The sequence below is a fragment of the Flavobacterium collinsii genome, from assembly GCF_902804485.1.
Classification (GTDB): Bacteria; Bacteroidota; Bacteroidia; order Flavobacteriales; family Flavobacteriaceae; genus Flavobacterium; species Flavobacterium collinsii.
On record NZ_CADCST010000093.1, the window covers coordinates 57370 to 115040 of the forward strand.

The window sequence follows — 57671 nt, forward strand, 5'->3', positions numbered from 1 at the left end:
AACTTCGTTGATTGGCGCAATATTCGTTGCGGTTCTGTAACCACGCTGATGCAATGAATTCCCTGAAGTATCCAGTGCAACCGAAACCTGATCTTTATCGATATGAACATTGATTCTTAAATCAGGAAAAGCTTTGTCGATACTCGGACGCTGTCCGGTTCTTTCTCTAAACTGATCTACAATAGCATCTTTACATTTTTGAGAAACAAATTCAGAGTGGTTAAAATAAGTCGAATGCACGGTCGCATCAATCACAAAAGTCTGATTGGCATTTAATAGTTTTGACCAATTTACACCCGAAATTCCTTTATACAATGCCTGCTCATTATTGGCTCTGAACGAATAAATAGGTTTTAAAACTTTAAGCGCTGTACGAAGCGATAAATTAGCTTTGTACATAAAACCTTTATCGCCTTTAAAGCTTACCATTCGCACTCCTTTTTCGACATCCTGAGCACCAAGAGCACGCAATTCATTCTCTAATATTTCTTCAAAACCAAAAAAACATTTGGCTATCATTCTAAAATTTTCTTCCATCTTTATTTTTGAATTATTTCAAATGCACTGCTGTTCATCTCTGCATCTGCATCTCTGTACACCTGCTGCATCTCTGCAATGATTCGTGAGGTATCGTTGCGAAATAGTTATTTTTCGGCAAAAATACACTAAATTTGCGGGACTTTGAATTAATTGAAATAGAATAAATGTCTGAAGCAGCAAACTCATCCTCACCAAATCAGGAACGTAATACCGAAAATTGGTTTACTTCATGGTTTGATACTCCCTATTACCACATCCTTTATAAAGACCGAAATTATCGCGAAGCTCAGATTTTCATGGACAATCTGACCCATTATCTGAATCTTCCGGAAAAAGCAAAAGTATTGGATTTAGCTTGCGGAAAAGGGCGCCATTCGATCTATTTAAATCAATTAGGCTTTAATGTCTTAGGAGCCGATTTGTCTGAAAACAGTATCGCCGAAGCCAATAAAAACAGTAACGAAACTCTGCATTTTAAGGTGCACGATATGCGTGAACCATTTGAAGAAAAATTTGATGCCATTTTTAATTTATTTACCAGTTTTGGATATTTCGAAAGCGACGACGACAATTTGACAACACTTAAAGCCATTAAAGAAAGTTTATCTGAATATGGTTTTGCAGTTATCGATTTTATGAATGTTACTCAGGTTATCGAAACATTGGTACCGGAAGAAGTAAAAAATGTAGACGGGATTGATTTCAAAATCAAAAGATATGTTGAAGACGGACATATTTTTAAAGAAATAGATTTTGAGGATCAGGGGAAAAAGTACCATTTCACAGAAAAAGTAAAAGCCTTAACTTTAAAAGATTTTGAAGAACTAATGGCCGAAGCCGGTATTTTCCTGTTGGATATTTTTGGAGATTACAGACTCAAAAAATTCCACAAAACTGAAAGCGAACGATTAATCATGATTTTTAAATAAAATTGGAGAATCGTTTAATTGTTTTTTGTTTAACCGTTTGATCGCTAAACAAAAAACAATTAAACGATTAAACAAATCAACGATTAAACAATAAAGAATGAATTATCTACTACCCTTATTTTCTGTACTTTTAGGTTATATGGTGGCTTTGTTTTTAAAACCAAAAAGCAAAACCAACCTAAAACTATTGCTTGCTTTTAGCGGTTCATTTTTATTGTCATTAACCGTAATGCATTTGTTGCCGGAAGTTTACGAAACACACAATGCTAATATCGGAATCTTTATCATGGTTGGAATTTTATTCCAGATTATACTTGAATTTTTCTCTAAAGGAGCAGAACATGGACACGTTCACGGACATGCTAAGATGTCTCAGATTCCGTGGCTCCTATTTACTAGTTTGTGTATTCATGCTTTTCTGGAAGGTTTCCCCGTAAGTCATCATCATGGTTTGGCGCTTGGAATCGCAATTCATCATTTGCCAATCGCCGTAATTTTAACTACTTTTTTTATCAATGCCGACCTGAATAAAAAGGCCATTTTTGCCTTCATGCTTACCTTTGCAGTAATGACTCCACTAGGAACCGTTGCCTCTGAATATCTGCCTATTTTAAGCAAATATTATACAGAGATTACGGCCATTGTAATTGGAATCTTATTTCACATTTCCTCCACAATTATTTTCGAAAGCAGCGAAGGACACAAGTTTAATGTTGCCAAAGTCTCTATGATTGTTCTTGGGGTTCTTTTGGCCTTTATATTGTAGTTTGGAAACCCGGGAAGCAGAAAACTTTCTTCTCTGCTTCTTACATTTCACTTTTTACATCTCACATCTCACCTTATAAACCTAATTCCCAGTTCTGTTTTTCTCCTCCTGATTTCCGAAATCACGTTGCTTTACGTTTATCTTTTTATTTCCGAAATTATAAATAACGGACAAACGCAAAAATCGGTTCGAGAAATTCTGACTGTACACTTGCTTTACACCATTTACAACCGAAACAAGATCTTTTAAATAAGAAGTATTAAAAATATCATTGGCCAGAAAAGCAATTTGCATTGATTTACCCAACAATTCCTGCTTAAATCCAATATCAAAACTCGACATATATCCTGTTTTGTACAAACCACTTTTAGAAGGTGTATTATAGTTAAAATCAATTTGAAGTTTACTCGTTTTGCTCAATGAGAATGTATTGTTAGTTGAAAAATTAACTTCTAAACTATTGGATGGCGTGGCATGAATATCTTTTATAAACTTTGTTTTTGATCCTAAGAAATACAACGTGTTTTCGCTTTGCCACCAATCTGCAAAACTAGCCGAATAACTTTCTCCTACTCCATATTTTAGATCCTTAAAATAATTTTCTCTGGTTACAATCTGTGTACTGGTTTCCGGAATTGAAGTAAAAATGACACCGTAACCATCATTGATCACGTTTAAGAAAACACTGGTTCTCAGGGTTCCTTTGTACGAATGGGTAAATTCGAAATTATCACTGAAGGAGGGTCTTAAAAACGGATTTCCCTCTGAATAACTGTTACTGTTAATATAATTACGAAACGGATTCATCAAGTCAAACTGAGGTCTGCTGATTCTTTTTCCATAATTTAAGCTGAAATTGTTGTTTTCATTTTTCTTATACGAAACATAAACCGTTGGAAACAATCTCAGATAATTATTCTTTGTTTCCTCGTTTAAGGTCTCCGAAAAACCGTTTGTTTTAGTATTCTCAAGTCGTAAACCAAGTTGAAGATTCCATTTTTCGCTGAGTTTTTTATCTCCGTTAATGTAAACCGCCTGATTGTTCTCTGTATATTTAAATCGGTTGGATTGGTTGGGATCCAGTACCGGTACCCCCGTAATTGTATCGTAATAAAGTATATAACTTTTGCTGTTTGTAAAACTCATTTTTGCACCGTATGACAAGTTAAATGCATCAAGCGGATGCTCCATATCTGCCTTGAAACTCCAGTTATCAATTTCCTGATTCGAAATATTTCTGGCTGCCTGATTGATCCCCACGAAAGTATTGTCTGGTCGGTAATTATTGGCAATAGAACTTCTGTCAAATTTGGAATCGTAATTAAAGTAATCTACATCAAAAGACAGTTTTCTGTTCAAAGAATCCAATTTTGTAATCAAATGTCCGTGATACGTCTGATTACCAGACTTTTTATCCACAAAACTATTGTTCAGAATATAATTATCCAATTCGTTTTTGGTATTGTAATTATTGATTCTGATATCCGAATCAAAATCCGGGTTACTTCTATCGTTTAAAAACTGAAAACCAGCTGTTATACGATCTGAAAAATCATAATCCAAAGCTACTTTTCCGGATAAATTCTGATCGTTAAATTTTGTTTTTATAATCATTTCCGAAAGCCCGTCGGGGAAATACATGTCCAGAAATTCATCAGCGTATTTATGCCCTGCTTTTCCATTAATACTGGCCGAGAATCGAAACTTATTTTTGTTATAAAAGAAGTTATTTCTCAAAGTCAATGCCCCGTACTTATTTTGATCGTAAGATGTAGTAGTTGTGTTTTTCCAGGCGTTTCGGGCACCTTTTTTCAGTATAATATTAATGAGCCCTCCTGTTCCTTCGGCTTCATATTTTGCCGGAGGAGTGCTAATAATCTCGATATTTTTGATATCTGCTGCCGAGATTGATTTTAAGTAATTGTTTAGTTCCTCACCGGTTAATTCAACGATACGTCCGTCGATCATCACACGTGAAGCGCCTTTACCTAAAATATTAATCACATCTTTTTGAACCACAACACCCGGTGCTGTATTTATAGCACTTAAAGCATCACCTCCAACCGTTGTTACATTGTTTTCAAGGTTATAAACCAAGCGATCTGTTTTTTGCTCAATCGTCTTTTTTTGAGTTTTGATCACAACCTCGCCTAATTGAGTGGTGTTCTCTTTCAAAACTATGGTCTTTAAATCGATATCTTTTTCAATCGTAATATGCTTTTCGTAATCTATAAATCCCAAAAGACTTATTCCAATTTTATAAGAACCTTCTTTTAGACTAATTTCAAAAGAACCGTCTTGTTTACTTGTGGTTCCTTCTATAATCTTTCCTTCTAAATTAAATACAGAAACATCTACCCATTCTAATGCAGTTGTTTCGCTGGCTATTTTTCCTTTTAATTTTGCAGTAGTTTGTGCCAAAACAAACACCGGCAGTACTAAAATAATAAGGAGGCAAACTTTTTTCATAATTTCTGGTTTTAAACTTGTTCGATTAATTTGAAGCAAAGTTGCCCTGGAAATTTTGAGAATTCGACCGACAAAAAAAAGTCGAACTCATTTTCTCAGAAGAAATGAGTTCGACTTTTTCCAACACAAAGTAGTACTTTATGCAAAGTCCTTATTATGAAGCATTCCGATAAGCTGTTGGCGTTAAATTAGTATATTTTTTAAAGGAGGTATTAAACGACGATTTTGAATTAAAACCTACTTCATACAAAATTTCCAAGACCGTAAGCTGACTCTTGGACTGATCTTTCAGAATATTCATTGCTTTTTGAATGCGATATTCATTTACAAAATCAAAAAAGTGTTGATCGATATGATGGTTAATCAAAACCGATAAATCGCGAACCGGTATATTAATCTGGTTAGAAAGCTCCTGAATCGTGAGCGACGGATCAAGAAAAGGTTCCTTTTGTGCCATATACAATTTCAAGGTCGAAATTTGACCTGCAATCACTTCATTTTGATACTCTTTTGCCTCGATATTACTTTCATTCTCTTCAGGAAGAATATCTTTGGCTAATTGCAATTTGGAATCTATCCCACGAAAAAGCTCCGGATGATTCAGGGCTTTTAGTACAAACCAACAGGTTATTACTAAAACCATCAGCTGTAAGATAACGTTCGTCCAAATCCATAACGAATCGAAGTCAATGTATCTTAAAGCATTCTTAGCAATACACAAGTAATACAAAACAAAAAATATAGTAGATATTTGAAGTAACCATTTAAAAACAGAACTTCTCGGGTTCGCATAATTTTCCTGGTATATTGCTTTGTATTTTTTTAAAACAAAAAATACTCCAATACTATAAAATACAATTTGCAAGGCCAAGGCAAGAAACAAAGATGACATTTCAGGCGTTTGATCGCGGTGTTTATAGAATACTATTTTAGCTTCATTCGTTAAAAAGTAAAGTCTGAAAAGGTAAAATATATTTATGAGTACAAATGGAATTGCATGCAATAAATGCTTTGCTTTTAATCGAAAATCTGCAAAACAAACTGATAAGACATACAGATAAAAAAAAGGTAATACTAGAGAACAAACCGTCCATCTGAAAAATTCTAAATTAAAATGAGCTTTAATAAATTCATCGTCAATAAACATCCCGCTATTGTCAATGGCAAAAAATATCAAATAAAAAGCAAATAGTCCGTTTGCCAGTTTGTTTTTTGTTTTCACAGTGAGTAAAAAGAATGCCAGTAATAATGAAACAAAAACTGATATTTTTGCGATACTCGTTAAAAAGCTAATTATATCCATTCCAATTTTTTAATTATTTAACAAATATAATATTTTAGTTGTTGTAATAGAAGTTCAATAAAGCAATCGTTTCATCAAAAATCATAACCGTTACGATTTTAAATCTTTGTGAGTTTACGTTCTAAATTTCGGGATTGCAATAAAAAAGATTAATTTTGACCCAGTTCAATTAACATGAAAAAATGACCTTTACAAAAACTACAGAACAGGCCTCAAAATACGAACATTTAGAAGAAATGTCGGTTCATGAACTTTTGGTTAACATCAATCAGGAAGACAAAACTGTTCCGGATGCAGTCGAAAAAGCGATTCCGCAAATTGAAACTTTAATAACACAAGTGGTTTCCAAATTGAAATTAGGAGGCCGCTTATTTTATATCGGAGCCGGAACATCGGGACGTTTAGGTGTTGTCGATGCTTCAGAATGCCCTCCTACTTTTGGTGTTCCTTTTGATTTAGTAAACGGAATTATTGCCGGTGGTGACACTGCCATTCGCCGTGCCGTAGAAAATGCCGAAGATAACGCCACACAGGCCTGGATCGATTTGCAGGCCAATAATATTGATAAAAATGATGTGGTGATTGGTATTGCAGCTTCGGGAACTACACCTTATGTTATAGGTGGTTTAGAAAGTTGCAATCAAAATAACATCCTTACAGGCTGTATCACCAACAATGCAGGAAGCCCATTGGCACTTACAGCTCAATTTCCAATTGAAGTTGTGGTAGGACCGGAATTTGTCACAGGAAGTTCCCGAATGAAAGCCGGAACAGCTCAAAAATTAGTACTTAACATGATTTCGACTGCGGCAATGATTCAGCTTGGAAAAGTAAAAGGCAACAAAATGGTCGATATGCAATTGAGCAATATAAAACTAGTAGATCGTGGTGTAAAAATGATAATGGGAGAAATTCCTGTATCCTATGAACAAGCCAGTGAATTATTAAAAAAATACGGCAGTGTAAGAAACGCTGTCGACAATTATAATCTTTAATGTGAGATGTTTTTTAGTGAAATGTTTATAGTGAGATGTGAAATGTGAGATGTAAAATAATCATGACCTTCTGATCGTAAATTTCTGAACTTGAAACTTGAAACCTCAAACTTGAAACTGTCAAAAACCTGAAACAAAAAAATGGCAACAAATAAAGAATTACTGGGAAAAGGAATTAAATATTTATCGGGTTCATTGCCTCTATTGTTTATTGGACCATCGTTAATTTATAATGCTTTTATGAATCAACATACCAACTGGCACTATCTGGTTCTGGGCATTGGAATTGTAGCTTGTTTAAGCGCCATGTTTTTGATCTTTTACGGATTGAAAATCATTATGAAAGGTTTGTTTAATGACTAAAGCAATAGTGATTATCATTAAACCCAAATAGTTGTAACCAAAATTCAACTACTAATCTGCAAAAAAATATTCAATATAATTGTATGGAAAGTCTAATTCACATTCAGAAAACCTTCGAAAAAGTCACTTATATTGATAAGAAAATAAACAATCGGGAATTTGAAGATTGTGTTTTTAAGAATTGTGTTTTTAAGAATTGTGATTTTTCGAACAGTAATTTTGCTTATAATACCTTTTTAGACTGCGAGTTTATTGATTGCAATTTATCAATGACAAGTCTGTTTAGTACCAGTCTAAAAAATGTTACTTTCAAAAATTGCAAACTTCTGGGCATTGCTTTTAACGAATGTGATGATTTTTTATTCCAGGTTTATTTTGAAGATAGTACGTTAGATTATGCTGCTTTTTCGAACAAAAAAATGCCTAAAACTAAATTCATCAACTCCTCTTTGCGGGAAGTGACTTTTATTGGATGCAATCTGACCAGTTCGTTATTTGACAATTGTAATCTTGAAGGAGCTATTTTTAACGACACCCAACTGGCAAGTACCGATTTTAGAACCGCTTACAATTATAAAATTGATCCTGAGTTTAATCCAATGCGAAAAGCTCAATTTTCAACTCAGGGAATTACTGGGTTATTAGACAAATATGATATCAAAATTGTGTAGTTTTCTGTCGCGAATTCCTGCTATAAAATAAAACCCTATTTCCGCTAAACCAAATGTATCATTATGAAAGCAACTGATTCCTATTTAGAAAGCGTTAAAAAACAGTTTTTATACTATAAAATGCTGGGCGAAAAAGCCATCGCGCAATTAGAACCTGAACAACTTTTTGTTACCCTAAATGAAGATACCAACAGCATTGCCACCATTGTCAAACATGTCTCCGGTAATATGCTTTCGCGCTGGACAGATTTTCTGACTTCTGACGGTGAAAAAGAATGGCGCAATCGCGATTCGGAATTTGAAAATGACCTGCAATCAAAAGAAGAAGTCATCGTTAGCTGGAATAAAGGCTGGGATTGTTTTTTGAATACTTTAAACAGCTTGCAACCGGAACAGCTTTCAGATATCATTTATATCCGTAACGAAGGGCATACGGTTATTGAAGCCATCAATCGACAACTGGCACATTATCCTTATCATATCGGACAGATTGTTTTTTATGCCAAACAATTAAAAAAAGGTGACTGGGACAGTTTATCCATTCCGAAAAATAAATCCGGAAATTACAATGCCGAAAAGTTTGCCAAGGAAAAAGAAATCAAGAACTTTACGGATGATGAATTGAAAAAACTTTCGAATGATGATTAATCTTCTATAAATGGAAGCCTCATCTTTTATAATCTATAGAACAATTAAATTTTAAAAATGAAAAAAATTATATTCCTGTTACCCTTAATCACTTTATTCTCCTGTTATAATGCAGAACACAACTGCAAAGATTTCAAAAACGGAAAATTCAAATTTGAGTTTGAAGTAAATGGTGTTAAAAAAACAACGGTTTTTGAACGTAAAGACAATATCGAAATCGAAACTTTTGAAGGCAAAACAGATACTTCAACAGTACGTTGGGTAAGTGATTGCGAATACATCTTGCAGAAAAAGCATCCTAAAAATATGGCTGAAGAAAAAGCCATCAGCATGAAAATTCTAACCACTTCTAAAGATTCTTATACTTTTGAATTTGGAATGGTAGGTTCTGACCAAAAACAACGCGGAACGGTAGTAAGAGTTGAGTAAATAATCTATAAAATGTTTTAAAACACTTTTAGTATGGAAGTATTTCTAAATCCTGACGCATGGATCGCCTTACTAACATTGACTTTTCTTGAAATTGTTCTGGGAATCGATAATATTATTTTCATATCGATCGTTACGGGAAAGTTACCAGAGGAAGATCGAAAGCGAGCTACCCGAATTGGTCTGTTTCTGGCAATGTTTATGCGTATCGCCCTGTTGATGGGAATTTCGTATCTAATTGCTATGAAAGCGACTCTTTTTAGTATTCACTGGGGCTGGTTTGAAGGAGATTTTACCGGTCAGGCCGTAATTTTATTTCTGGGTGGTTTGTTTCTGATTTATAAGAGCACCAAAGAAATCAGTGAAAAGGTAGATCATCACGCCGAAGAAGAAAAAACACTTAAGGCTGTTGCTAAAAAATCATTCTCAAACGTCATTGTGCAGATTCTGTTGATCGATTTAATCTTTTCGGTCGACTCCATTTTAACAGCTGTTGGTATGACAAATGGAGTTCATGGCGCTTTAACGATCATGATTACCGCAGTTATTATTTCAGTATTGGTCATGATGTTGTTTGCGGTTCCAGTTGGAAATTTTGTCAACAAAAACCCATCCATACAAATATTAGGTCTTTCGTTTTTGATTCTGATTGGCTTTATGCTGATTACAGAAAGTATGCATTTATCGAATGCAGCGCTTGCAGGCGAGCATATTGGCGCTGTCCCTAAAGGATATTTGTACTTTGCCATTTCGTTTTCGCTTGCTGTTGAATTTATCAATATGCGAATCCGAAAAAGACATTCACAAAACTAAAACTATTAAGTTTCCGTTTGGAAGCATTTTATTCAACAAATCCAGCACGTTTTAACACCTGGAAACATAAAAAACGCTAAGAGAGTATCTTAGCGTTTTTCGTTTTTTATTATTCTAAAACCAGACCTATTTGGCCGTCGTCATCTAATTCTGTTTCCACAGATTCATCTTCAGAATCTACTGGTTTCCTTTCCGGAACTTCTTCAACCGGTTCTTCATAAGGCAGCGGATCTAACAAATTAACCTGTCTCAGCTTATCGGCCGTCAATTGATTCCCTAGTGCTTTAAAACCTTTTACCGCAATAAAATCCTCAACATCAATATGCAAATCTTCTTTTTGAACTCCTTTTACCTTTGAAAAAACCAACTGGGCTAACGGACGGTAATCTGTAGATACAATTTCTAATTGCGAATTCGGATGATCTGTAATAAAACTTTCTTCTTTTCCTTCATTTTCAACAAGGAAACGTTTCAGGAAATAACGTTCTTTTTCTCCATCATAATAGATAGCCGAAATTGGTTTCTTAGGCTTCCATTTCTCCAGGACAATCATATCTTCATCAAAGTGAGTCGATAATTCAGGTATAATAACCTTTAGTTTACCACTCTGACTGATAATTAAGATTTTATCGCTTGGTTTAAATTCACCCAACAATTCTCCTCTGGCGTCAACATTCAAACGTTTCACCGTATCATCAAACCACACTTTTCTTGGCAATAGCGTCGAAATACCTTTCTCTTTTAATTCAATTTTTTTGATTGGGTATTTCGTAACCAGATTTCCTTTTGAAGCCCTTCCTTTGATCGCTAATTTAGCAAAATCAATATCAAATTTCAATTTCTTTATCGTTCCAATCTGACGCAATAGGATGGTAACAACCTCAGCCTCTCCATTCGGATTATGCGAAAAATAAACGACTTGTGATCCATTGGTCCCATTCGTTAAATCATAAGGTTTATCACGCGTCACACCAGTAACATTAAAACGTTTTATATAAGAAGGACCTGATTTTCCATCGCGGTACATCATATTGTAAATCGTGCGTTTATCGTTTTTATCAAAAACTGCAGCATGTATAATGTCTTTTCCAACGAATGTCTTGGTATCCACTTTTGTAATCATCATTTTACCATCGCGCAAAAACACAATAACATCGTCAATATCAGAACAATCCGCTAGATATTCATCTTTCTTTAAACTGGTTCCAACAAAACCTTCTTCTCGATTTAGGTACAATTTCGTGTTTCTTAAAACCACTTTTGTAGCTTCGACATTATCAAAGACACGAAGTTCAGTCTGACGTTCGCGACCTTTTCCGTATTTCTCTTTTAACTTAGTAAAATAAGCAATTGCAAAATCCGTTAAGTTTGCGAGATTGTATTCTACCTCCTTCATTTCGTCTTCCAACTTTGCGATAAAGTCATCGGCCTTATCAGAGTCAAAGCGGGTAATACGAATCATCGGAATCTGAGTCAATCGCTGTAAATCCTCATCGTTGATTTCTCTGACGAATGATTTTTTGAATGGATCAAAACGATCGTATAAATATTTGTAAAGTGATTCTCTGTCAGAATACAATTTGAAATCAATGTACATCTCTTCACGAATGAAGATCTTTTCTAAAGTCGAAAAATGCCATTTGTTTTTTAATTCTTCTAATTGAATTTCCAACTCCTGACGAAGCAAATCAACGGTTCTGTGCGTCGATATTTTCAACATTTCAGAAACCCCAATAAACAAAGGCTTATTGTCTTCAATAACACAACCTAAAGGTGCTACCGAAGTCTCACAGGCTGTAAAAGCAAACAACGCATCTATGGTTTTATCCGGAGAAACTCCCGGAAAAAGATGGATTAAGATCTCAACATCGGCCGCGGTATTGTCTTCAATTTTCTTGATTTTGATTTTACCTTTTTCGTTGGCTTTCAAAATACTGTCAATTAAACTCGAAGTATTGGTTGAAAACGGAATTTGTGTAATCACCAGTGTATTCTTGTCTAACTGAGCAATTTTAGCACGTACACGTACACGTCCGCCACGAAGTCCGTCATTATAATTCGACACATCGGCAATACCTTGTGTCATGAAATCAGGATATAAGGTAAAAGCTTTTCCTTTTAAAATTTTGATCGAAGCATCAATTAATTCATTGAAGTTGTGAGGTAAAACTTTAGTCGAAAGTCCAACCGCGATTCCCTCTGCTCCTTGTGCCAAAAGCAACGGAAACTTAACCGGAAGATTATTTGGCTCTGCACGACGACCATCGTACGAAACACCCCAATCGGTAATTTTTGGCGAATACAAAACCTCCAAAGCAAATTTTGACAAACGTGCTTCAATGTAACGGGAAGCTGCTGCTCCGTCACCTGTTAAAATATTACCCCAGTTACCCTGACAGTCAATCAATAAATCTTTTTGCCCAATTTGCACCATAGCATCACCAATACTAGCATCTCCGTGTGGGTGATACTGCATGGTGTGACCAACAACATTGGCTACTTTATTATAACGACCGTCATCCAGCTCTTTTAAAGAGTGCATAATACGACGCTGAACCGGTTTAAAACCATCTTCAATCGCCGGAACGGCACGTTCTAAAATTACATACGAGGCATAGTCCAAAAACCAGTCTTTGTACATTCCGGTAACTTTGGTAATTACGTCTTCTCCCTCCTGTTCCTGATTTTCGTAAAAATGCGCTCCTTCAAAATGTTTGGCATCTACATCGATAATTTCATCGTCATCTCCTTCCTGAATGTTATCCAGGTTTTCTTCTGAATTATTCTCGTCGTCGCCCGGAATGATGTTATCGTCTTCTTCGTCTTTCATCTAATTATATTCTTATTATAATTCTATTTATTTTCAAGGAGCTCTTTTAAAACCTCAACACTTGGCAATACTGTTTTGTATTTACTGGCAAAAATTTGCTCATTGTTTTCCGGTAAAGTATATTTTACTACCGATTCACTTTTGTTCTGACAAAGTACAATTCCAATTGTTTTGTTTTCGTCTTCCAATCGCATTTCCCGATCGTAATAGTTCACATACATCTGCATCTGACCTAAATCCTGATGTTTCAGCTCTCCTATTTTCAAATCAATCAGTACAAAACACTTTAATATTCTATTGTAAAAAACCAAATCGATTCGAAAATGTTTATCGTCAAAAGTAATTCTGTTTTGTCTGGCAACAAAAGTAAAACCATGCCCCAACTCCAATAAAAAGTGCTCTAATTTATTGATAATCTCCTCTTCCAATTGCGATTCGGAATACTGATTTAATTCGGGTAGTCCCAGAAACTCCAATATATAAGGATCTTTTATAATATCTTTCGGTTTTTCAATAATCTGACCTTGTTCTGAAAGTTTTAAAATCCCCTCTTTATCACGACTTAAAGCTAATCTGGTATAAAGTGCTGTATCATATTGCCGTTTTAACTCACGAACACTCCAATTGTATTTTTCAGATTCAATTTCATAAAAACGTCTTTCCTTTTCATCTTCAATTCGCATTAAGAAAATATAGTGAGTCCAAGTTAATTTGAAAAACGAAGCCAATGACTGCACTTTTTGAGATTGAAATTCCTCAGTCACTGACTGTGATTTCTTTGTTTTCAATTCCCCAGTCAATGACTGGGGAATTCTATTTTGCAATTTCGTCATCGGTGATGACGAAATTGAATAAATTTGATAAAACTTCCGCATACGATCCAAACTTTCAACCGAAAAACCCTTACCAAATTCCTCTGTCAATTGTTTAGAAAGGCCTTTTAAAAGCTGTTTTCCGTATGCAGCTCTGTCTTTTCCGTTCTGCTCTTCTTCAACAATTATTCTTCCAATTTCAAAATAAGTAATTGTCATTGTTGAATTTACGGTACGTAAAACCTGTTGCCGCGCATTTTGCAATAACTCGGCAACTTGCTGAAAAATAACTTTATTTTGAAGACCGTCTGACAATAGTATATTTTATTTAAATCTTAAACCTCCTCTTCAACTGCATCCAATTCTACTTTCAAATTCTTGATAATAAATTCTTGTCTGTCTGGAGTATTTTTCCCCATATAGAAAGACAATAATTGCTCTATCGAAGTATTTTTATCCATCATAATTGGGTCAAGACGAATGGTTTCTCCAATAAAATTCTTAAACTCATCCGGTGAAATCTCTCCCAAACCTTTAAATCGGGTGATTTCTGGTTTTGGTTTTAACTTTTCAATTGCAGATTTTCGTTCTTCTTCAGAATAACAATAGATGGTTTCTTTTTTATTACGAACCCTGAAAAGTGGCGTTTGCAAAATATACAAATGTCCTTCTTTAATTAATTCCGGGAAAAACTGCAGAAAAAAAGTAATCAACAGTAAACGAATGTGCATACCATCGACATCGGCATCGGTTGCGATTACGATGTTATTGTAACGTAATTTTTCCAGTCCGTCTTCGATATCCAGGGCTGCCTGCAATAAATTGAATTCTTCATTCTCATACACAATTTTCTTGCTCATTCCGTAAGAGTTCAAAGGCTTACCACGCAAACTGAAAACTGCCTGTGTATTCACATCACGCGATTTGGTAATCGATCCGGAAGCCGAATCTCCCTCGGTAATGAAAAGTGTGCTCTCCAGATTTCGTGGGTTCTTTGTATCGGGAAGATGCGCACGACAGTCTCTTAATTTTTTATTATGAAGATTCGCTTTTTTAGCACGATCTGTTGCCAGTTTACGAATTCCTGATAATTCTTTACGCTCTCTCTCCGCTTGTAGAATTTTACGCAATAAAGCTTCTGCAGTTGGCGGATTTTTATGTAAATAACTGTCTAATTTGTTTTTGATAAAATCATTTACAAAAGTACGAACCGAAACCGGTGGTGTTCCGTCATCAGAACCCATATCAGTAGAACCTAATTTTGTTTTGGTCTGAGACTCAAAAACCGGCTCCATAACTTTAATACTAATCGCACTCACAATCGATTTACGAACATCGGATGCTTCAAAGTTTTTATTGTAAAACTCACGAATGGTTTTTACAATGGCTTCTCTGTAGGCCGCTAAGTGCGTTCCTCCCTGTGTGGTGTTCTGGCCATTAACAAAAGAGTGATATTCCTCACTGTATTGCGTTTTACTGTGCGTTAAAGCGATTTCGATATCATGATCTTTCAAATGAATAATTGGATATTCAAGATCTTCTGCATTTATGGTTTCTTCTAATAAATCGCGAAGTCCATTTTCGGAATAATATTTTTCTCCGTTGAAAATAATCGTCAAACCATTGTTTAGATAACAATAGTTCTTCACCATTTTAATTACATATTCTAAACGGAATTTATAATTTTTAAAAATCGTTTCGTCAGGAATGAAGGTTACTTTTGTTCCTTTTCGCTTTGTTGTTTCAATTATATCTTCTTCAAGAACCAAATTTCCTGCAGAAAACTCAGCTCCTTTTTGTTTATCATCACGAACTGATTCTACACGAAAAAAATTGGATAATGCATTTACCGCTTTTGTTCCGACACCGTTCAAACCAACCGATTTCTGGAAAGCCTTAGAATCGTACTTCCCTCCCGTGTTCATTTTCGAAACTACATCAACTACTTTTCCTAACGGAATTCCACGCCCGTAATCACGAACCGAAACCGTTTTATCTCTGATAGTCACTTCGATAGTTTTTCCTGAGCCCATTACGAACTCATCAATACAGTTGTCTAAAACTTCTTTTAAAAGAATATAAATACCATCATCCGGCGAAGATCCGTCTCCCAATTTCCCGATATACATTCCGGGACGCATACGGATATGTTCTTTCCAATCGAGTGATCGGATGTTATCTTCGGTATATTGATTTTGCTCTAGCATAAGGTGAATTGGATTTTTGGCTAATGTACCATTTATAGTCAAAAAATGAAAGCGTATTTTTCTTTTTGTTACGAATCATAACAGCTTTAAACCCTATTTACATTGATTTTAAAATAATAAAGTTCCTAAAAATATAAAAAAACAGAATTTGAACAAAAAAATACTATTTGATTCCCAGTACCTCTTTCGCCAAAGCAATCATTTCGGGCGTTCCCGTATTTTTGTTTTTTTCATCAGAAAGTTTTACAACGCCTTGCCAATGGGTATCGTTCAGCTTAACTTCTGTCAATTTTATAACCATATTCATCGATCGCAAACCAACATCATTGGTAAAATTGGTTCCGATACCAAATGACATTTTAATTTTGTCTTTACAAAAATCGGTAATATTTTTTACCTTCTCATAATTCAGCGAATCAGAGAACACAATGACTTTCGATTTCGGATCAATTCCCATTTTGACATAGTGCGAAATTACTGTTTCTGCAAACTCAATCGGATCACCGCTATCGTGACGTACTCCGTCAAAAAGCTTGGAATACTTTTTATCAAACTGTTCGAAAAATACAGCCGTAGTATAAGTATCTGTCAGGGCAATCCCAAGATCACCGCCATACACCTGTGTCCAGTGTTCCAGCCCCATTGAATTGGCCATTTTAAAGCCATATTGTGCAGCATGAAACATAAACCACTCATGAGCGTGCGTACCCAAAGGCCGTATGTTGTTAGTCATTGCAAAATGAACATTACTTGTGCCTATAAAACTCTCCGCACCAAATTCCCGGAGTGTTTCATTTACCACAGCCTGCACATCATATGAGTGACGACGACGCGTTCCGAACTCCAGAATCGAAACTCCGATTTTATTGTAATTGTCTATTTTGCTTTTGGTCAGACTTCTCAAAGTTTCATCGTCTGATCGAAGTAAATGACCAGTTTTATAATACAATTCCGAAATTAGAGCCATCAAGGGCACTTCCCACAAAATTGTCCGGTACCAGTATCCTTCAACTGTAACTTTTAACTCAGAACCTGTCTGGGTAATTTGAACTTCAGACGGGTCAAAATTATAGCCCTGCAAAAAATCAAAATAAGTGGGATCTAAGTAAGAACAATGACTGGATAAGTATTGCTTTTCTTCTTTTGTCAACCGCAAATCTCCCATTGCATCTACCGATTTCCGAAGTAAGTCTCCAAAACCCGGTGGAAAATCATGTTTTCCCCTGTTTATAAAACCATAACAAACCTGAGACTTCGGGAAAAGTTTGATTACAGCATGCTGCATTGTAAATTTATAGAAATCATTATCTAAAATTGATTTCGGAAAAGTTGTTTCCATGATCTGGCTGCTAAGTTAATTTCAAAAACCTTATACGCTAAGATACGGCAATTCGGTAAAAGAAGAAAGTACTTTGCACAAAGATCGCCCATTTGGCTTACTTCGGAAGAATTTTAAATGCCATTATACCGTTCCGATCGAGAAAAAAAGTAATAAATGAGCCTATTTTTTTATCATAGGTTACTTCAAATTCCAAAGCCCCTCTTATTTCTCTAGGAGCTTCAATTTTAACAGGTTTCCCATTTTTCAGATAATATAATGTATCTGTCTTTGAGATATTTTTTATTCTGAAAGTGATCTTGTCTCCATCGTTTGCATGAATAATTCCCGAATTGGGTTTCAAAATTTCATGATCACCTTCAATTGTAGCATCAAAAATCAAAGGTCCGTTCAGGAAATCTTCTTTGCTTAATTTTGTATTGAGATAGGTACCGGAATCCGGAAAATGTTTCGCAAAAAAGTACTTCGGATCGGTGTCAAAATAAGCGGATGTAAAATGACTCACCGCCACCTTCTTGTTGCCGTCGTAATAGCCCTGTCCCCAGGTTACGTCAACCAATATCCACTTTCCTTCTATCTGAACGATATTCCACGAATGATTGGACAATGAATTTTCACGTCCGATATCACTCAGCAATCGCTTAGAATCTCCTCTGACCACTTCACATTTCAAACCTGTTAAGAAAGCCAGCTGCTGATACAGCAGTGTAAAACCCTCACAAACTGCTTTTTGAGATGCAAAAGCTTGCTGCCATGTTTTATCTTTTATAAGCTTGATCTGCGCTTGTTTTTCGGCTTCATTTTTGTAACTAAACCGAACTGGTTTTGGCGGGTTCAGATAGGATTTGTAATCGTATTTTAAGTTTAAAGCAATCCAACTGTAAATCGCTCTCGCTTTATCACGATCTGAAGTAAAGTCTTTTTGGATTCTATCTGCCAGATTTTCTACAGTACTAAAATGTGCAGGATACCTGAGTACAATATTATCAATGGCATCATATTTTTGGGCGTGTACCGAATGCAGGAAGATAAAATTCAGAAGTAAAATGCTAAAGGCAATCTTTTTTAGGATCATAAATTAAAAACTAGACTTAATAATGTCTTTTAGTTCCTTATCTAACTCTGCATTTGAGATTTTATTTTCCTCCAAATCAAAATTTGCATTAAACGCAGGCAATGAGAAAGTAGCTTTAATTTGTGCACCAAATCTCGGCAAAGCATTATTGGCAATTTCCAAAACTGAAGCTCCCCCTCTTGGCCCAGGTGAAGTAGCCAATAACAGCATTGGTTTCTGCTGAAAGATTTCCTTCATTATTCTGGAACTCCAATCAAACAAGTTTTTAAAAGCGGCAGAATAATTCCCATTGTTTTCTGCCAAAGAAACCACTAAAAGATCTGCATTTTCAATCTTTTGCAAAAATGCTTTTGCCAACTCATGCTGACCGATTTCTTTTTCTAAATCAACACTAAATAAAGGCATGGCAAAATTATTGAGATCCAAAACCTCAACTGTTGCATTATCAAATAAACTGGCAGCATAAGTCGCCAGATGTTTGTTTATTGAATGCTGACTGTTACTTCCTCCAAAGGCTATAATTTTCATAGTGGTATTATTTTTTAATTTCAAAAATCTCTTTTTTTATTTCTACAGCGTATTCGTTTGGAGCAATTTGTCCTCCAAATGATTTGGCATACACTTTGGTAAACTCAGCTCCAAAATACAAAATGATTGCCGAATAATACACCCAGACCAAAATAATTATTACCGATCCGGCTGCACCGTAAACACTCGCTATTGTTGAATTTCCTAAATAAAATCCAATCGCAAATTTGCCAATCAAAAAAAGAACCGCTGTACATCCGGCCCCAATAAAAGCATCTTTCCATTTTATAACCCCGTCTGGTAAAGTTCGGAATATAATTGCAAAAAGCAATGTGATGCTTACCAAAACGATTATCAAATTTATGACATAAAATAAATACACCGTGCTATCTTCTAAATATATTTTGAGTCTGGAGTTTAAGAGATCTAAAACAGCATTTAACATTAAACTCACTAGCATTAGAAAACCAACAGAAACAATCATAGAGAAAGACATGATTCGGTTTTGAATGAACTTTTTTAGGCCTTTGTTGGGTTTGGCACGCAGCCCCCAGATAAAATTAATAGAACTCTGTATTTCAGCAAAAACCCCCGAAGCACCAATCAAAAGCATCACAACTCCAAAAATCGTTACAAAAACATTACTGTCAGTCAATTGTACATTTTTGATGGCATCCTGAATCTGAATCGCAGCATCGTTGCCTACTAATCGGTTTATCTGTCCATACAGCTCACCTGTTACCGCCTCTTCTCCAAAAAAGAAACCACAAATCGTTATAATGATAATCAATAAAGGAGGCAATGCAAATATGGTGTAATACGATAAAGCAGCGCTTAACTTGATCGCATTGTCATCATTGAACTCTAAAAAAGTGGTTTTCAGTAAATACCAGGTTTTGGATAATATATTTTGCTTTTCCACAAGATTCGTTTTTTTGATGTTCTTTCAAATTTAAAGAATAATCAAAAGATTAAATTCCTGTATTACAGTCAATTTTTATATTTTTACCATGTATCCTTCTTACCTATAAAATTTCATATGGAAATACATATAGTCCCTACGGGACATTTTTCAATGGGATCTAATTCTTTTTCTACCGAAATTTAACTCCTATCGGAGTTTATTTTATAGAAACTAAATGTTATTGCCATTTGTAATCAACCATGATCTTTGTCTCGTTAAACCACACAATAATAACATCTAAAATTAAAAAATATCTCGTAGAGATTCAATATTGGTAACATTCCTAATCACCCAAAGCTTTTGTCCCGTAGGGACTACACGCTCACAAAACAGCTTTTCTCCTTTTATTGATAATGGCAAAAAATCCCTTTATCATAAACCGTCCACAAACTTGCTTTTTGATTGGCTGCCTTCAAGGCACAATTGGCCCAGGTGTTACAAGTATAAAAAAGGCTATAACTTCCTTTAGCTTCATAAAAAGCATCTTTGCTTCCGTAACTATAACCCTTAATCCACTCTGGGTTTGTGGGATTATTAAAGCTTTCTGAAATATAAACTACTAACTTTTGGTAGTTTTCTTTTGAAACCAATATACGTTTACAATCTTCTCCTTCTTTTAACTGTTTGAAAAATGTGGTATGCATCGCTGACGAACTTACTCCAAATACTGCTTTTAAAGCTGTACTCGCTTTTAAATCTGACCATTCCGGCGTATATAGATAAAAACCTTTATCACCCCATCCAAAAGCTACAAATGTTGCCAGTGTATCATTAGCTTGTGTCTGACTAAACTGAATTTCTTTTCGCCAGTCTTTCACTTCATTAACAAGTGGAACTACTATATCGGTATGAACTCCGTTTGAAAGGATGTAAATTGGAATAGCATCTTTCTCATTCACTTCCGTGACATCAGAATTAACAGTGATTTTTGAAATAATAAGAACTGATGTAGTATACAATGCAAGGAAGGTGAAAATTCCAAAAAGAGTCCAACCCAGAAATTTGAATGATTTTTTTAGCATTTTGGTTGATTGATTTTAGATTAGTAATTGGTTAAATTTCCTGTAACCAATTTTTAAGCCAAAATTTTCCAAATTCTTTAAAACATAAAAAAACTGCTGAATTTCTCCAGCAGTTTCCTCTATTTTCTATAATCTTTACTCTATTTTCTAAGAAGATTAAACGTTAAAACGGAAATGCATTACATCACCATCTTTTACGATATATTCTTTTCCTTCAACTTTGAATTTTCCAGCTTCTTTTGCTTTTGCTTCTGAACCGTAATGCACATAATCTTCGTATGAAATTACCTCTGCGCGAATGAATCCTTTTTCAAAATCAGTATGAATAACTCCAGCAGCTTGTGGTGCTGTAGCTCCAATATTGATTGTCCAGGCACGTACTTCTTTTACACCAGCCGTAAAGTAAGTTTGTTGTTTTAATAATTTATAAGCTGCACGAATTAATACCGAAGCTCCCGGCTCAGTCAATCCCATATCTTCAAGGAATACCTGACGCTCTTCGTAGCTTTCTAACTCTGTAATATCAGCTTCTGCTCCTACTGAAAGAATAATAACTTCAGCTTCTTCATCTTTTACCAATTCACGAACCTGATCTACATATTTGTTTCCGTTTACAGCAGAGCTTTCGTCAACATTACAAACATATAATACCGGTTTTGCAGTAATCAACTGAAACGCTTCCATTAAAACCTCTTCGTCATTGTTTTGAGGAATAATGGTTCTTGCTGATTTTGCCTGTAACAATGCTTCTCTGATTCGGTTTAACAAAGCCTCTTCTGTCTGAGCTTCTTTGTTTCCGGTTTTAGCTGCACGTTTTACTTTTTCCAGACGTTTTTCGATTGTTTCTAAATCCTTCAATTGAAGTTCTATATCAATCGTTTCTTTATCACGAATTGGGTTTACATTTCCGTCAACGTGAACAATGTTATCATTATCAAAACAACGCAAAACGTGAATAATAGCATTACACTCTCTAATGTTTCCTAAAAACTGGTTTCCAAGACCTTCTCCTTTACTTGCACCTTTTACCAAACCTGCGATATCAACAATATCAACGGTTGCCATTTGTACACGCTCTGGTTTTACTAATTCTTCTAATTTGTTAATTCTTGGATCCGGAACGTTTACAACCCCAATATTAGGTTCGATTGTACAAAACGGAAAGTTAGCACTTTGTGCTTTTGCATTAGATAAACAATTAAATAATGTTGATTTTCCAACATTTGGTAATCCTACAATTCCTGCTTTCATCTGTTGATTCTATTTGTTTTTATGTGAACCTGTTTTTTTGAGTCCTTCCTAATTTAATATACAGGAATCACTTTTAACAGGTTATAATTTACGTATTCACTTAGCATTTCTGCCAAAATATTATTTTTTGGCTTTAAAATTTTGCAAATATAAGATTTAATAGCTCGCAAGTGAAGTAAAAATGACGATTAATGTTTTTTAAAGCCTTGTCTTAAAAATAATTAAACTTTTTATTAATTTTTTGTTAAAAATAATTACTTTTATAACAGACCAACAAGAATAAATAAACCAAACTCAAGTAACTATGAAAAAGATTGCATTATTAATAATTCTATTTAACACAGCATTTCTATTTGCCCAAAAAGAAATATCAGGAGTTGTAAAGGATAAATCAGGTAATCCGATACCCGGAGTTAATATTCTTGAAAAAGGAACCACAAATGGCGTATCTACCAATTTTGAAGGCGGTTACATTATAAAAGTTAAAGAAGGTGCCGTATTAATTTTTAGTTTCGTAGGATATACAAACGTAGAAAAATCATCCTCAAACAGTAAAACCGATGTTACATTAGACGAAAATGGAGGTCAGGTTCTGAACGATGTTGTCATTGTAGGTTCCAGAAATACAAAAAGAACTGTTGTAAATTCGGCTGTTCCAATTGACGTTATTAATGTGCAGGACGTCACGACTCAAAGTGGTAAACTAGAAATCAATCAGTTACTGCAATATGTTGCTCCTTCATTTAATGCTAACAAACAATCCGGTTCTGATGGTGCCGATCACGTAGATCCTGCTTCTTTAAGAGGTTTGGGTCCAGATCAGACGCTTGTTTTGATTAACGGAAAAAGAAGACATCAATCATCACTAATTAATTTATTTGGTACACGTGGACGTGGAAATACAGGAACAGATTTAAATGCAATCCCGGCCACTTCTATCAAAAGAATTGAGATTCTTAGAGATGGCGCTGCAGCACAATACGGTTCTGACGCTATTGCCGGCGTTATAAATATTGTGCTAAATGACAATGTAGACGAATTAACAGGATCTGTAACCTACGGTGTGTTTAATACCAATGCAAAAGGCGATTTCCTGGAAGGAACTCCAAATACCAAAAACTTCAGACTGGACCAAAACGGCAATGGAAATTCTTATGGTAAAAATCAGTCTTTTGACGGCGGATCTGTAAAAGTAGCTGCCAACTATGGAGTTGCAATTGGTGAAAAAGGCGGATATGCCAATTTCACCACGGAGTACATCAATAAAAACAAAACATTAAGACCTGCTTACGATTTTAGAAAAGGTTTTGGAGATGCTTCTATTCAGAGTTTTAATCTTTTTGGAAATTTAGCAATCCCCGTTTCCGAAAAAACTCAGTTTTATGCTTTTGGAGGTCGCAACTACAGAGATACAGACGCTTATGCTTTTACCCGAAACGGAGGAGAAAGAGTTGTTGAATCGGTTTATCCGGGTGGCTACACCCCTAGAATTACCTCTAATATTATCGATAATTCTCTGGCAGCAGGATTTAGAACTAAAACCGCCAGCGGATGGAATATTGATATTAGTAATACTTATGGTAAAAACCTTTTTCATTACTACATCAAAGGAACTATAAATGCTTCATTAGAAGACAAATCTCCAACAGAATTTGATGCAGGAGGACACAGTCTGACCCAAAACACAACCAACTTTGATCTTTCTAAAAACTACGATTCTGTATTAAACGGCTTAAATCTTGCTTTTGGAGCAGAATACAGAACCGAAAAATTCACCATTTTCTCAGGAGAAGAAGGCTCTTATGCTACTTACGATACTAACGGCAGACCTATAACCAATCCTACAACACAAAGTGCACCAACAATTCCAAATCCGGATTATGATCCTACAGACCCTACTTCTTCCCCAACAATTTCCAGACCGGGAGGATCACAAGGTTTTCCGGGATACAGTCCTTTAAATACCGTAGACAAAAGCCGCACCAACTTATCTTTATATACAGATGCTGAGCTAGACATTACAGAAGCCTTTTTATTAAGTGCCGCCGTTCGTTTTGAAAACTACAGTGATTTTGGAAGCACTTTAAACGGTAAATTAGCCGCCAGAGTAAAAGCCGGAGAGCACATTAACTTTAGAGGATCTGTAAGTACCGGTTTCCGTGCCCCTTCGTTGGCACAAATTTATTACAACTTACGTTTTACAAATTTTAATGCAGGAGGAGCCACCGAAGTTTTACTTGCACCAAACAACAGCCCTGTTACCAAAGCTTTTGGAATTCAGAAACTAAATGAAGAAAAAGCGGTAAATGCTTCATTGGGATTCACTGCTTCTTTTGGTGATTTCACAGCAACAGTTGATGGCTATTACATTAAGGTAAAAGACCGTATCGTTCTTACCGGATATTTTGATGCTACTCCTTTAAATCTTGGTGTCGACAAAGCACAGTTTTTTGTTAACGGTGTAGATACCAGCACTCATGGTTTAGATTTAGTTCTGGCCTGGAAGAAAAGATTCGGAGAATCACTGTTTAGTGCCACTTTGGTTGGAAACATCAATGATATGAAAATTGATAATGTAAAAAATGGAACCTTAGACGAAGGTACTTTCTTTGGAAGACGTGAAAAAGCATTCTTATTGTCTTCGGCTCCGGACAGCAAATTTGGTTTAAATCTAAACTATGCTAAAAATAAATTTGATGCCGGTTTAGCATTCACCCGTTTTAGTAAAGTCGTTTTAGTAGACTACGCCGATGAAAACGACGTATACAATCCCAGATTAATTACAGATTTAACCGTTGGTTACAAACTAACGAAAAACCTAAAATTAAGTGTTGGAAGCAATAACTTATTCAACGTTTACCCAACAAAACAAGACGAGCTAGGAAACACTGAAGCAGGTGGTTACTGGGATGCTGTACAGATGGGGTTCAGTGGAGCTTACTACTATGCGAGACTTGGATTTAATTTTTAAAAAATTCAAACACCATATTATCTTCGCAAGCTAAGTCGAAAAAGAAGTTCAACTTTACCAGACCAGGCAAATGAAGGTATAAAAAAATCCTGAGTGCAAACTCAGGATTTCTTTTATTATCTAAAACAGAAAATAATTACTCCGCGTGTAAAAACGCCTGTCTGCTCAACAAAGTTTCTTCGTCTTCAACGTGATTATCGTCTGGCACACAACAATCAACCGGACATACAGCAGCACACTGAGGTTCGTCATGAAAACCTTTACACTCGGTACATTTTCCCGGAACGATATAATATACTTCATCAGAAATTGGTGTTTGCGCATCACCTGCGTCAACCTCAGTTCCATCCGGTAAAATTATTTTTCCTGAAAGACTGGTTCCATCTTTGTATCTCCAATCGTCAGCTCCTTCATAAATTGCTGTATTTGGGCATTCTGGTTCACAAGCCCCACAGTTTATGCATTCGTCAGTTATAATTATTGCCATTTTGTTCTTAGTTACGAGTTAAAAATTATAAGAATTGCGTTAAAAATGTCAAACATTTTATTCTGCTTTGCCTTATAACTTAATATAGCTTATTTTTGTGCAAAATTACAATCAAAACCTTTCATAAACAAATTACTTATGTTACAAAACGAAAAAAAACAGTCTTTTATAGCACTAGGTCGATTTTTAAGTCAGTTCTCTGAAGCAGAAAACACACGAAATGAATCGGTTTTAGGTAATGACCTGTTTTTTGATGATTTCATAAAACTGATTAACCTTTCGCAGTCTCACAATGGATGGTATACACCTGAGCAAGTGTATTTTGCCATAAACTCCTGGGCCGAAGCTTTGACAGAAGAAAATATTGAAAAATGGCTTTCCGCTTATGCATCAGAATTCGAAAAAACGGAAAAAACAGAAAAAACGGTCGCCTTGATCCTTGCCGGAAATATTCCGTTAGTAGGTTTTCATGACTTTTTATCGGTTTTAATCACTGGAAATAAGGCTTTAATAAAAACTTCTTCAAACGATCAGCACTTATTGCCTTTTTTAGCCAAATACCTGATTTTTACTGATGAAAATCTAAAAGATAAGATCACTTTCGTGGAAGGTAAACTAGAAAATTTTGATACGGTAATTGCTACCGGAAGCAACAATACTGCCCGCTACTTTGAATATTACTTTAAAGACAAGCCATCGATCATTCGTAAAAACAGAAATTCGGTTGCGATTTTAAACGGAAAAGAAACTCATGAGGAATTAGAAGCTTTGGGGGAAGATATTTTCAGATACTTCGGTCTGGGATGCCGCAATGTATCCAAACTTTTTGTTCCAAAAGGATATTCTTTTGATGCCTTTTTCCAGGCTATTTTTAAGTATCAGGATGTCATTCATTATGAAAAATATGCTAACAATTACGACTACAATAAAGCCGTATTTTTGATGAGTAATTTCAAATTATTAGACAATGGCTTTTTAACTTTAAAAGAAGATTCAAGTTACGCCTCTCCTATTTCGAGCGTATTTTATGAATTCTATGAAAATATCGAAAACCTACAAGCTCGTTTAGAGACTGATTCTGAGCAAATTCAATGTATCGTGAGCCATGACTTAACTCAAAACAGCATTCCTTTCGGGCAAACCCAAAAACCACGATTGTGGGATTACGCAGATAACATAGATACTATAACGTTTTTGTTAACAACAAAGTAAAAATATGTGCAAATATTTCGAATAATTTATCGCTTTTTCAGGTCCTATTGCCGAAATTTGCGTCTTTAAATTTTTCGACTATTAACAACAACCATGAAAAAACACAACTACAGCGCAGGACCAAGTATCTTACCTCAGGAAGTTTTTGAGAAAGCCTCAAAAGCAATTTTAGATTTTAATGATTCAGGACTCTCTATTCTTGAAATTTCGCACCGAAGCAAAGATTTCGTTGCCGTTATGGAAGAAGCCCGATCCCTTGCTTTAGAATTATTAGGGCTTCAGGGAAAAGGATATCAGGCCTTATTTTTACAAGGTGGTGCAAGCACAGCCTTCCTTATGGCCCCATATAACCTGATGAAAGAAAACGGAAAAGCAGCTTATTTAGATTCCGGAACGTGGGCAACTGCAGCTATAAAAGAAGCAAAGTTTTTTGGAGAAACTGTTATCGTTGGCTCTTCAAAAGAAGACAATTACAGCCATATTCCAAAAGGATACGAAATACCAAGTGATGCTGATTACTTTCACTGTACCAGCAACAATACTATTTTTGGAACTCAAATGAAAGAATTCCCGGTAACTAACGTTCCTGTGGTTTGTGACATGAGTTCTGATATTTTTTCACGTGAACTGGATTTCTCTAAATTTGATTTAATCTATGCTGGTGCTCAAAAGAATATGGGGCCTGCAGGAACTACTTTGGTAGTGATCAAAGAAGAAATACTGGAGAAAAGCGGAAGAACAATTCCTAGTATGTTAGATTACGCTAAACATATTAAAGCAGAGAGTATGTACAACACACCTCCTGTTTTTGCCGTATATGTTTCGCTATTAACCTTACAATGGATCAAAGAAAAAGGAGGAGTTGCTGCTGTTGAAAAGCTAAACAATGCAAAAGCCGACTTACTTTACGCCGAAATTGACAGAAATCCACTGTTCAAAGGTGCTGCAGCGGTTGAAGATCGTTCTAAAATGAACGTTACTTTCTTATTGAACAATGCCGATCATACTGCTACTTTTGATGCTTTATGGAAAGAAGCCGGAATTTCAGGATTACCGGGTCACCGCTCAGTTGGTGGTTACAGAGCTTCAATCTACAATGCAATGTCTATCGAAAGCGTTCAGGTTTTAGTAGATGTAATGAAAGCCTTGGAGACTAAAGTTTAGTTTACAGTCGCAGTTTTTAGTTCGCAGTTTGCCAAAAACAGGAACTGAACACAGAATTCCTAGCCCCGATAGAAGTGGAGATCCTTTTTTGTTTTTTCTTTAAAAACAAAAAAGATCACAACGGATAGCGGGATTAGCTCCTAAAGAAAAAGAAAAAATTATAATATATGTTTATCATCTAATCTGTACGATTAAACAAATAAACGAATAAACACATAAACTAAGATGAAAGTATTAGCCAATGACGGAATTTCAAAAAGTGGAATTCTTGCTTTAGAAAAAGGTGGTTTTGAAGTTATTACTACAAAAGTGGCTCAGGAACAAGTAGCTAATTTTGTAAACGAGAACAATGTAGCAGTGGTTTTAGTACGTAGTGCTACCAAAGTTCGTAAAGACATTATCGATGCCTGTCCGGGATTAAAAATTATCGGCCGTGGTGGTGTTGGTATGGACAACATCGATGTTGATTATGCAAAAAGCAAAGGAATCCATGTTATCAATACACCTGCTTCATCATCAGAATCTGTTGCTGAATTGGTATTTGGACACTTATTTTCCGGTGTTCGTTTTTTACATGATTCTAACCGAAATATGCCTCTTGAAGGAGATTCTAACTTTGACGGACTGAAAAAAGCGTACGCAAACGGTACTGAATTAAGAGGAAAAACTCTTGGTATTGTTGGTATTGGACGTATTGGTCAGGCTACTGCAAAAATGGCACTTGGTTTAGGAATGAAAGTAATCGCTGCAGATAGCTTTATTCCTTCTGTAGACGTTAAAGTGGAGTTTTTCGACGGTCAGTCTATCACTACTACTATCGTTTCTCAATCTTTAGAGTCTTTATTCAAAGAAGCTGATTTTATCACCTTACATGTTCCTGCTCAGGATGGATATATCATTGGAGAAAAAGAACTGGCGATTATGAAAGATGGCGTTGGAATCGTAAACTGTGCCCGTGGTGGTGTTATCGACGAAGTAGCCTTGCTAAAAGCTTTAGATTCAGGAAAAGTTGCATTTGCAGGATTAGACGTTTTTGAAAGCGAACCAAAACCGGAAATGGCTATTTTAATGCACTCTAAAATTTCATTAACACCACATATTGGAGCTGCTACAGATGAAGCACAAGACAGAATTGGTACAGAATTAGCCTCACAAATTATTTCTTTACTAAGCTAATGAATTAAAAATAAATTATTTAGGAGGGATTTATTAACATCGTTTAATAAATCCCTTTCTTTTTTTGATTAAATTTGAGTTTAAATTCTAACCTAAATTCTTTTAATCATGTTTGAACAATTAACACAATTAGTACAACAATACGGAGGTGATGCAGTGGTAAACAATGCTGCTGTCCCAAATGAGCATAATGAAGCGGTTATACAAGAAACTAGTTCTTCAATATTTTCAGGATTGCAAAAAATTGCTTCAGAAGGAGGTGCAGAACAATTGGCAGGCTTATTCAACGGAACTTCAAAGTTAGACAGTTCTAATCCTGTTGTACAGCAAATAACACAGCAATTGAGCGGTAGTCTTGGTGAAAAATTCGGATTAAGCAGCGCCGATTCAGCTGGTGTCGCTTCAGGCATGATTCCACAGGTTTTGAGTTCTTTAGTAAACAAAGCAAAAGATCCAAACGACAGTAGCTTTAATATTTCAGATATTATAAGCTCAATCTCCGGAAACAGCGGACAGGCTTCTGGCATCATGGATACCATCAATAAATACGGAATGCAGTTTGGCCTCGACCAAAATAACGACGGAAAAGTAGACGTAGCCGATGCAATGGCACTCACCAAAAGCGGAGGTCTTGGCGGTTTACTAGGGAAATTGTTTGGGAAATAGTTTCTTTTTGAGGGACAAAGGCTCAAAGTTACAAAGGTCCACAGGTCTCAACCAAAGCAATAAAAAGTCTGTTTACATTCATGTAAACAGACTTTTCTCTTTTATAGAACTAAGTTACAACAAACCTTTTAAACCTATGCGACTTTGAACCTTTGAACCTTTGTTTACAAACTGTTAAATCTCCAAACCTTTTCCTCATTTATTTGTAAATTTAGGGTTCAAACAAAAATTATGAAAAAATATCTTTTTATACTAGTCCTTCTGTTTACGATAATAGCATGCTCAACAGCTTCAAAAAATACTGTTTCTGCAAAAAAATCCTCTAAACCAATTGCTGCTGTAAATGATACAGTACGAATTGCCAATGATTCTTTAGAATATGAGGTTATCATCATCGATAATGGTTTTAGTACCTGGCTGGCTTCGAGAGCACTTCCGCGAAATTATTATTCGTTAACTTATCTCGAAAACAAGAATAATTTGTACGTGACAGAATGGAACAATCGTGTTTTACAACCACAACGTTACGACCCCAATTTATATGAAATGAGGATTGATTACCAGCCAACGATTCATTATGGCTACGAAGTAAATTATCTGATTTATAACTATATGATTTATTTTCAAAATACACACAAACAAAAGCTCGGAGGTTATGTTCCTATAAGATAATGTTCTTATATTTGTAATCGTTACAAATAAAGAATGAACAGACTAAAGAAACGTTGGGGTATTACCTCAAATGTACAAGCCATTATAATACTAATTGTTTTTGCCATCACAGGATCGGCATCTGCATGGCTGTCTAAACCCTTTTGCGTTTTACTAGGCATTACCAAAGAAGATTTTGGAGGCTGGTTTACTTTGATCCGATTGCTGATTATTTTTCCAATCTATCAGGTTTTATTAGTCGCCATTGGTACACTGTTTGGGCAATTCCGTTTCTTTTGGAATTTTGAAAAGAAAATGCTTAAAAATATGGGACTGGGATTCTTGTTTAAAGATAAAGAGCCTAAATCTTAACTTACCTTAAAAAGTACAAAATCGATTAAAAAGATTTAAGATTGCTCCTTACTTCCTTTTCTGAAAAAAGTAAGTATAAATCCAGGTTATTGTAAACGAAGGAATAATATCGGTTCCCGGAAGTATTTCTTCCACAAAAGTCAGCACACTTGCTACTTTTCCTACTCTTCCCGGGTACATTCTGATCATGATAAAAGCCGCTATTGGCGCCCAGATCAAATCAGCAATCTCTGCAACCCCCAGTATACTGTAGGTTAGCATTCCTATCCCATCCAAAATCAGCCCCAAAAGGAGTTTCTTTGTTCTATCATCATGTATTACATTGGCTTCCTGCATTTTCATCGTATTTAGAAATTCGAATTTAAAAAGAATTCTTTAAAACTAACTTATTTTTTGATCGTAATTTATTTCTTAATTCCCACCTTTTCAACGCTTTTCATTACCAAAAAGCATATCCTTCAATCTTCTCCCAAAAACCAAGCCGATTATTTAGTAGTGATTTTTTTTGTTCTCTTAGCTTTTTCCAATTCCACAAAATTGAGATTGTCATTGTCATTGATATTATCATTGATATTGCTCTTAAAAACTTGTTCTTAAAATTCTGTTAGCTGCATTTTTATATCGGAAGAATCTTTGTTTCTTTGTAGAAACAGTTTCAAAATGATCCACGCAAAAAATATACATAAGTTTTACGACAAATTAGAAGTTTTAAAAGGAGTCGATCTACACATTAAAAAAGGAGAAATTGTTTCAATTGTTGGCGCATCAGGTGCAGGAAAAACAACGCTCTTACAAATTTTAGGAACCTTAGACAAACCTGAAAGAAATGCTGCCTCTTCCCTGACTATCAATGGAGAAAATGTATTAAAATTGCAGGACACTGAAACGGACAATTCAAAAGAGGAAAAAAGATTCAAAATTGTATCTTGGATTGGCGTTTTGTATTCCATTTTATTATTGGTTTATCTAGTCTTCTTCAGAACTAAAAATGAGGATGATTTATTGGAATATGTCGCACTTTTTGCTTTCTCGCAGCCTATCTTGTCAGTACTCATCTATTTGAACCGTTATTTTAAAAAGAAGAGCAAAAAGGACAAGATATTGTCTAATTTCCGAAATTTAAATTTAGGCTTTATCTTCCAGTTTCACCAATTATTACCTGAATTTACGGCGCTGGAAAACGTTTGTATCCCGGCTTATATGGCCAATAAACCTAAGGCTGAAGCAGAAAACGAAGCAAAAAAAATCTTAGAATACTTGGGATTATCACATCGCATACATCATAAACCAAATGAACTTTCGGGAGGAGAGCAGCAAAGAGTCGCTGTCGCAAGAGCATTAATCAATAAACCCGATGTTATTTTTGCCGATGAACCTTCGGGAAATCTGGACACGCATTCGGCCGAAAATTTACACCAGTTGTTCTTCCAGCTTCGCGATGAATTTGGACAAACTTTTGTAATTGTAACCCACAATGAAGAATTGGCTAATATGGCCGACAGAAAGTTAATAATGGTTGACGGATTAATTAGCAATTAAGAACTCCACAACAATCCATTAGCATCTTTCCTTTTAATTATGACACAAAAAGAACTCAAAGAATTCCTGGACGAAAAAGTAATTCAATACAACAACCTCGATTTTATCGACAGTGACCCTGTGCAGATTCCTCATTTGTTTACTCAGAAAGAAGACATCGAAATTGCTGGCTTTTTAAGCGCAACGATCGCTTGGGGAAATCGTAAAATGATTATCCGGAACTCACATCAAATGATGGAGTTAATGGGAAATACTCCTTATGATTTTGTGATGTCGCATTCGGATGAAGATCTGGAACGTCTTGAAAATTTTGTACACCGCACTTTTAACGGAAAAGACTTTTCAGGTTTTATAAAAGGACTACGTCATATTTACCAAAACCACAATGGCCTGGAAGCAGTTTTTGCCAAAAATCAGGAAGCCGACAGTCTGCAGAAAAGCATCAGCGAATTCAAAAAAATATTTTTCGAGATCGATCATTTACCGAGAACTCAAAAACACATTTCAGATCCGCTAAACAATTCGGCTGCAAAAAGAATCAACATGTACCTGCGCTGGATGGTGCGTCAGGATACAAAAGGTGTTGATTTAGGAATCTGGAAAACAATTTCTCCTGCTTTATTGTCCTGTCCCCTTGATGTACATTCCGGCAATGTAGCCCGAAAACTAGGAATCCTAACCCGAAAACAAAATGACGGAAAGGCCTTAACAGAACTTGACCTGAAACTCCGAAAAATGGATCCGCTCGATCCGGTAAAATACGACTTTGCTCTTTTCGGATTGGGCGTTTTTGAAGGATTCTAAGCCCGGTAAAGCAACCTTTCATTAGCTTTATTCTGTTTTTTTTCGTAATTTCACTCTATAAAGCAATATTTATGGAGCATTTTATAGGTTATATAAAACACTACGCCATCCCATTATTTGTATTTACAAGTTTAGCTTTAGCACTTGCCTTAATACTCAAAAGAATTCATTATCAATACACGCTACCTTACAGACATCATATTATACGAAAATCTGAAATTTTCCTGACTGAGATTACACTCTCAAAACCGGAGAAAAGCATACTAAAATATAAAATTGCCAAGTTTAAATCCGAAATTCCCATTCATAAAAACTGGTGCAAAAACATGCTGATCGAAGATATGATTCGGATGAAAAGCAACTTAAAAGGAAAAACAGCCAAAAACATTCTTCTTATTTACAAACAGCTCGACTTAAATCACTATTCAGCAAGTTTACTTCGGGACTTCAGAAAGTATAAAAAATGCGATGGCATTTATCATTTTCAGGCCTTGGGATACAAACCGGGAATTTCACTTTTAAAGAAATACCTGTATCATCCCAACAAAATCATTCGGTCAAATGCCAATGTTGCTTACCTGATTTTAACTCAGGGCGACTGGCAGGCAGTAAATAAAGTTCCTGTAAAAGTATCTATTACCACTACAATAAAAATAATGGATGTATTGCATTCCCAAAACATCCCAATTCCACCGGAAATAGACAATTGGATCGAATCCGACAATCCCACTATTTTGAAATTAGCAGTAATGACAATGGTCTTTTACAATTACAGAAACAAATCACAAGAGATCATTAAATTACTCAAACATGAAAATAAAAGTCTAAGGACAGATGTTATCATCGCCATTCGGGATCTATACCTATACGAAGCCGAAAGTGATTTACTGTCACAGTTTGAACAGGAGAATATCGAAATACAATTAGAAATTCTGGACGCGCTGGCCGTAATAGGTTCTGAGAAAACAATTTCGTTTTTAAATACCCAAATTCCAAAAGAAGAAATCAAGGACCTTAAATTAAAAATGGTATCGGCTTTAAACAATCTTAATGCTGTTCGTTTGGATGTAATAGGAACACAAGATAAGGATACGCAAAAAATGATTAATCACATTAGAAAATTACAACTATGATTCCGGATTTTCTATCACATATGATTCGCTGCTACGATATTTTTGTCGCCTATTTTTCTGTTGGATATATTTTGTTCTACATATTCCTCTCTGTTTTATCCTATTGGGCAATTATAAAACACTTGAAATATCAAAAATATCTGGATGAGGAGGTTTTACTTCGTTCCAACCACATACTAGGCGTTTCTATTGTAGCTCCCGCTTTTAACGAAGGCGTAAATATTGTTTACAATGTCAAATCCCTCCTTTCTTTAACCTATCCAAAATACGAAATCATTATTGTCAATGACGGAAGTTCTGACGATACACTCGAAAAACTTATTGCAGAATTTGATCTGGTTAAGATTGATTTTTATTACCAGGAAAAAATAGCCACACAACCCGTTCGCGGACACTATAAATCAAAAAATCCCGTTTATTCAAAACTACTGATTGTAGACAAGATAAACGGAAAAAGCAAAGCCGACGCTACAAATGCCGGAATAAACTCCTCGCAATACCCATTATTTTTATGTACCGATGTGGATTGTATTTTAAAAAGAGATACTATTCTAAAACTGGCTAAACCGTTCATGGAAAACGAAACCCGTGTGATTGCCTGTGGCGCCGGAATCAGGATTTCAAACTCCTGTGAAATAAAGGAAGGTTTTTTGTTTAAAGTCCACTATCCTAAAGAATGGTATCCACGTTTTCAGGAATTAGAATATGTACGTTCTTTTATCTTTGGAAGAATGGCCTGGAGTCAGCTAAACGGTTTGCTACTGGTTTCGGGAGGTCTGGGTATGTTTGATAAAGATATTGTGATTAAAGCAGGCGGATACTGGCACCAGTCTTTGGGTGAAGATATGGAACTTGTGACACGAATGCGCAGATACATGCACGACAATAAAGAGAAGTTTTTAATCAAATACATCCCCGAATCACTTTGCTGGACCGAAGTTCCAAGTACCAGAAAAATATTCTTACGGCAACGCATCCGCTGGGCAAGAGGATTGGTGCAAACCTTACAACTGCATCGAAAAATGTTTTTAAATCCAAAATACGGACGAACCGCCTTCTTAGTGTTACCGTACTTTTTTAGTTTTGAATTTTTGGTTCCGATCGTCGAATTTGTTGGTATTCTAACCCTGATTTCAAGTTTTATATTTGGAATGATCGATTACCAGTACCTGCTAATCATAAGCCTTTTGGTTTATTTATTTTACCTCTCCATTACCATAATATCCATATTAATCGATGAAATACTGTATAAAAGTTATGCAAATTATAAAGAACTAATGATTCTTATCGGGATGGCTGCTATTGAACCTTTTGTTTACCATCCTGTAACGATTTATGCCTCATTAAAAGGCTACTGGCTCTTCTTCCGCAGAAAAGAACAAAACTGGGGCGTTATGATTCGAAAAGGATATGCAAGTCCAACTAAAAAATAATGGGATTATGAACCATAACAGAAATATACATTTTATAAAACTGCTTATCTGCTTCTTTTTATTAGCCTTTCAAACGGTTAAAGGACAAAAAATAGATACGGATAGTCTTTTGACTGTAGTCATCAAAGACATGAAAAGCATCCGTCCAAATTATAAGGCCAATATTCAAAGAGCTTTATTAGGCAAAAAACTGGCCCCGAATTATCTTGATTTTTATCTTGTACTGGGACGAAATTACGACTTGACAAAAGCAAAAGACAGTGCCCGGTTTTATTACAATTATGTAATAGATAAAAACCCAAAATACGAAGATGCCTATCTCTATCTGATTAATATGGATTTAGCAGTCAAAAATTATGATGACGCTCTGGACTTAACAGATAAAGCCATTGAGTTGTTTCCTGATAATAAAAACTTCCGACTTAAAAGAATTTCCATTTATTCTTTGCAAAACGACACTAAAAATGAAGAAAAAGAGCTAAAATCGATTCGGGCAAAATACCCCCATGATGCCGACATCGAACAGCGTCTTTTTACCTTATACTCTAAAACTAATATCGATCGTGCAGGTACTTACTACAACTACACCACAATTGATCGTGACGGTGTCGGCCCCTGGCATCTGGTAAGTACCGATTATATGCGGCAACGTACCTGGGGAAGCGTAATAGGAAGAGTCAGTTATGCAAAAAGACTGTCCTCCAATCTGGTTATGGCCAGCGGACTTCAGTTTGAAGTAGAATCCTATCTTTCGGGAAAGAAAAACAATTACTCTTATATCGATGTTGCCTACAGCAAAGACAGTGCTTTTCCAGAATGGAGACTGGGCTACTCCTATTTCTACAATTTCAACAAAGGCTGGGAGGCCGATTTAGGCTTCCGCTTCATCGAAATGCAGGACAACAGCAATTTAAAAACCTTAAATGTAGGCCTGGGGAAATACTTTGGCTCTTATTGGGTCAATTTAAGATCCTATATTCAAAAAGAAGGCACTTCGTTAACTCTGACTTCGCGTTACTATTACGGAACTAAATTTGATTATGTTACTGTAATTGCGGGTTACGGAACTTCACCTGACGACCAGACCAGATCAGTAGAATATCAAAACAGAGCGGCTTTAAGCTCTTACAGATTAAGTGCCGGTTTTTATAAATTAATCAAAACCCATTATATTTTCGGTCTATTAATCACGGACAATCAACAAGAATACAGCCCGAAGAAATTTCAAAACGAACTTGATTTTGCTTTTATACTGCAATATAAATTCTAAATCGTATGAAAAAAAAGCAAACTCTTTATTTTCCATTTTTTCTACTCACCCTGCTTAGCTTTAAGATGATGGCACAATCTGAAATTATAATATCCGATCAAAACAAGATTATTGCGACAGCCGAAAATACTCAGGTGGCGGCAGGAATCCTGAAGAAGTATCTTGACAAAGCCATTTCAAAGCCATTTCAAATTGTATCTGAAAGTAAAAAAGAAAGTACTGCCTCCGAAATAGTTCTGGAAATTGCTAACGACAAAAAACTTAAAGTAAATGAATTCATCATCAAAAGTGATTCAAAATCAATTTATATAACTGCCACAAATCAAAAATACCTGCGATATGCTATTTATACTCTATTGGAAATCTGGGAATTTCGAAAATTCACAGCTACAGAAACCTACATTCCGAAAATAACTCAGTTTACCTTTGCAAAAAACACTATTAAAACCTACCAGCCTTCCTTTGATTACAGAGCTTTGTTTTATCCCGATTGTTATGATGAAGATTTCAGAGACTGGCACAAACTCGATTGGCATATTGACGATTTTGGCCTTTGGGGACATTCTTTTAGCACCCTTGTTCCGCCAAAGGAGTATTTTAAAAACAACCCTAAACTTTTTGCTTTGTACGAAGGCGAACGAAATACGGAATCTTTGTGCATGACCAATGATACTGTCGTACGCTTGGTTGAGAAAAACATGGCCAAAATTATCGCAAAAACTCCTAATGCGCAGTTCTATTCGGTAAGCCAGAATGATGACGTAGTGTATTGTGAATGTACCGAATGCAAAGCCATGAACAATAAATATGGGGGGCCACAAGGTTCGTTTTATTATTTTCTGAATAAAATCGCAGCTCACTTTCCTAAAACAAAAATTACAACCCTGGCCTATCTTCATACTTTCAAACCTCCTGTAAATTTGAAAATAGAACCCAACATTTATACTATTTTATGCCCAATCGAACTGGATCGTGGCAAACCCATTACCAATCAGAACTCTCCTTCATTTTTAAAAAATTTAGAAAACTGGAGCGTAACTTCACCACACTTGTTTTTATGGGATTATACCGTACAGTTCTCTAATTTCATGTCACCCTTTCCTAATTTTGAATCTTTTCAGGACAACTATAAGCTCTTTAAAAAAAACAAAGTAAAAGGATTATTCGTGCAGGGCTATGCTGATGTTCCCGGAGATTTTTCGGAATTGCGACAATATCTTCTCGCCAAATTAATGTGGAATACCGATATTGATGTGAAAGCCGTAACAGCCGACTTTTTCAGAGGTTTTTACGGAAAAGCTGCCCCCTTTGTCGCAAAATACCTTGACCTGCTGGAAGCCAATCAAAACAAAAGCAAAGCTTACTTAGACATCTATTCAGGTCCCGTTCAGGCCCGAAATACTTTCCTAACTCCGGAAGCTATGGACCAATACGATCATTTACTCGAGCAGGCATTTACAGCTGTCGAAAATGATTCCCTTTTAAATTCACGTGTTCACAAATTGCGACTGGCGTTAGAATTTGTCTATTTTGAGCAAGCCAAATTTTACGGGAAAAACCAACACGGTATGTTTATCGTAAATGCCAAAGGAGAAAAAGAAGTAAAAAAAGGTTTAACAGAAAGAGTTTTAAAATTCGCCCAATCCTGCAATCAATTTGGAATTTACGAATTGAGTGAAGACGGGCTTTCTCCCGATAATTATTATAAAGAATGGATTGAAATTTGCAAAAATACAACCACTCATTTGGGCGAGGATTTAAAAGTTACCTTTATAACACCTCCTTCAGCTGAATTTAAAGGCAAAGGAAGTTATGGCTTAGTCGACGGAAACAGAGGTTACAAAGATTTTAACATTAACTGGATAGGATGGTATGAAACGAATCCCGAAATTGAAATCGAAACCAAAAACCTTACTTTTAATACGCTGAAATTAAATTTTCTAAGTGACCAGAGGCATTGGATTTTCACCCCAAAAAACATCAAAATATACGGTTTCAAAAATCAAAAATGGGAGCTTATAAACGATCAAATTTGTGACATTTTAACAGAAGACTACGAAATTACAACAAAATCATGGGAAATTAGAAATCCAATCTTCAGTAGTTTTGCCAAAATTAAGATCGTCGCAGAGAACCAGAAGGAACTGCCCGTCTGGAGGAAACGAAAAAACAAAAAAGCTATGATAATGCTGGACGAGATAGAATTGTTTAAAAAATAAGAGTCAAAATGGATACTAGCGATAAAAAAATTATGATCATCGATAATGATGACATGACCGTTGAAATTCTAAAATTCATTCTTAAAAAAGAAGGGTACAAAATAAGTATTGCAAAAGATGGCATCAGTGCCATGGAGCGCCTGCCTGTTATTATGCCTGATTTGGTTATTACCACGATTACTATTCCGCTTAAATCCGGTTTAGAAATCATCAATGAAATCAAACAAAATTACAGTAACATTCGTGTTGTCGCACTTTCCTCTCTTGGAGAGGAAGAAAACACCGTTGAAGAAGCTTTTGAACTGGGTGTAGACGATTTTATTGCAAAACCCTTTAATCCAAATGAGCTTTTATTGCGAATAAAACGTTTTTTATAGCATTTTAAACTGCTTTTTTGAGAAATACGAATACGATAAACCGTTGTAATTTCTAAGAAACATCAATTATCAGCTATTTATAGCTATATTTGCACAAAATTTAATGCAAATGAGCACTTTCGAAAAATTCAATCTCCCAAAATCAGTACAAAAAGCAATCGACGAATTAGGCTTTGTTACGCCTACCCCTATTCAGGAAAAATCTTTTGCCGTGATTATGTCTGGCCGGGACATGATGGGAATTGCGCAAACCGGTACCGGTAAAACGTTTGCTTACTTATTACCACTTTTAAAACTTTACAAATTTACCAATACCAATACGCCAAAAATTGTAATTCTGGTTCCAACGCGTGAATTAGTAGTTCAGGTTGTAGAAGAAGTCGAGAAATTAACCAAATACATGTCGGTTAAAACACTTGGTATCTTTGGTGGAGTGAACATCAATACGCAAAAAAAAGCTGTATACGAAGGTGTCGATATCTTAGTAGGAACTCCTGGTAGAACCATGGATTTAGCCCTGGATGCCGTAGTACGTTTTGATGAAACTCAAAAATTAGTCATTGATGAGTTTGACGAAATGCTGAATTTAGGTTTCCGTACACAATTGACAGCTCTTTTAGCAATGATGAAAACCAAACGTCAGAACATTCTTTTCTCAGCAACTATGACAGATGAGGTTGATGCTGTACTGAATGACTTTTTTGACTTTCCGGAAGAAGTAACACTTGCTGCTTCAGGAACTCCTTTAGAAAAAATTACACAGATTACTTACAATGTTCCGAATTTCAATACTAAAGTAAATCTCCTAAAACATTTACTTGAAACCAACGAAAGCATGGAACGTGTTTTAGTTTTCGTAAACAATAAAAAGATTTCGGATATGCTTCATACCCGAATCGAAGAAGATTTTGAAGGGCAATTTGGGGTAATCCACTCCAATAAATCTCAAAATTATCGTTTGAGTACGATGGCAGAATTCCAGGAAGGAAATCTTCGTGGATTAATCACGACAGACATTATGGCGAGAGGTTTAGATATTTCGAACATCTCTCACGTTATTAACTTCGAACTTCCTGAATTCCCCGAACTGTACATGCACAGAATTGGTCGTACAGGTCGTGCCGACGCTACAGGGACAGCTATTAGTTTCATTACACCACGTGAAGAAGAATTTAAAATTGAAGTTGAAGTTTTAATGAATCAGGAACTTGAAATCGCAGATTTCCCTGAAGAAGTTGAAATTTCAACCAAGTTAATTGAACCTGAAAAAGACAGACAACCTATTAAGTTTTTAATGAAAAAACAAAAACTTGATGGTGATGGTGCCTTTCACGAAAAAGCTAAAAAGAATAAAAAAGTCAACCTTGGAGGCCCTTCCAAAACAAAAAAGAAAACCCACGGATCTGTCAATCGAAACATGTTAAAAACGAGAGACAAGAAGAGAAAAGATAAGGATAAATAGTTTTCTTTAAAGATACAAAGGCTCAAAGTGGCAAAGGTTCAATGTTTTTTAACCTATCCTCTCTCACTTTGAGCCTTTTTTATGTCTTTAAATTTATAAACCTCTGTACCTTTGCTCCTTTGAACCTTAAGAACCTATATTTTCGTAAAAACCAACCCCACCGGAGAACACAATCCGATTCTCTTTCCGGTATCGGTTAATTTTCCAGTTGCTATATCTCTTTTAAAAACAATTATATCATTGGTATACTGATGTCCCACTAAAAGATAATTTCCACTAGGATCGATTGCAAAATCTCTTGGACCTTTTCCTAAAGTACTGATTTGATCCACCAGTTCAATTCCGCCCTCTTTTTGAATTTTATAAACTGCAATCGAATTGGAATCTACGCGATCTGTAACGTATAAAAATGCTCCGTCAGGCGAAACTTTAATGGCCGCAGCTCCCGTTCCTCCTTTAAATCCTTTTGGCAAAATACTGGTTTCGGCAACCACTTTCAGGTTTCCGTTTTTATCAAAACTAAAAGTAGTCAGCGTACCGTCTAATTCCTGAACCAGGTATACAAATCTACCATCTTTGCTAAAAGTCAAATGTCTTGGTCCACTTCCTGGCTTCACGTCTACAGTTCCTTTTAGGGTTAAGATTTCATTTTTAGAACTGGCATTGTACTTATAAATAAAAACCTTATCCAGACCTAAATCGTTAGATAAAACAAACTTTTTATCCGGTGAAAAAGCAACCATATGCACGTGTGCTTTCTCCTGACGTGCTGCATTAATTCCTTTGCCTTCATGTTGAACCAACTGCTGTGCTTCGGAAATACTTCCATCTGCATTCTTTTTAAAAACAGCAATATTACCACCCGAATAATTCGCAACAAGCACATTTTTGTCATCATTAATCAAATGACAAGGATCTGCTCCCAAAGCATCATTTTTATTCAAAAAAGTAAGTTTTCCTCCTACCGGATCGTAACCAAAAGCACTAACCGAACTTTGAGGTCCGTTTTCGTTTACGGCATAAACAAACTTATTATCAGCCGAAACAGACAAATAACTTGGACTCACAACACTTTCAGAAGAACCTTTCAATTTAAAAGCACCGGAATCAGCATCAAATTCGTAAACATAGATTCCGTTGCTCTGACAGGTATTCGTATAAGTCCCTACCAGCAAATTGAATTTGTTCTGAGCTTGTAAACCTGCACAGGACAAAGCAGAAAAAAGTATTACATATAATCTCTTCATAATCTTTGAATTAATTTTTGGATACGCTAAAATAGGGAATAATATCTTTTCTAAACTTTTTTTTGTTACAAAAGGGATTACAAAAGTTACATTTTTCAAACAATATCGTTTACTTTTCTAAAACCCGCAAACCCTATAAATACAATAATTTTTAACCTCAGTAACCTTTGCTTATAATCTCTCTCATAACTCAGCAGTTTTGAGTAAAAATTTGTATTTTTGACCAGTGTCTTCGCGAAAAATAAAACGTAGTGAAGTAAATCGAAGCCAGAATGCATTTTAAACATCCCGAAATTCTATACTTTCTGTTTTTGTTAATTGTTCCAATTTTGGTTCATTTATTTCAATTACGACGTTTTAAAACCTCTTTCTTTACCAATGTTCGTTTCCTTAAAGAACTTGCTATTCAAACCCGAAAGAGTTCTAAAATCAAAAAACGATTATTGCTGGCTACCCGTTTATTATTGCTAACCTGTATTATTCTCGCTTTTGCTCAGCCTTTTTTTCAGGCGAAAGACAGCAAAAATGCCGCTAACGAAATGTATATCATTCTTGACAACTCGTTTAGCATGCAGGCCAAAGGCAAAAAAGGAGAATTACTAAAACGTGCTGTACAGGAACTACTGGAAAACACGCCCGAAAACACCACTTTTTCATTACTGACCAATACCGAAAATTATTGGAACACAGATATCAAGTCATCTAAAAGTGCTTTGCAAAACTTAAAATACAGTGCTACTCCTTTTGAGCTTCCATCAATAATGGCAAAGATCAAAGCACACAAATCAGCGCATAAAAAAGATATTGTTGTTATTACGGATGCTGTAGGTTTAGTCGAAAAAGATGTAAAAAACATTGATACAGAAGAGAAACCCTATTTCATTATCCCGGAAGCTGAACAAAAAAACAACATCGCCATAGACAGTGTTTTTATCAATCAAACCTTAGAGAACTTCTACGAAATAGGTGTTAGTTTATCTGCTTACGGTGAAGATTTCAAGCCTATTTCGATGGCGTTGTATAATCAAAGCAAGCTAATTGCTAAGACCATTATCAATTTTGATGCAAAGAAAAAGAAAATCAACTTTACCATTCCTAAAGAGGCTTTTCATGGCTATGTCGTTATTGAAGACAATGGATTAACTTACGACAACAAACTCTATTTCAGCATTCTAAAAACAAAGAAAACCAATATCATCAGCATTGGTGAGCCTGAAAAAAGCAATTTCCTGTCCCGAATTTATACGTCAGCAGAATTCAACTATAACAATTATTCAATTAGCAGTTTGGATTACAATAGTCTGGACAAACAAAACACGATCATTTTAAATGAATTAACAGAAGTTCCACAGGCACTGCAAACTACTTTAAAAGCTTTTGTTGCTAAAGGAGGTAATTTAGTTGTGATTCCGTCCGAGAAAACTTCGATTTCAAATTTGAATTCTTTTTTAGGTAATTTTGGAAAAATTCAGTTTACGGCTCTTGAAACCAAAGCGAAGCTAATCACCAAAATCAATTTTGATCATCCATTGTTCTCTGGTGTTTTTGAGAATAAAATTACAAATTTTCAATATCCGAAAACAAATAGTTCTTTCGACCTTTCAAGCCCTTATCCGGCCGTTTTATCGTACGAAGATCAAAGCGTGTTTGTTACAGCCATTCAAAATCCGGTTTCCGGAATTACAGTTTTTTCCGCCCCTATTAATGCGGCAAATTCAAACTTTCAGCAATCCCCATTAATCGTTCCCTTGTTTTATAAAATGGGGCAAAACAATCAAAAAACAGGAATTAATGCCCTGGTTATAGGAAGCAATCAGCCTTATTTTGTAGACGTACTATTAACTAAGGACGCTATTTTGGAAGTAAAAGGAAACGATGATTCTTTTATCCCAATTCAGCAAGTATTGAACAACAAAGTCAAACTGACCTTCAATGATTTTCCTGAAACAGCCGGAAACTATAGTGTTTTTGATCGAAAAGAATGGATTGAAAACCTGAGTTTCAATTACAAAAGAAGTGAAAGCGATTTGAGTCAGGTAAACACAAATGTCGTTTCAGATTTTAAAACGGCTGATACCATTTCAACCATTTTTAACACCTTACAAACTGAGCGTACAGACAGCCAAATTTGGAAATGGTTTGTTATCTTTGCACTGTTATTTTTAGCATTGGAAATGGCAATTATAAAATTTGTAAAGTAGTTTTTTAGCCTGTATGTCATTTCGACCTAAGGAGAAATCATACTCGCTGAGAACGCACTGCACGGAATATTGGATGCGATTTCTCCTTCGTCGAAATGACAAGAAAGAATTTGTAAATAAAAAATAAATTTCTCTACATATGAAAATAATCATCAGAAGCGCCAAAATTATCGATTCAAAAAGTCCGTTTCACAATCAGACTGTTGATCTTTTAATTGCAGATGGTTTAATTGAAAAAATAGGAACTTCGATTCTTGATATCGAGGATACAACCGAAGTTAAATTTGACCACTTACATCTTTCTCAGGGCTGGTTTGACAGCAGTGTTTCCTTTGGAGAACCAGGTTACGAAGATAGAGAAACGATCGCTAACGGACTGAATGTTGCTGCTAAAAGCGGTTTTACAGCCGTTGCGCTTCAACCCAACTCCTTCCCTGTTATTGACAATCAATCGCAGGTAAATTTTGTAAAAAACAAAGCAGCCGGTTTTGCAACAGAACTTTTCCCTATTGGAGCTTTAACCAAAGCCAGCGAAGGAAAGGATATGGCAGAATTATTTGATATGAAGAAAGCAGGAGCCGTCGCTTTTGGAGATTACAACAAAAGCATCGATAATGCCAATCTTTTAAAAATTGCTTTGCAGTACGTTCAAGACTTTGACGGCTTAGTGATTACTTACGTTCAAGACCCTAACCTAAAAGGAAACGGAGTTGCCAATGAAGGAATCGTTTCAACAAGACTAGGTCTTAAAGGAATCCCTGCTTTGGCAGAAGAACTTCAAGTTGCAAGAAACTTATTTTTACTGGAATACACTGGTGGAAAACTACACATTCCAACAGTTTCGACAGCAAAAACAGTAGCATTAATTAAAGAAGCAAAAGCAAAAGGCTTACAAGTAAGCTGTAGTGTTGCTGTACATCATCTTGTATTGACTGACGAAAAACTGGAAGAATTCGATACCCGTTTTAAAGTAACACCACCACTTAGAAACGAAACAGACAGAACTGCACTTTTAAATGCAGTTTTAGACGGTACAATTGATATGATTACTTCTGATCATAACCCAATTGATATCGAATTCAAGAAAATGGAATTTGATACCGCTAAAAACGGAACAATTGGTCTTGAAAGTGCTTTTGGTGCTTTATTAACTGTTTTACCTTTAGAAACCGTAATTGAAAAATTAACTTTAGGAAAATCTGTTTTCGGGATTCAAAATAATACTATTGCCGAAGGCTCAAAAGCCAACTTTACTTTCTTTACTCCGGAAGGAAAATCAACCTTTACAAAAGAAAACATTCTCTCCAAGTCTAAAAACTCGGCTTTTTTAGGAGCAGAAATCAAAGGAACTGTGTACGGAATATTAAATCAAAATAAACTTGTTACCTCTAAATAATTACAATGAACAATTCAATTGAAAAGGGAAAACCAATCGCTATCACCAGTTATATTTTGATTATTGGGGTATTAATTGCAATGTCAATGAACTCTGAAGACAAAAACAACTTTGCTTCTTTTCACATCCGCCAGGCATTGGGACTTTCCCTGACCTTTATTTCATTCGGAGCCATCATCAGCAATTTTGACAGCTTTTTCATTACTTTCCCGATGTGGATCTGTATTTCGATTTTATGGACTTATGGTATTTTTACCGCCATTCAGGGGCAAACAAAACCTATTCCGTTAGTGGGAGAACTTTTCCAAAAATGGTTTCAAAAAATAGGTTAATTTTTAAATTACAATTAGAAAAAAATCCAAATTTTAAATTCCAAATTCCAAAAAAGTAATCCCTTAAAATCTGCGTTTTCGCTTTAGCGAATCTGTTTCATCCGCGTACCAATTTTGAATATAGACAAGCAAAAACGCCAATAAAAATTCTAACAAGTCCGTAATTCAACTTAAAACTGAGACTGCGGCTGAAAACTAAAAAAATGAATCTATCTCTAGAATATAAAATACAAGCACCAAAAGTTATCTTAGACAAAAATCCTGTTTTACTTTTGTTACACGGATATGGCAGTAACGAAGCCGATTTATTTTCGTTTGCAACCGAACTTCCTGATCACTATTACATCATTTCAGCCAGAGCCCCTTACGATTTACAATATGGAGCTTACGCCTGGTACGCGATTAACTTTGATGCCGACCAGAATAAATTTTCAGACAATGAACAAGCAAAAACTTCCCGTGATATAATCGCTTCATTCATTGATGAATTGACTGCTAAATATCCTATTGATGCCAACAATGTAACTTTGGTTGGTTTTAGTCAGGGATCAATTTTGAGCTATGCTGTAGCGCTTTCGTATCCTGAAAAAGTACAGCGAGTAGTGGCTATGAGTGGCTATTTCAATGACGAAATCATAAAAGAAGGTTACGAAAATAACAATTTTACAAACCTGAAAATATTTGCTTCTCACGGAACTGTCGATCAGGTTATACCGATTGAATGGGCCAGAAAAACTCCGGCAATTTTAGAAAAATTAAACATCCCGGTAACTTATAAAGAATATCCTGTTGGTCACGGTGTTGCACCACAGAATTTCTTTGACTTTAAGAACTGGCTGGCGGAGTAGTATTCAGTTTTCAGTCGCAGTTCGAAGTCTCAGTACATAGCAATTTTAGTTCTCAAAAATGATCAAATTCAAAATTCTAAAATTATGAATTACATAAAACCAGAAAATCCTTCACTACTATTAATTGACATTCAAAAAGGATTCAATGATATTGCTTACTGGGGAGGAGACCGAAATAATACCGATGCTGAACAAAAAGCCGCTGAACTTCTGAAAATATGGCGAAATAAAAAACTACCTATCTTTCATGTCCAACATTGTTCTTCTAATCCGAAGTCCATTTTAAATAAAACACATCCAGGCAATGAATTTCAGGATATTGTAAAACCAAATCAAGGCGAAACAATCATCAGGAAAAACGTAAACAGTGCATTCATCGGAACTAATTTAAAAGAATTACTTGACGATGCTAAAATCAAAACCATTGTTATTGTAGGTCTAACTACAGATCATTGTGTTTCTACAACCACAAGAATGGCAGGGAACTTTGGCTACGATGTTTACTTAATTTCTGATGCTACAGCAACTTTCAATAAAAAAGGCGTAAACGGAGAGGAATTCTCTGCTGAAATAATACATCAGACGGCTCTTGCCAGTTTAAATGAAGAATTTGCGCAGGTAGTAACTTCTGAATTTATCAAAGGGATTATTTGATTTTTAATCACAGTCGCCGTTTTAGGTCAAGACTGAAAACGGTGACTGTGACTGAACGCTAAACTATTCTCCTGTATAGATAATTTTACCATTCTTTTTCAGTACATAACCTTTCCAGGCAATTAACTGATAATCACCCTTTACCCAAGGCTCTCCTTCCGATTTTCTTTCTAAAAGGATTACTTCATCTTGAGTGTCCAGAAAAAGCTCTGCTTTATTTCCGTCAAAAATAACATAAGCCACAGTCGAGTATGTTTTTCCATCTTCGGCATGAGCCAATTTTGTACCTATTTCAAAAATACGAACACATTCATTTTTAAGAACAGACCAGGTATATCCAGCAGAACCTTTACAGCCATGAGCATCAGAATCACCTCCCACAACAACTGGTCTTACTTCCTCTTTCTTTTCAGGAGTTTTATTCTCTTCAGCAACTTTCTTTCCACAAGAGAACGAAAGCCCCATCACAACCGCAAATAAAAAAATCTTTTTCATACGTCAAATATTTAGTTAAACCTCTATAAAACGAAACAATACATTCTTATTTTTGATACAACCAGGCTTGGTTTACTTCAAAAGTAATACTTTCATCGTCATTAACAAAGTACTTTAATAAGACTTCTCCCCATAATTCCCCATTACTATAATCTGCAATAATCCATCTGTGGTTTAGAATTTTTACTTTATTGATAATAAATTTGTTCGGACCAATTTTATCCTGTCCCGTATAAGGATTCCCGTTTGGATTTGCATTTAAGTCTAATAATTTCTCTGTTACCAGCGGAATCAATTTTTCATATAAGATTACTTTTCCACCACTAGCGCCGTTATCAAAGTAATTTTGTGCATTTTCATTATGCTCTAAAGAGAAATAATCCGCTTCAGCCAGTTTCGTTGATACCAGACTAATACTATCTCTAAGCTTCTTTGTTGTTTTCTCATATCTTTCCTTTTCAAATTTTACTTCACTGCTGTAAAACATATAAGTAAAAACATTCATTAATATCGCCAGGATAAAAAGGTAAAGCATTAAGGATTTTTTCATTTTGTAATATAATTAAATTGTAATTTCTAAATTATCATAAGCCAGAAAAACATTTTCCGGCAATTGTTTTTGCACTTCTTCGTGAAAACCTAAAACATGACTGATATGTGTTAAATAAGCAACTTCAGGTTTCACCAGCTCAATAAAATCCAGTGCTTCCTGTAAGTTAAAGTGAGTATCGTGTGGTTCTACACGTAGCGCGTTCACAACCAGCACTTTTAAGTTTTTCAGTTTTTCAACTTCCATTTTATCAATCGTTTTGACATCCGTCAAATAAGCAAAATCATCAATACGGTATCCAAAAACCTGCAAATCACCATGCATGACATTAACTGGAATAGCTATTTTATCACCAACTGCAAAAGGGATATTATTGACTACTTCGATCGTTTTAACGCTAGGTGCTCCCGGATATTTGTTTACGGTTTCAAAAACATAATCAAAACGACGTTTTAAATTGTCGATTACGCGCTGATGCGCATAAACAGGAATTTCACCCTGTCTGAAATTATACGGGCGAATGTCGTCCAGACCGGCTGTATGATCAGCATGTTCATGCGTAAATAAAATAGCATCGAGTTTTCGACAGCCGCAGGAAAGCATTTGCTGCCTGAAATCTGGTCCGCAATCGATCACATAGGAATGCTCGCCCCATGTAATCCAAATGGACACACGAAGTCTTTTATCCTTAGCATCAGTGCTTTTGCAAACAGGATGATCCACTCCGATTATCGGAATGCCTTGAGAAGTACCAGTACCTAAAAAATATACCTTCAATTGAACTTATTTTTTTTACAAAAATAGGATTATTTCTCTTTCATTAGAAGCCTAATTTACTAACTTTGTAACAAATCTATTTAAAATAAAATGGGTACAGAAATAAAACTCAAAGGTGACAAGGTCATCGAACAGATCCCTTCTATAAAAGACAAAGCGTTACGCATTAATTTAAACGAGAATATTTACGGAACATTTGCTGAAATTGGTGCCGGGCAGGAAACAGTAAGACATTTTTTCAGATCCGGGGGTTCATCGGGAACAATTGCAAAAGCAATGTCTGCCTATGACAAAGATTTTAGCGATGCCGTTTATGGAGTTGAAAGTGATGGTCGCTATGTAACCGAAGAACGGTTAAAAAAAATGCTTACCCTTGAGGGACAAATCATCGAAGAACGATTAAGCAGAGAAAAACATCCAACAAAGCTTTTCTTTAGTTATGCTAACACTGTTGCTACTATAGATTTTGCAAAACAATTTAAAGGCCATGGCTGGGTAGGAATCCGCTACCAGATTGAACCGGACGAAGCATACAACGAAATTATTCTACACATTCGTTTTAAAGAAACCGATGCCAGACTACAACAGGAAACACTTGGTATTTTAGGGGTAAACCTAATTTACGGTGCTTTTTACAAATACAACGATCCAAAACGATTACTTCGTTATCTATACGATCACTTAGACAAAGATCAACTCGAAATTGACACTATTAACTTCTCAGGACCACGTTTTGCGGATGTTGATAATCGTTTGATGAGTTTGCAACTGGTTAAGAACGGAATGACGGATGCCGTAATGTTTAATCCGGAAGGAAAAAACATTCTCCCGGCAGCCATCTTATACAAAAAGAACCTTCTTGCTTTAAGAGGAAGTTTTCGTCCTGTTACAAAAGTAAACATGGACATGTACGAGAAATCTCTTAAAATGTTTTTAGAAGAAAGTAAAGTAGACAAAGACAATACACTTGTTGTTTTCGAGATTACTCTTTCTAACTTGCGTTCGGATGGTGAAATTGACGAACGTGACTTCATGGACAGAGCTGAGCTTCTTTGCTCTTTGGGTCAAACCGTAATGATTTCGAACTTTCAAGAATATTATAAAGTAGTAGAATATTTCGCCAATTATACCAAAGCCCGAATGGGACTTGCAATGGGCGTAAACAATCTAGTCGATATTTTTGACGAGAAATACTACCGTCATTTAAGTGGTGGAATCCTGGAAGCCTTTGGAAAATTGTTCTACAGAGATATGAAAGTTTTCTTATATCCAATGTTAGACGAAAATGGCGTTCTGATGAATTCAAACAACTTAAAAGTACATCCAAGAATGAAAGAATTGTACAAATTCTTTAAATTCAACGGAAAAGTAATTGACATCGCAGATTACGACCCTCATAATTTAGAAGTTTTCTCCCGCGAGGTTCTAAAAATGATCAATCAGGGAAAAACAGGATGGGAACACATGCTTCCAACCGGTATTGCCGAAATCATCAAAGAACACCATCTTTTTGGATATCATCCGCAGAAAGAACTGGAGCAAAATACATAATAAAAAAAGTCCCCAACAAGAAATTTTCTTTTGGGGACTTTTTTTTAGTTTGCAGTCGCGGTCTCAGTCTCAGTTACCAAACTGCCAACCAAAAACTGCGACTGAATACTAAAACCGAGACTGAAGACTGAGACTGAAGACTGAGACTGAAGACTGAGACCGAAAACTGAGACTCTTTTTTACTTCAAAATCTGCGCAGCATGCTCTTTCGTTTTTACCTGAGCAATCACTTCTTCAATAATTCCGTTTTCATCTATAACAAAAGTGGTTCTGTGAATTCCGTCATACTCTTTTCCCATAAACTTCTTAGGTCCCCAAACTCCAAACGCATTGATTACTGATTTGTCCTCGTCAGCCAATAACGGAAAAGGAAACTCATACTTATCTTTAAATTTTAACTGTGCTTTCTGACTGTCGGCGCTTACCCCCAAAAGCTCGTAATTATTCGCTTTAAATCGCTCAAAATTATCTCTTAAATCACAAGCTTCAGCTGTACATCCAGGCGTGCTTGCCTTTGGATAAAAGAAAACTACCAGTTTCTTTCCAACGTAATCCGCTAGCTTATGTCCTTTACCATCCTGATCAACTCCCGAGAAACTTGGCGCTTTATCTCCTTTTTGTAATGTTACCATTTATTTAGATATTTTAGATTGTTAGACTTTCTTAGATTGTTAGATTATTTAGATTACGACTTAGAAATAATTCATTCCCCAGAACTAACCATTCCCATTTCACAATTCACATTTTACAATGTACATTATACAATTCACAATTAAAATAATACTATTTTTACGGGATTAAAATTACGGAAATGAATAAAGAAGCTCGCGTAACATTTGTTATAAATACGTTAAAAGAACTCTACCCCACTATACCAGTACCATTAGACCATAAAGACCCGTATACTCTATTAATTGCAGTTTTACTTTCAGCACAATGTACAGACGTTCGCGTGAATCAGATTACGCCATTGCTTTTTGCAAAAGCTGACAATCCGTATGATATGATTAAAATGTCGGTTGAAGAAATTAAAGAAATTATTCGCCCTTGTGGTTTATCTCCAATGAAATCTAAAGGGATTCACGGATTATCACATATTTTAATTGACAAGCATAACGGTGAAGTACCACAGAGTTTTGAAGCTTTGGAAGCCTTACCGGCAGTTGGTCATAAAACTGCAAGTGTAGTGATGTCACAGGCTTTTGGCGTTCCTGCCTTTCCGGTCGACACACACATTCACAGACTAATGTACAGATGGAATCTCTCCAATGGAAAAAATGTGGTACAAACTGAAAAAGATGCTAAAAGACTATTCCCAAAAGAATTATGGAATGATTTACATCTGCAGATTATTTGGTACGGACGCGAGTATTCTCCGGCCAGAGGATGGGATCTAGAAAAAGACATTATTACCCAGACTGTTGGTAAAAAATCTTTATTAGAAGAAGCTGCTAAAAAGAAAATTTAACAGCTTCACTAATTTACCTTTTACAGCTTGCTTTTAAGAGCATTGTATTCATTTGTCATATTCAACGTTCTGTAAATACCCAAAAGCGATTTTGCAGCACCTTCATTTTTGGGTTCAATCGCTAATGCCTTTTGAAGATACGGGATTGCACTTTTCACAACTTCATCTTTCTGAATTTCTAACTTATCATACTGCTTCATTTCACTGGCACTGGTTCCCAATGAAGACATCTGATCCTGTATTTCTTTTCTAAACTGCACTTTAACATAAGCAAGATTAATATAGCAGGTTATACAATTTTGATTAACTTTCACCCCTTCTTCATAATATTTTTCGGCGTTACGAAAATCATTTCTCTCTAAATACGAATAGGCTAAAGAAACCAGAATCTCTTCTTTTCTCGAAGGCGGGTTTACATTTCTTGGCTTTTCATAAAGACCTTCATTGATACTTGACTCCCTTGCACTCATCGACACAAAAGCTTCTTCTTGTTTTGTTTTTTTATTAGTCGCATAGAAAAGCATTCCTTTTCCTGAATAATTAAGCTTTCTAAGCTCCTCAAAATATTTAATTGCCGCGTTGTAATCTTTACCGGTTATAGAAGAAGAGGCTGCATTAAACAAGTTCAAAGTATCCTTTTTATCAAACAAATAAACTTCGTAACTCTTATCAGCACTTTCTTTGAATTTCCCAACTTTGTAATCGCTGTAAGCGCCATCAACCAATTTCGATTTCATTTCTTTTAAAGCAGAATTCGCTTTAAATGCATACTTGTAGTTGCGGGACTCATTCTCATACAACAATACATCCTGATATGACGCCAATGCCAACGTAAAATTACTTGCAGCGTCTATATTTTTAGCTGCCAGATCCTTGTAAATATTTCCTTTTGTAAAAAAATATTCAGTCTTTATCTCGTCCGGCGCATTCAATATCAAATATTCTATTTTTTTTAAAACGGCTAAAGCTTCCTGGTTTTTTCCTTTACCATAATAAGACTGCGCTTCTTTTAATTCATCTTTTTGAGCAAATGCTCCAATACTAATCATTACTAGTAACGAGAACATCTTGAGGTTCTTTTTCATTTTCGGTTTGGTTTAGTTGTTTAATAGATTTTAGGGCAATCTCATGAGATATACTATCGAAAACATTTAAGCGAAAACAGCACAAACCGCCATATCATTCCTTTAAATATCAAACGATAACTCACCATTCTTACTATTCTCTACAAAATACCAAGAGGAACAACAAACAAAACTAAGTGTGGGTAGTTTTTCTTCATAAATTATGTGGTTTTGGTTATACATTTTTAAGCGGCACTCTAAAATAAGTTTTTCTATATATTGAAAGGTTTTTAATACACAAATCGCTAATATAGAGCAAAATCATTACATAAAAATTTACTTTTTAACTAAAATAAAGCTAAATATAAAATAAATAAATGAAATTCAAATAAAATATAGAAATTTAACAAATTATCCTCCTAAAATTCAAAGAGAACTCACTCCCTACCATGAAGAAGCATATAAAAATATTAGGATCACGAAGTTTAATTCCAAAAACATTCAAAAACCCTGAGATTAAACACATTACAACTCTTCTGTAACAGCACACATACTGTATAAACCGAATAGAGTCATTCAAAAAAAAGAATGGATCTACAGGAAAAAATCACGATTTAAAAAACACTAAACAGTTCTTACCCCTAAACCAATCGAAGCAAAAAAAAACTCACTACCCGCATTTTCATGCAAATAGTGAGCTTTCAACCAGAACGACCATCTGGTTTTTCTTTCGAAATAAACATCCGACAAATGGAGTGGGCTGTTTAATTAGCTATAATTTCAAAACTTTTATTTTCAATTTTCACAACTGTCAATGCTTGTGAATAATTCAATAAAAAAGAAATGACTTCTTTTTTAGGTTTTAAATCTTTAGAAGCTAATGCCTTTTTAGAGTAAATTTTCGCCATACCGTCAAAACGTTTTTATTATAGTATAACGAAGCAATATCCTAATTAGTATTAGTTGGTTAAAATAATTTGATGTTTATCAATTATTTTTCTCAAATTCATCAAAGCATAACGCATTCTTCCCAATGCCGTATTGATGCTGACATCTGTAAGTTCAGAGATTTCTTTAAAACTCATATCCTGATACATACGCATTACCAGCACTTCCTTTTGATCCTCAGGCAGCTCTTCGATTATTCTTTTTAAGTCAACTTCGACCTGATCAAAAATCATTTTATTTTCGATTGTTAAAGAATCATCAGACATGACCGAAAATATCGAAAATTCTTCGGTTTCTCTGTACATTGGCATTTTTTTGGTTTTACGAAAGTGATCTACAATCAGATTGTGAGAAATACGCATTACCCAAGGCAGGAATTTACCTTCTTCATTATAGGAATTACTTTTTAAGGTTTTGATCACCTTAATAAAAGTGTCTTGAAAAATATCATTTGAAATATCTCTATCTGCAATCTTTGAATATATAAAACCATATATCTTAGACTCGTGCCTTTTAATTAATGTCGCAAGAGCATTTTCGTTGCCTTCGACATAATTTTTCACCAATAGAGCGTCCGGAATATGCACATCAGCCATAATACTACTTTTTTAGTTTCTATTTAAAATTTGGAGTAATTTTATAAAAAGTAGTTTTCTTGTATAGGCGTGGCTTTTTGGGTTATGTAGTTATGTTAATATTTTGACCAAATTTAACAAATTAATATTTTAAAAAGCAAACAAAAAGAAGAATAATTAACAATAAATCGTTAATTATTGCAGTACACACTATTTTTTCGTTTTATTTCAAGTAAAAAAATGGAACAATCACCACTATTTTAACACAAAAAATAAGATACAAAACACTAAAAACTAAGCAATTACCCACCAAAAACAACTGTTATATCAAGTTTACAGTAAAAATTCTCTTCGTTATTTCTATTAATTGCTTCTACCGTTTTTTCACTTGCATGCAATCGATTTTTAATTCCTAATTTCTTGTCATTATATTCTTTTTGCAAAACTCAATTCTGTTAGAATTTGGAACAATCTGATTAACAAAACTCAAACCAAAATTGATTACTTTTGTAGAAATTGACTTTTTTTATGCAAATTGATCTTTCGACACTCGACCCAAAACATAATATTATCATTAAAGGAGCGCAGGTACATAATTTAAAAAATGTAGATGTTGCAATACCCCGAAATAAACTTGTTGTTATCACAGGTCTTTCAGGATCTGGTAAATCAAGTTTGGCATTTGATACATTGTATGCCGAAGGACAGCGCCGTTATGTAGAAAGTTTATCTTCCTATGCACGTCAGTTTTTGGGACGTTTAGATAAACCAAAAGTAGAATACATAAAAGGTATTGCGCCGGCTATCGCAATTGAGCAAAAGGTAAACACCACCAATGCCCGTTCTACAGTTGGAACTTCGACTGAAATATACGATTACATAAAACTTTTGTTTGCCCGAATTGGTCGTACTTATTCCCCGGTTTCCGGACAAGAAGTAAAAAAAAACACGGTTACCGATGTAATTACCGATGTAAAAACTTTGGAACTGGATAGTAAATGGCTGCTTCTTGCCCCTATCCATCTCGAAGAAGGCAGACAGTTAGAAGACAAGTTAAAAGTACTATTGCAACAAGGATTTGCCCGTATTTTAGTCAACAATGAAATGGTTCGTCTCGATGATTTTTCGCCAGCGGATCTTCATCAATTGGACAATAAGGATATATTGCTGATTATTGACCGTATCGTGGTTAAAGACGAAGAAGAATTCTACAACCGTCTGGCTGATGCTGTACAGACTGCTTTTTTTGAAGGAAAAGGCATTTGTTATTTACAGGAATTAAACTCCGATAAAAGATTCTCCTATTCTAATAATTTTGAATTAGATGGCATTACCTTTTTAGAACCCAACGTTCATTTATTCAGTTTCAATAATCCGTATGGAGCTTGTCCCGTTTGTGAAGGTTACGGAAATATTATAGGCATCGACTCCGATTTGGTCGTCCCAAATACTTCCTTATCTGTTTTCGAAAGTGCCATTTACCCCTGGAGAGGCGAAAGCATGAGCTGGTACAAAGATGAATTGGTAAAACATGCTTATAAATTTGATTTCCCGATTCACAAACCCTATTTTGAACTCTCTGAAGAACAAAAAGAGGTATTATGGAAAGGAAACCAGTATTTTCAAGGTCTGAATGATTTTTTCAAAGAACTTGAAGAGAAAAATTATAAAATTCAAAATCGTGTCATGTTGTCCCGTTACCGCGGAAAAACAAAATGTCACGTTTGCCGTGGAAAACGTTTACGCGAAGAGGCTTCTTACGTAAAAATCAACGAAAAAACGGTTTCAGATTTAGTCGATTTACCCATTAAACATTTAGTTACTTTTTTCAAAAACATCGATCTAAATGTTTACGAACAGCAAATCGCCAAACGATTAATGATTGAAATCAACAATCGTTTGTCCTTTTTGACCGAAGTAGGCTTAGATTATCTGACTTTAAATCGAAACTCGGCAACACTTTCCGGTGGTGAATCACAGCGTATTAATCTCGCCACTTCTCTCGGAAGCAGTTTGGTTGGATCGATGTACATTCTCGACGAGCCAAGTATTGGTCTGCATCCTAAAGATTCTGAGAGATTAATTAAAGTCTTACTGTCACTTCGTGATTTAGGCAATACGGTAATTGTAGTAGAACATGATGAAGATATCATGAAAGCTGCCGATATGATTATTGATATTGGCCCCGAAGCCGGAACTTTTGGAGGGAATCTAGTAGCTCAGGGTACTTATGATGAAATCTTACAATCAGACTCCCTTACTGCCAAATACCTGAACGGTGATCTGGAAATTTCTGTCCCAAAAAGAAGACGAAAATTCAAAAACCATATTGATATTGTCGGAGCAAGAGAGAATAACTTAAAAAATATCAACGTTACTTTTCCTTTAGACGTTTTAACGGTAATTACAGGAGTCTCAGGAAGCGGAAAGAGTACGCTGATTAAAAAGATATTATTTCCGGCTATGCAAAAAAAACTGGACAATGCTGCCGAAAAAGCAGGTCAGTTTAGCGAAATAAAAGGTTCTTTTTCGCAAATAAAACATATTGAATACGTTGATCAAAATCCAATTGGAAGAAGTTCAAGATCCAATCCGGTAACCTATATCAAGGCGTACGATGATATTCGTGACTTGTATGCAAAAGAGAAACTATCAAAAATAAGAGGCTATCAGGC

Annotated in this window: 53 protein-coding genes and 2 pseudogenes (2 of these 55 only partly in view); 32 read left to right on the top strand and 23 right to left on the bottom strand. The window is 35.4% G+C overall.

From position 1 onward, the window contains the following. Window positions 1–537, bottom strand: partial view of a THUMP domain-containing class I SAM-dependent RNA methyltransferase gene (locus FLA105534_RS14045; RefSeq protein WP_173966750.1) — the 5' end (the start) only. 627 nt of this gene lie to the left of the window's left edge; the window shows 537 of its 1164 coding nt (coding positions 1–537); the start codon lies at window positions 535–537; its stop codon lies off the left edge, out of view. A 167-nt stretch (window positions 538–704) separates the two neighbouring features. On the opposite strand from FLA105534_RS14045, the gene FLA105534_RS14050 reads away from it, so the two are divergent. Both FLA105534_RS14050 and FLA105534_RS14055 read left to right on the top strand, forming a co-directional pair. Next, on the top strand, window positions 705–1469 hold the full coding sequence (locus FLA105534_RS14050) for a class I SAM-dependent methyltransferase (RefSeq protein WP_173966751.1): 765 nt from the start codon (window positions 705–707) through the stop codon (window positions 1467–1469). A gap of 97 nt (window positions 1470–1566) precedes the next feature. Further along, window positions 1567–2235: a ZIP family metal transporter gene (locus FLA105534_RS14055; protein ID WP_173966752.1), complete on the top strand. Its 669-nt coding sequence runs from the start codon at window positions 1567–1569 to the stop codon at window positions 2233–2235. A gap of 81 nt (window positions 2236–2316) precedes the next feature. Here FLA105534_RS14055 and FLA105534_RS14060 read toward each other — a convergent pair whose 3' ends face one another. Together FLA105534_RS14060 and FLA105534_RS14065 are read right to left on the bottom strand one after the other, a co-directional pair. Further along, window positions 2317–4704: a TonB-dependent receptor domain-containing protein gene (locus FLA105534_RS14060; RefSeq protein WP_173966753.1), complete on the bottom strand. Its 2388-nt coding sequence runs from the start codon at window positions 4702–4704 to the stop codon at window positions 2317–2319. Between the two features lie 154 nt (window positions 4705–4858). Beyond that, window positions 4859–6007: a helix-turn-helix domain-containing protein gene (locus FLA105534_RS14065; RefSeq protein WP_173966754.1), complete on the bottom strand. Its 1149-nt coding sequence runs from the start codon at window positions 6005–6007 to the stop codon at window positions 4859–4861. 182 nt (window positions 6008–6189) lie between these two features. Between FLA105534_RS14065 and murQ the strand changes: the two genes are divergently transcribed. The 6 genes from murQ (at window position 6190) to FLA105534_RS14095 (ending at window position 9926) form a co-directional block, all read left to right on the top strand. Further along, complete coding sequence (gene murQ, locus FLA105534_RS14070) at window positions 6190–7002, top strand: N-acetylmuramic acid 6-phosphate etherase (protein WP_173966755.1); 813 nt, start codon at window positions 6190–6192, stop codon at window positions 7000–7002. Window positions 7003–7143: 141 nt separating this feature from the next. Continuing rightward, window positions 7144–7365: a DUF6095 family protein gene (locus FLA105534_RS14075; protein ID WP_017498392.1), complete on the top strand. Its 222-nt coding sequence runs from the start codon at window positions 7144–7146 to the stop codon at window positions 7363–7365. Window positions 7366–7448: 83 nt separating this feature from the next. Further along, window positions 7449–8036: a pentapeptide repeat-containing protein gene (locus FLA105534_RS14080; protein ID WP_173966756.1), complete on the top strand. Its 588-nt coding sequence runs from the start codon at window positions 7449–7451 to the stop codon at window positions 8034–8036. A gap of 63 nt (window positions 8037–8099) precedes the next feature. Next, window positions 8100–8684, top strand: coding sequence for a DUF1572 domain-containing protein (locus FLA105534_RS14085; protein WP_173966757.1), 585 nt, complete (start codon window positions 8100–8102; stop codon window positions 8682–8684). Window positions 8685–8741: 57 nt separating this feature from the next. Then, on the top strand, window positions 8742–9113 hold the full coding sequence (locus tag FLA105534_RS14090; RefSeq protein ID WP_173966758.1) for a DNA topoisomerase IV: 372 nt from the start codon (window positions 8742–8744) through the stop codon (window positions 9111–9113). Window positions 9114–9146: 33 nt separating this feature from the next. After that, a complete protein-coding gene (locus FLA105534_RS14095; RefSeq protein WP_173966759.1) occupies window positions 9147–9926 on the top strand; it encodes a TerC family protein in 780 nt (259 codons plus the stop codon). A gap of 109 nt (window positions 9927–10035) precedes the next feature. Here the strand turns inward: FLA105534_RS14095 and FLA105534_RS14100 are convergent, their stop codons facing one another. The 9 genes from FLA105534_RS14100 to ychF all read right to left on the bottom strand — a co-directional run bounded on the left by FLA105534_RS14100 (window position 10036) and on the right by ychF (window position 21954). Further along, window positions 10036–12756 (bottom strand): DNA gyrase/topoisomerase IV subunit A, encoded by a 2721-nt coding sequence (locus tag FLA105534_RS14100; RefSeq protein ID WP_173966760.1) that lies wholly within the window; start codon window positions 12754–12756, stop codon window positions 10036–10038. Window positions 12757–12779: 23 nt separating this feature from the next. Next, on the bottom strand, window positions 12780–13883 hold the full coding sequence (locus FLA105534_RS14105) for a PDDEXK nuclease domain-containing protein (protein WP_173966761.1): 1104 nt from the start codon (window positions 13881–13883) through the stop codon (window positions 12780–12782). 20 nt (window positions 13884–13903) lie between these two features. After that, a complete protein-coding gene (locus tag FLA105534_RS14110) occupies window positions 13904–15775 on the bottom strand; it encodes a DNA topoisomerase IV subunit B (protein WP_173966762.1) in 1872 nt (623 codons plus the stop codon). 163 nt (window positions 15776–15938) lie between these two features. Then, window positions 15939–17114: a nicotinate phosphoribosyltransferase gene (gene pncB, locus FLA105534_RS14115; protein ID WP_173966763.1), complete on the bottom strand. Its 1176-nt coding sequence runs from the start codon at window positions 17112–17114 to the stop codon at window positions 15939–15941. A 97-nt stretch (window positions 17115–17211) separates the two neighbouring features. Beyond that, complete coding sequence (locus FLA105534_RS14120; RefSeq protein WP_173966764.1) at window positions 17212–18189, bottom strand: transglutaminase domain-containing protein; 978 nt, start codon at window positions 18187–18189, stop codon at window positions 17212–17214. 3 nt (window positions 18190–18192) lie between these two features. After that, window positions 18193–18717, bottom strand: coding sequence for an NADPH-dependent FMN reductase (locus FLA105534_RS14125; RefSeq protein WP_173966765.1), 525 nt, complete (start codon window positions 18715–18717; stop codon window positions 18193–18195). Window positions 18718–18724: 7 nt separating this feature from the next. Beyond that, complete coding sequence (locus FLA105534_RS14130) at window positions 18725–19639, bottom strand: YihY/virulence factor BrkB family protein (RefSeq protein WP_173966766.1); 915 nt, start codon at window positions 19637–19639, stop codon at window positions 18725–18727. Between the two features lie 386 nt (window positions 19640–20025). Next, window positions 20026–20703, bottom strand: a complete 678-nt coding sequence (locus FLA105534_RS14135; RefSeq protein ID WP_173966767.1) for a TIGR02117 family protein — start codon at window positions 20701–20703, stop codon at window positions 20026–20028. A 156-nt stretch (window positions 20704–20859) separates the two neighbouring features. After that, the gene (gene ychF, locus FLA105534_RS14140) at window positions 20860–21954 is read right to left on the bottom strand and encodes a redox-regulated ATPase YchF (RefSeq protein WP_173966768.1); all 1095 of its coding nucleotides are present in this window, start codon (window positions 21952–21954) and stop codon (window positions 20860–20862) included. Window positions 21955–22258: 304 nt separating this feature from the next. Here ychF and FLA105534_RS14145 point away from each other — a divergent pair, with 304 nt between their 5' ends. Continuing rightward, entirely contained in the window at window positions 22259–24925 is a 2667-nt protein-coding gene (locus FLA105534_RS14145) for a TonB-dependent receptor (RefSeq protein ID WP_173966769.1), read from the top strand. A 136-nt stretch (window positions 24926–25061) separates the two neighbouring features. Here the strand turns inward: FLA105534_RS14145 and FLA105534_RS14150 are convergent, their stop codons facing one another. Continuing rightward, window positions 25062–25412, bottom strand: coding sequence for a 4Fe-4S dicluster domain-containing protein (locus FLA105534_RS14150; RefSeq protein ID WP_173966770.1), 351 nt, complete (start codon window positions 25410–25412; stop codon window positions 25062–25064). Window positions 25413–25550: 138 nt separating this feature from the next. Between FLA105534_RS14150 and FLA105534_RS14155 the strand changes: the two genes are divergently transcribed. The 6 genes from FLA105534_RS14155 (at window position 25551) to FLA105534_RS14180 (ending at window position 30653) form a co-directional block, all read left to right on the top strand. Beyond that, the gene (locus tag FLA105534_RS14155) at window positions 25551–26624 is read left to right on the top strand and encodes an acyl-CoA reductase (protein ID WP_173966771.1); all 1074 of its coding nucleotides are present in this window, start codon (window positions 25551–25553) and stop codon (window positions 26622–26624) included. Between the two features lie 93 nt (window positions 26625–26717). Beyond that, entirely contained in the window at window positions 26718–27788 is a 1071-nt protein-coding gene (gene serC, locus FLA105534_RS14160; RefSeq protein WP_173966772.1) for a 3-phosphoserine/phosphohydroxythreonine transaminase, read from the top strand. Between the two features lie 225 nt (window positions 27789–28013). Then, a complete protein-coding gene (locus tag FLA105534_RS14165) occupies window positions 28014–28964 on the top strand; it encodes a D-2-hydroxyacid dehydrogenase (RefSeq protein ID WP_173966773.1) in 951 nt (316 codons plus the stop codon). 108 nt (window positions 28965–29072) lie between these two features. Then, on the top strand, window positions 29073–29630 hold the full coding sequence (locus tag FLA105534_RS14170; protein ID WP_173966774.1) for a hypothetical protein: 558 nt from the start codon (window positions 29073–29075) through the stop codon (window positions 29628–29630). A gap of 231 nt (window positions 29631–29861) precedes the next feature. Then, window positions 29862–30302: a DUF6146 family protein gene (locus tag FLA105534_RS14175; RefSeq protein WP_173966775.1), complete on the top strand. Its 441-nt coding sequence runs from the start codon at window positions 29862–29864 to the stop codon at window positions 30300–30302. Window positions 30303–30335: 33 nt separating this feature from the next. Beyond that, complete coding sequence (locus FLA105534_RS14180) at window positions 30336–30653, top strand: DUF6787 family protein (protein WP_173966776.1); 318 nt, start codon at window positions 30336–30338, stop codon at window positions 30651–30653. Between the two features lie 48 nt (window positions 30654–30701). Here the strand turns inward: FLA105534_RS14180 and FLA105534_RS14185 are convergent, their stop codons facing one another. After that, window positions 30702–30989, bottom strand: coding sequence for a hypothetical protein (locus tag FLA105534_RS14185; protein WP_394368050.1), 288 nt, complete (start codon window positions 30987–30989; stop codon window positions 30702–30704). 324 nt (window positions 30990–31313) lie between these two features. On the opposite strand from FLA105534_RS14185, the pseudogene FLA105534_RS24035 reads away from it, so the two are divergent. The 9 genes and pseudogenes from FLA105534_RS24035 to FLA105534_RS14225 form a co-directional block, all read left to right on the top strand. Further along, window positions 31314–31535: pseudogene (locus FLA105534_RS24035) on the top strand (ATP-binding cassette domain-containing protein); the annotation flags it as partial. Window positions 31536–31742: 207 nt separating this feature from the next. Beyond that, a pseudogene (locus FLA105534_RS24040) lies at window positions 31743–32192 on the top strand (ABC transporter ATP-binding protein); the annotation flags it as partial. A 39-nt stretch (window positions 32193–32231) separates the two neighbouring features. Beyond that, window positions 32232–32996: a TIGR02757 family protein gene (locus tag FLA105534_RS14195; RefSeq protein WP_173966779.1), complete on the top strand. Its 765-nt coding sequence runs from the start codon at window positions 32232–32234 to the stop codon at window positions 32994–32996. Window positions 32997–33067: 71 nt separating this feature from the next. Then, complete coding sequence (locus tag FLA105534_RS14200) at window positions 33068–34129, top strand: HEAT repeat domain-containing protein (protein ID WP_173966780.1); 1062 nt, start codon at window positions 33068–33070, stop codon at window positions 34127–34129. After that, on the top strand, window positions 34126–35562 hold the full coding sequence (locus tag FLA105534_RS14205; RefSeq protein ID WP_173966781.1) for a glycosyltransferase family 2 protein: 1437 nt from the start codon (window positions 34126–34128) through the stop codon (window positions 35560–35562). The genes FLA105534_RS14200 and FLA105534_RS14205 overlap by 4 nt, the downstream gene beginning before the upstream one ends. Window positions 35563–35569: 7 nt before the next feature. Further along, on the top strand, window positions 35570–36832 hold the full coding sequence (locus FLA105534_RS14210) for a YaiO family outer membrane beta-barrel protein (RefSeq protein WP_173966782.1): 1263 nt from the start codon (window positions 35570–35572) through the stop codon (window positions 36830–36832). 5 nt (window positions 36833–36837) lie between these two features. Further along, on the top strand, window positions 36838–39051 hold the full coding sequence (locus tag FLA105534_RS14215; RefSeq protein WP_246253246.1) for a DUF4838 domain-containing protein: 2214 nt from the start codon (window positions 36838–36840) through the stop codon (window positions 39049–39051). Between the two features lie 8 nt (window positions 39052–39059). Then, complete coding sequence (locus tag FLA105534_RS14220) at window positions 39060–39428, top strand: response regulator transcription factor (RefSeq protein WP_173966783.1); 369 nt, start codon at window positions 39060–39062, stop codon at window positions 39426–39428. Window positions 39429–39537: 109 nt separating this feature from the next. Continuing rightward, a complete protein-coding gene (locus FLA105534_RS14225; RefSeq protein WP_173966784.1) occupies window positions 39538–40890 on the top strand; it encodes a DEAD/DEAH box helicase in 1353 nt (450 codons plus the stop codon). 134 nt (window positions 40891–41024) lie between these two features. On the opposite strand, the gene FLA105534_RS14230 is transcribed toward FLA105534_RS14225, so the two are convergent. After that, on the bottom strand, window positions 41025–42137 hold the full coding sequence (locus tag FLA105534_RS14230) for a lactonase family protein (RefSeq protein ID WP_173966785.1): 1113 nt from the start codon (window positions 42135–42137) through the stop codon (window positions 41025–41027). Window positions 42138–42409: 272 nt separating this feature from the next. On the opposite strand from FLA105534_RS14230, the gene FLA105534_RS14235 reads away from it, so the two are divergent. The 5 genes from FLA105534_RS14235 (at window position 42410) to FLA105534_RS14255 (ending at window position 47568) form a co-directional block, all read left to right on the top strand. Then, window positions 42410–44338: a vWA domain-containing protein gene (locus FLA105534_RS14235; RefSeq protein ID WP_173966786.1), complete on the top strand. Its 1929-nt coding sequence runs from the start codon at window positions 42410–42412 to the stop codon at window positions 44336–44338. A 139-nt stretch (window positions 44339–44477) separates the two neighbouring features. Further along, window positions 44478–45734 carry a dihydroorotase gene (locus FLA105534_RS14240; protein ID WP_173966787.1) on the top strand — a complete coding sequence of 419 codons (1257 nt, stop codon included), beginning with the start codon at window positions 44478–44480 and terminating at the stop codon, window positions 45732–45734. A gap of 5 nt (window positions 45735–45739) precedes the next feature. Continuing rightward, complete coding sequence (locus tag FLA105534_RS14245) at window positions 45740–46066, top strand: hypothetical protein (protein WP_173966788.1); 327 nt, start codon at window positions 45740–45742, stop codon at window positions 46064–46066. Window positions 46067–46269: 203 nt separating this feature from the next. Then, window positions 46270–46914: an alpha/beta hydrolase gene (locus FLA105534_RS14250; protein WP_173966789.1), complete on the top strand. Its 645-nt coding sequence runs from the start codon at window positions 46270–46272 to the stop codon at window positions 46912–46914. An 84-nt stretch (window positions 46915–46998) separates the two neighbouring features. Continuing rightward, window positions 46999–47568: a cysteine hydrolase family protein gene (locus FLA105534_RS14255; protein WP_173966790.1), complete on the top strand. Its 570-nt coding sequence runs from the start codon at window positions 46999–47001 to the stop codon at window positions 47566–47568. A gap of 63 nt (window positions 47569–47631) precedes the next feature. On the opposite strand, the gene FLA105534_RS14260 is transcribed toward FLA105534_RS14255, so the two are convergent. Genes FLA105534_RS14260 through FLA105534_RS14270 form a run of 3 tightly spaced genes read right to left on the bottom strand, consistent with a single transcriptional unit; the run spans window position 47632 to window position 49390 of the window. After that, complete coding sequence (locus FLA105534_RS14260; RefSeq protein ID WP_173966791.1) at window positions 47632–48063, bottom strand: hypothetical protein; 432 nt, start codon at window positions 48061–48063, stop codon at window positions 47632–47634. A gap of 46 nt (window positions 48064–48109) precedes the next feature. After that, window positions 48110–48613 (bottom strand): hypothetical protein, encoded by a 504-nt coding sequence (locus FLA105534_RS14265; RefSeq protein ID WP_173966792.1) that lies wholly within the window; start codon window positions 48611–48613, stop codon window positions 48110–48112. Window positions 48614–48625: 12 nt separating this feature from the next. Continuing rightward, a complete protein-coding gene (locus tag FLA105534_RS14270) occupies window positions 48626–49390 on the bottom strand; it encodes an MBL fold metallo-hydrolase (RefSeq protein WP_173966793.1) in 765 nt (254 codons plus the stop codon). 90 nt (window positions 49391–49480) lie between these two features. Between FLA105534_RS14270 and FLA105534_RS14275 the strand changes: the two genes are divergently transcribed. Next, window positions 49481–50941: a TonB-dependent receptor gene (locus FLA105534_RS14275; RefSeq protein WP_173966794.1), complete on the top strand. Its 1461-nt coding sequence runs from the start codon at window positions 49481–49483 to the stop codon at window positions 50939–50941. 179 nt (window positions 50942–51120) lie between these two features. On the opposite strand, the gene bcp is transcribed toward FLA105534_RS14275, so the two are convergent. Continuing rightward, window positions 51121–51573 carry a thioredoxin-dependent thiol peroxidase gene (gene bcp / locus FLA105534_RS14280; RefSeq protein ID WP_173966795.1) on the bottom strand — a complete coding sequence of 151 codons (453 nt, stop codon included), beginning with the start codon at window positions 51571–51573 and terminating at the stop codon, window positions 51121–51123. Window positions 51574–51752: 179 nt separating this feature from the next. On the opposite strand from bcp, the gene FLA105534_RS14285 reads away from it, so the two are divergent. Next, window positions 51753–52409 carry an endonuclease III domain-containing protein gene (locus FLA105534_RS14285; RefSeq protein WP_173966796.1) on the top strand — a complete coding sequence of 219 codons (657 nt, stop codon included), beginning with the start codon at window positions 51753–51755 and terminating at the stop codon, window positions 52407–52409. A 20-nt stretch (window positions 52410–52429) separates the two neighbouring features. Here FLA105534_RS14285 and FLA105534_RS14290 read toward each other — a convergent pair whose 3' ends face one another. From FLA105534_RS14290 to FLA105534_RS14305, 4 genes are all read right to left on the bottom strand, one after another. Then, window positions 52430–53494, bottom strand: a complete 1065-nt coding sequence (locus FLA105534_RS14290; protein ID WP_173966797.1) for a tetratricopeptide repeat protein — start codon at window positions 53492–53494, stop codon at window positions 52430–52432. A gap of 743 nt (window positions 53495–54237) precedes the next feature. Further along, window positions 54238–54381 (bottom strand): hypothetical protein, encoded by a 144-nt coding sequence (locus FLA105534_RS14295; protein WP_173966798.1) that lies wholly within the window; start codon window positions 54379–54381, stop codon window positions 54238–54240. A gap of 51 nt (window positions 54382–54432) precedes the next feature. Next, window positions 54433–55017, bottom strand: a complete 585-nt coding sequence (locus FLA105534_RS14300; RefSeq protein WP_017498745.1) for an RNA polymerase sigma factor — start codon at window positions 55015–55017, stop codon at window positions 54433–54435. Window positions 55018–55298: 281 nt separating this feature from the next. After that, a complete protein-coding gene (locus FLA105534_RS14305) occupies window positions 55299–55439 on the bottom strand; it encodes a hypothetical protein (RefSeq protein WP_173966799.1) in 141 nt (46 codons plus the stop codon). Window positions 55440–55524: 85 nt separating this feature from the next. On the opposite strand from FLA105534_RS14305, the gene uvrA reads away from it, so the two are divergent. Beyond that, on the top strand, window positions 55525–57671 hold the 5' portion of the coding sequence (gene uvrA / locus FLA105534_RS14310) for an excinuclease ABC subunit UvrA (protein ID WP_173966800.1). Its footprint extends 649 nt past the window's final position; 2147 of the gene's 2796 nt are visible here — the first part of the coding sequence; its start codon is at window positions 55525–55527; its stop codon lies beyond the right edge, outside the window.

Bases quoted from the DNA above. Each gene is read 5' to 3' on its own strand.
- FLA105534_RS14230 (WP_173966785.1), bottom strand. From the start codon at position 42,137: ATGAAGAGATTATATGTAATACTTTTTTCTGCTTTGTCCTGTGCAGGT.
- serC (WP_173966772.1), top strand. From the start codon at position 26,718: ATGAAAAAACACAACTACAGCGCAGGACCAAGTATCTTACCTCAGGAA.
- FLA105534_RS14275 (WP_173966794.1), top strand. From the start codon at position 49,481: ATGGGTACAGAAATAAAACTCAAAGGTGACAAGGTCATCGAACAGATC.
- FLA105534_RS14090 (WP_173966758.1), top strand. From the start codon at position 8,742: ATGAAAAAAATTATATTCCTGTTACCCTTAATCACTTTATTCTCCTGT.
- FLA105534_RS14220 (WP_173966783.1), top strand. From the start codon at position 39,060: ATGGATACTAGCGATAAAAAAATTATGATCATCGATAATGATGACATG.
- FLA105534_RS14240 (WP_173966787.1), top strand. From the start codon at position 44,478: ATGAAAATAATCATCAGAAGCGCCAAAATTATCGATTCAAAAAGTCCG.
- pncB (WP_173966763.1), bottom strand. From the start codon at position 17,114: ATGGAAACAACTTTTCCGAAATCAATTTTAGATAATGATTTCTATAAA.
- FLA105534_RS14210 (WP_173966782.1), top strand. From the start codon at position 35,570: ATGAACCATAACAGAAATATACATTTTATAAAACTGCTTATCTGCTTC.
- FLA105534_RS14080 (WP_173966756.1), top strand. From the start codon at position 7,449: ATGGAAAGTCTAATTCACATTCAGAAAACCTTCGAAAAAGTCACTTAT.
- FLA105534_RS14235 (WP_173966786.1), top strand. From the start codon at position 42,410: ATGCATTTTAAACATCCCGAAATTCTATACTTTCTGTTTTTGTTAATT.
- FLA105534_RS14100 (WP_173966760.1), bottom strand. From the start codon at position 12,756: ATGAAAGACGAAGAAGACGATAACATCATTCCGGGCGACGACGAGAAT.
- FLA105534_RS14110 (WP_173966762.1), bottom strand. From the start codon at position 15,775: ATGCTAGAGCAAAATCAATATACCGAAGATAACATCCGATCACTCGAT.
- FLA105534_RS14170 (WP_173966774.1), top strand. From the start codon at position 29,073: ATGTTTGAACAATTAACACAATTAGTACAACAATACGGAGGTGATGCA.
- FLA105534_RS14095 (WP_173966759.1), top strand. From the start codon at position 9,147: ATGGAAGTATTTCTAAATCCTGACGCATGGATCGCCTTACTAACATTG.
- FLA105534_RS14300 (WP_017498745.1), bottom strand. From the start codon at position 55,017: ATGGCTGATGTGCATATTCCGGACGCTCTATTGGTGAAAAATTATGTC.
- FLA105534_RS14250 (WP_173966789.1), top strand. From the start codon at position 46,270: ATGAATCTATCTCTAGAATATAAAATACAAGCACCAAAAGTTATCTTA.
- FLA105534_RS14060 (WP_173966753.1), bottom strand. From the start codon at position 4,704: ATGAAAAAAGTTTGCCTCCTTATTATTTTAGTACTGCCGGTGTTTGTT.
- FLA105534_RS14165 (WP_173966773.1), top strand. From the start codon at position 28,014: ATGAAAGTATTAGCCAATGACGGAATTTCAAAAAGTGGAATTCTTGCT.
- murQ (WP_173966755.1), top strand. From the start codon at position 6,190: ATGACCTTTACAAAAACTACAGAACAGGCCTCAAAATACGAACATTTA.
- FLA105534_RS14050 (WP_173966751.1), top strand. From the start codon at position 705: ATGTCTGAAGCAGCAAACTCATCCTCACCAAATCAGGAACGTAATACC.
- FLA105534_RS14245 (WP_173966788.1), top strand. From the start codon at position 45,740: ATGAACAATTCAATTGAAAAGGGAAAACCAATCGCTATCACCAGTTAT.
- FLA105534_RS14205 (WP_173966781.1), top strand. From the start codon at position 34,126: ATGATTCCGGATTTTCTATCACATATGATTCGCTGCTACGATATTTTT.
- FLA105534_RS14215 (WP_246253246.1), top strand. From the start codon at position 36,838: ATGAAAAAAAAGCAAACTCTTTATTTTCCATTTTTTCTACTCACCCTG.
- FLA105534_RS14055 (WP_173966752.1), top strand. From the start codon at position 1,567: ATGAATTATCTACTACCCTTATTTTCTGTACTTTTAGGTTATATGGTG.
- FLA105534_RS14185 (WP_394368050.1), bottom strand. From the start codon at position 30,989: ATGCAGGAAGCCAATGTAATACATGATGATAGAACAAAGAAACTCCTT.
- FLA105534_RS14175 (WP_173966775.1), top strand. From the start codon at position 29,862: ATGAAAAAATATCTTTTTATACTAGTCCTTCTGTTTACGATAATAGCA.
- FLA105534_RS14285 (WP_173966796.1), top strand. From the start codon at position 51,753: ATGAATAAAGAAGCTCGCGTAACATTTGTTATAAATACGTTAAAAGAA.
- bcp (WP_173966795.1), bottom strand. From the start codon at position 51,573: ATGGTAACATTACAAAAAGGAGATAAAGCGCCAAGTTTCTCGGGAGTT.
- FLA105534_RS14255 (WP_173966790.1), top strand. From the start codon at position 46,999: ATGAATTACATAAAACCAGAAAATCCTTCACTACTATTAATTGACATT.
- FLA105534_RS14085 (WP_173966757.1), top strand. From the start codon at position 8,100: ATGAAAGCAACTGATTCCTATTTAGAAAGCGTTAAAAAACAGTTTTTA.
- FLA105534_RS14065 (WP_173966754.1), bottom strand. From the start codon at position 6,007: ATGGATATAATTAGCTTTTTAACGAGTATCGCAAAAATATCAGTTTTT.
- FLA105534_RS14295 (WP_173966798.1), bottom strand. From the start codon at position 54,381: ATGGCGAAAATTTACTCTAAAAAGGCATTAGCTTCTAAAGATTTAAAA.
- FLA105534_RS14150 (WP_173966770.1), bottom strand. From the start codon at position 25,412: ATGGCAATAATTATAACTGACGAATGCATAAACTGTGGGGCTTGTGAA.
- FLA105534_RS14120 (WP_173966764.1), bottom strand. From the start codon at position 18,189: ATGATCCTAAAAAAGATTGCCTTTAGCATTTTACTTCTGAATTTTATC.
- FLA105534_RS14135 (WP_173966767.1), bottom strand. From the start codon at position 20,703: ATGCTAAAAAAATCATTCAAATTTCTGGGTTGGACTCTTTTTGGAATT.
- FLA105534_RS14200 (WP_173966780.1), top strand. From the start codon at position 33,068: ATGGAGCATTTTATAGGTTATATAAAACACTACGCCATCCCATTATTT.
- FLA105534_RS14075 (WP_017498392.1), top strand. From the start codon at position 7,144: ATGGCAACAAATAAAGAATTACTGGGAAAAGGAATTAAATATTTATCG.
- FLA105534_RS14145 (WP_173966769.1), top strand. From the start codon at position 22,259: ATGAAAAAGATTGCATTATTAATAATTCTATTTAACACAGCATTTCTA.
- FLA105534_RS14125 (WP_173966765.1), bottom strand. From the start codon at position 18,717: ATGAAAATTATAGCCTTTGGAGGAAGTAACAGTCAGCATTCAATAAAC.
- FLA105534_RS14260 (WP_173966791.1), bottom strand. From the start codon at position 48,063: ATGAAAAAGATTTTTTTATTTGCGGTTGTGATGGGGCTTTCGTTCTCT.
- FLA105534_RS14155 (WP_173966771.1), top strand. From the start codon at position 25,551: ATGTTACAAAACGAAAAAAAACAGTCTTTTATAGCACTAGGTCGATTT.
- FLA105534_RS14265 (WP_173966792.1), bottom strand. From the start codon at position 48,613: ATGAAAAAATCCTTAATGCTTTACCTTTTTATCCTGGCGATATTAATG.
- FLA105534_RS14290 (WP_173966797.1), bottom strand. From the start codon at position 53,494: ATGAAAAAGAACCTCAAGATGTTCTCGTTACTAGTAATGATTAGTATT.
- FLA105534_RS14195 (WP_173966779.1), top strand. From the start codon at position 32,232: ATGACACAAAAAGAACTCAAAGAATTCCTGGACGAAAAAGTAATTCAA.
- ychF (WP_173966768.1), bottom strand. From the start codon at position 21,954: ATGAAAGCAGGAATTGTAGGATTACCAAATGTTGGAAAATCAACATTA.
- FLA105534_RS14225 (WP_173966784.1), top strand. From the start codon at position 39,538: ATGAGCACTTTCGAAAAATTCAATCTCCCAAAATCAGTACAAAAAGCA.
- FLA105534_RS14180 (WP_173966776.1), top strand. From the start codon at position 30,336: ATGAACAGACTAAAGAAACGTTGGGGTATTACCTCAAATGTACAAGCC.